This window comes from Bradyrhizobium huanghuaihaiense, from assembly GCF_007830635.1.
GTDB lineage: Bacteria > Pseudomonadota > Alphaproteobacteria > Rhizobiales > Xanthobacteraceae > Bradyrhizobium > Bradyrhizobium huanghuaihaiense.
Genome location: NZ_VLLA01000021.1, coordinates 114373 through 172043, shown reverse-complemented (window position 1 = coordinate 172043; position 57671 = coordinate 114373). Strand labels below are relative to the sequence as shown.

Annotated in this window: 49 protein-coding genes and 1 pseudogene (2 of these 50 only partly in view); 33 read left to right on the top strand and 17 right to left on the bottom strand. The window is 64.4% G+C overall.

Translation table 11 applies throughout. The features are described from left to right. From IQ16_RS33020 to IQ16_RS33005, 4 genes are all read left to right on the top strand, one after another. A protein-coding gene (locus IQ16_RS33020) for an SDR family NAD(P)-dependent oxidoreductase (protein WP_018643137.1) crosses the window boundary here: on the top strand, window positions 1–355 show its end. The gene continues 407 nt to the left of window position 1, outside the view; only the last 355 of its 762 coding nucleotides appear in the window; its start codon lies off the left edge, out of view; the stop codon is at window positions 353–355. Window positions 356–397: 42 nt separating this feature from the next. Next, window positions 398–1234: an enoyl-CoA hydratase family protein gene (locus tag IQ16_RS33015; protein ID WP_145831975.1), complete on the top strand. Its 837-nt coding sequence runs from the start codon at window positions 398–400 to the stop codon at window positions 1232–1234. A gap of 100 nt (window positions 1235–1334) precedes the next feature. Beyond that, a complete protein-coding gene (locus IQ16_RS33010) occupies window positions 1335–3686 on the top strand; it encodes a bifunctional salicylyl-CoA 5-hydroxylase/oxidoreductase (protein ID WP_018643139.1) in 2352 nt (783 codons plus the stop codon). Window positions 3687–3741: 55 nt separating this feature from the next. Beyond that, window positions 3742–4992, top strand: coding sequence for a flavin-dependent oxidoreductase (locus IQ16_RS33005; RefSeq protein ID WP_018643140.1), 1251 nt, complete (start codon window positions 3742–3744; stop codon window positions 4990–4992). A gap of 63 nt (window positions 4993–5055) precedes the next feature. Here IQ16_RS33005 and IQ16_RS33000 read toward each other — a convergent pair whose 3' ends face one another. Together IQ16_RS33000 and IQ16_RS32995 are read right to left on the bottom strand one after the other, a co-directional pair. After that, window positions 5056–5511 carry a cupin domain-containing protein gene (locus tag IQ16_RS33000; protein ID WP_018643141.1) on the bottom strand — a complete coding sequence of 152 codons (456 nt, stop codon included), beginning with the start codon at window positions 5509–5511 and terminating at the stop codon, window positions 5056–5058. A 30-nt stretch (window positions 5512–5541) separates the two neighbouring features. Continuing rightward, a complete protein-coding gene (locus IQ16_RS32995) occupies window positions 5542–6717 on the bottom strand; it encodes an ABC transporter substrate-binding protein (protein ID WP_018643142.1) in 1176 nt (391 codons plus the stop codon). A gap of 278 nt (window positions 6718–6995) precedes the next feature. Here IQ16_RS32995 and IQ16_RS32990 point away from each other — a divergent pair, with 278 nt between their 5' ends. The 3 genes from IQ16_RS32990 (at window position 6996) to IQ16_RS32980 (ending at window position 9806) form a co-directional block, all read left to right on the top strand. Next, window positions 6996–7487: a MarR family winged helix-turn-helix transcriptional regulator gene (locus IQ16_RS32990; RefSeq protein ID WP_018643143.1), complete on the top strand. Its 492-nt coding sequence runs from the start codon at window positions 6996–6998 to the stop codon at window positions 7485–7487. A 147-nt stretch (window positions 7488–7634) separates the two neighbouring features. Further along, window positions 7635–9326 carry a benzoate-CoA ligase family protein gene (locus IQ16_RS32985; protein WP_018643144.1) on the top strand — a complete coding sequence of 564 codons (1692 nt, stop codon included), beginning with the start codon at window positions 7635–7637 and terminating at the stop codon, window positions 9324–9326. 21 nt (window positions 9327–9347) lie between these two features. Beyond that, complete coding sequence (locus IQ16_RS32980) at window positions 9348–9806, top strand: RidA family protein (RefSeq protein ID WP_026312017.1); 459 nt, start codon at window positions 9348–9350, stop codon at window positions 9804–9806. 27 nt (window positions 9807–9833) lie between these two features. On the opposite strand, the gene IQ16_RS32975 is transcribed toward IQ16_RS32980, so the two are convergent. Beyond that, window positions 9834–10562 carry a CBS domain-containing protein gene (locus IQ16_RS32975; protein WP_026312018.1) on the bottom strand — a complete coding sequence of 243 codons (729 nt, stop codon included), beginning with the start codon at window positions 10560–10562 and terminating at the stop codon, window positions 9834–9836. Between the two features lie 213 nt (window positions 10563–10775). On the opposite strand from IQ16_RS32975, the gene IQ16_RS32970 reads away from it, so the two are divergent. Further along, complete coding sequence (locus IQ16_RS32970) at window positions 10776–12614, top strand: PHA/PHB synthase family protein (RefSeq protein ID WP_026312019.1); 1839 nt, start codon at window positions 10776–10778, stop codon at window positions 12612–12614. Here IQ16_RS32970 and IQ16_RS32965 read toward each other — a convergent pair. The 3 genes from IQ16_RS32965 to IQ16_RS32955 are packed head-to-tail and all read right to left on the bottom strand — an operon-like array spanning window position 12611 to window position 16134. Then, window positions 12611–13579, bottom strand: a complete 969-nt coding sequence (locus IQ16_RS32965; protein ID WP_018643148.1) for a CHAD domain-containing protein — start codon at window positions 13577–13579, stop codon at window positions 12611–12613. The two genes, IQ16_RS32970 and IQ16_RS32965, sit on opposite strands and share 4 nt — an antisense overlap. A gap of 11 nt (window positions 13580–13590) precedes the next feature. Beyond that, a complete protein-coding gene (locus IQ16_RS32960; RefSeq protein ID WP_018643149.1) occupies window positions 13591–15126 on the bottom strand; it encodes a bifunctional aminoglycoside phosphotransferase/ATP-binding protein in 1536 nt (511 codons plus the stop codon). A 24-nt stretch (window positions 15127–15150) separates the two neighbouring features. Beyond that, the gene (locus IQ16_RS32955) at window positions 15151–16134 is read right to left on the bottom strand and encodes a zinc-dependent alcohol dehydrogenase family protein (protein ID WP_018643150.1); all 984 of its coding nucleotides are present in this window, start codon (window positions 16132–16134) and stop codon (window positions 15151–15153) included. Between the two features lie 174 nt (window positions 16135–16308). Between IQ16_RS32955 and IQ16_RS32950 the strand changes: the two genes are divergently transcribed. After that, complete coding sequence (locus tag IQ16_RS32950; protein WP_018643151.1) at window positions 16309–17148, top strand: universal stress protein; 840 nt, start codon at window positions 16309–16311, stop codon at window positions 17146–17148. A 69-nt stretch (window positions 17149–17217) separates the two neighbouring features. Continuing rightward, window positions 17218–19911 carry a bifunctional acetate--CoA ligase family protein/GNAT family N-acetyltransferase gene (locus tag IQ16_RS32945; RefSeq protein ID WP_018643152.1) on the top strand — a complete coding sequence of 898 codons (2694 nt, stop codon included), beginning with the start codon at window positions 17218–17220 and terminating at the stop codon, window positions 19909–19911. 9 nt (window positions 19912–19920) lie between these two features. Here IQ16_RS32945 and IQ16_RS32940 read toward each other — a convergent pair whose 3' ends face one another. Both IQ16_RS32940 and IQ16_RS32935 read right to left on the bottom strand, forming a co-directional pair. Then, the gene (locus IQ16_RS32940) at window positions 19921–20409 is read right to left on the bottom strand and encodes a hypothetical protein (RefSeq protein ID WP_018643153.1); all 489 of its coding nucleotides are present in this window, start codon (window positions 20407–20409) and stop codon (window positions 19921–19923) included. Beyond that, complete coding sequence (locus IQ16_RS32935) at window positions 20410–20685, bottom strand: hypothetical protein (RefSeq protein ID WP_018643154.1); 276 nt, start codon at window positions 20683–20685, stop codon at window positions 20410–20412. A 173-nt stretch (window positions 20686–20858) separates the two neighbouring features. Between IQ16_RS32935 and IQ16_RS32930 the strand changes: the two genes are divergently transcribed. From IQ16_RS32930 to IQ16_RS32920, 3 genes are read left to right on the top strand one after another with little or no spacing between them, the layout of a single operon-like run. Then, a complete protein-coding gene (locus IQ16_RS32930; protein WP_018643155.1) occupies window positions 20859–21995 on the top strand; it encodes an ABC transporter permease in 1137 nt (378 codons plus the stop codon). 2 nt (window positions 21996–21997) lie between these two features. Beyond that, window positions 21998–22765 carry an ABC transporter ATP-binding protein gene (locus IQ16_RS32925; RefSeq protein ID WP_026312020.1) on the top strand — a complete coding sequence of 256 codons (768 nt, stop codon included), beginning with the start codon at window positions 21998–22000 and terminating at the stop codon, window positions 22763–22765. 3 nt (window positions 22766–22768) lie between these two features. Next, window positions 22769–23872, top strand: a complete 1104-nt coding sequence (locus IQ16_RS32920; RefSeq protein ID WP_018643157.1) for an ABC-type transport auxiliary lipoprotein family protein — start codon at window positions 22769–22771, stop codon at window positions 23870–23872. Between the two features lie 6 nt (window positions 23873–23878). On the opposite strand, the gene IQ16_RS32915 is transcribed toward IQ16_RS32920, so the two are convergent. After that, window positions 23879–24196, bottom strand: coding sequence for a c-type cytochrome (locus tag IQ16_RS32915; RefSeq protein ID WP_018643158.1), 318 nt, complete (start codon window positions 24194–24196; stop codon window positions 23879–23881). Between the two features lie 155 nt (window positions 24197–24351). On the opposite strand from IQ16_RS32915, the gene IQ16_RS32910 reads away from it, so the two are divergent. From IQ16_RS32910 to IQ16_RS32905, 3 genes are all read left to right on the top strand, one after another. Further along, window positions 24352–25065, top strand: coding sequence for a Crp/Fnr family transcriptional regulator (locus IQ16_RS32910; protein ID WP_018643159.1), 714 nt, complete (start codon window positions 24352–24354; stop codon window positions 25063–25065). 92 nt (window positions 25066–25157) lie between these two features. After that, window positions 25158–25286: a hypothetical protein gene (locus IQ16_RS47360; RefSeq protein WP_018643160.1), complete on the top strand. Its 129-nt coding sequence runs from the start codon at window positions 25158–25160 to the stop codon at window positions 25284–25286. Window positions 25287–25578: 292 nt separating this feature from the next. Continuing rightward, entirely contained in the window at window positions 25579–26307 is a 729-nt protein-coding gene (locus IQ16_RS32905; RefSeq protein WP_018643161.1) for a Crp/Fnr family transcriptional regulator, read from the top strand. A 10-nt stretch (window positions 26308–26317) separates the two neighbouring features. Here the strand turns inward: IQ16_RS32905 and IQ16_RS32900 are convergent, their stop codons facing one another. Continuing rightward, window positions 26318–27094, bottom strand: coding sequence for a cyclase family protein (locus IQ16_RS32900; protein ID WP_026312021.1), 777 nt, complete (start codon window positions 27092–27094; stop codon window positions 26318–26320). Window positions 27095–27389: 295 nt separating this feature from the next. Here IQ16_RS32900 and IQ16_RS32895 point away from each other — a divergent pair, with 295 nt between their 5' ends. From IQ16_RS32895 to IQ16_RS32880, 4 genes are all read left to right on the top strand, one after another. After that, window positions 27390–28361 (top strand): TRAP transporter substrate-binding protein, encoded by a 972-nt coding sequence (locus tag IQ16_RS32895; RefSeq protein ID WP_018643162.1) that lies wholly within the window; start codon window positions 27390–27392, stop codon window positions 28359–28361. Window positions 28362–28426: 65 nt separating this feature from the next. Next, entirely contained in the window at window positions 28427–28978 is a 552-nt protein-coding gene (locus tag IQ16_RS32890; RefSeq protein WP_018643163.1) for a TRAP transporter small permease, read from the top strand. Beyond that, on the top strand, window positions 28969–30261 hold the full coding sequence (locus tag IQ16_RS32885) for a TRAP transporter large permease (protein WP_018643164.1): 1293 nt from the start codon (window positions 28969–28971) through the stop codon (window positions 30259–30261). The genes IQ16_RS32890 and IQ16_RS32885 overlap by 10 nt, the downstream gene beginning before the upstream one ends. A gap of 24 nt (window positions 30262–30285) precedes the next feature. Further along, window positions 30286–31092, top strand: coding sequence for an SDR family NAD(P)-dependent oxidoreductase (locus IQ16_RS32880; RefSeq protein WP_018643165.1), 807 nt, complete (start codon window positions 30286–30288; stop codon window positions 31090–31092). A gap of 15 nt (window positions 31093–31107) precedes the next feature. Here the strand turns inward: IQ16_RS32880 and IQ16_RS32875 are convergent, their stop codons facing one another. Genes IQ16_RS32875 through IQ16_RS32860 form a run of 4 tightly spaced genes read right to left on the bottom strand, consistent with a single transcriptional unit; the run spans window position 31108 to window position 35366 of the window. Next, window positions 31108–31806, bottom strand: a complete 699-nt coding sequence (locus tag IQ16_RS32875; RefSeq protein ID WP_018643166.1) for a molybdate ABC transporter substrate-binding protein — start codon at window positions 31804–31806, stop codon at window positions 31108–31110. Further along, window positions 31803–33929 carry a xanthine dehydrogenase family protein molybdopterin-binding subunit gene (locus IQ16_RS32870; protein ID WP_018643167.1) on the bottom strand — a complete coding sequence of 709 codons (2127 nt, stop codon included), beginning with the start codon at window positions 33927–33929 and terminating at the stop codon, window positions 31803–31805. Before IQ16_RS32870 ends, IQ16_RS32875 begins: the two co-directional genes overlap by 4 nt. Beyond that, the gene (locus tag IQ16_RS32865) at window positions 33926–34396 is read right to left on the bottom strand and encodes a (2Fe-2S)-binding protein (protein WP_018643168.1); all 471 of its coding nucleotides are present in this window, start codon (window positions 34394–34396) and stop codon (window positions 33926–33928) included. The genes IQ16_RS32870 and IQ16_RS32865 overlap by 4 nt, the downstream gene beginning before the upstream one ends. A gap of 13 nt (window positions 34397–34409) precedes the next feature. Continuing rightward, a complete protein-coding gene (locus IQ16_RS32860) occupies window positions 34410–35366 on the bottom strand; it encodes a Bug family tripartite tricarboxylate transporter substrate binding protein (protein WP_208751653.1) in 957 nt (318 codons plus the stop codon). A gap of 252 nt (window positions 35367–35618) precedes the next feature. Here IQ16_RS32860 and IQ16_RS32855 point away from each other — a divergent pair, with 252 nt between their 5' ends. Together IQ16_RS32855 and IQ16_RS32850 are read left to right on the top strand one after the other, a co-directional pair. Further along, on the top strand, window positions 35619–37709 hold the full coding sequence (locus IQ16_RS32855; protein WP_018643170.1) for a molybdopterin-dependent oxidoreductase: 2091 nt from the start codon (window positions 35619–35621) through the stop codon (window positions 37707–37709). A 135-nt stretch (window positions 37710–37844) separates the two neighbouring features. Further along, complete coding sequence (locus IQ16_RS32850; RefSeq protein ID WP_018643171.1) at window positions 37845–38627, top strand: enoyl-CoA hydratase/isomerase family protein; 783 nt, start codon at window positions 37845–37847, stop codon at window positions 38625–38627. Between the two features lie 163 nt (window positions 38628–38790). Here the strand turns inward: IQ16_RS32850 and IQ16_RS32845 are convergent, their stop codons facing one another. The 3 genes from IQ16_RS32845 to IQ16_RS32835 all read right to left on the bottom strand — a co-directional run bounded on the left by IQ16_RS32845 (window position 38791) and on the right by IQ16_RS32835 (window position 43037). Continuing rightward, window positions 38791–39219: a GlcG/HbpS family heme-binding protein gene (locus IQ16_RS32845; RefSeq protein ID WP_018643172.1), complete on the bottom strand. Its 429-nt coding sequence runs from the start codon at window positions 39217–39219 to the stop codon at window positions 38791–38793. Further along, a complete protein-coding gene (locus IQ16_RS32840) occupies window positions 39212–42184 on the bottom strand; it encodes an FAD-binding and (Fe-S)-binding domain-containing protein (RefSeq protein WP_018643173.1) in 2973 nt (990 codons plus the stop codon). Before IQ16_RS32840 ends, IQ16_RS32845 begins: the two co-directional genes overlap by 8 nt. 103 nt (window positions 42185–42287) lie before the next feature. Then, window positions 42288–43037, bottom strand: coding sequence for a GntR family transcriptional regulator (locus IQ16_RS32835; RefSeq protein WP_026312023.1), 750 nt, complete (start codon window positions 43035–43037; stop codon window positions 42288–42290). 133 nt (window positions 43038–43170) lie between these two features. On the opposite strand from IQ16_RS32835, the gene IQ16_RS32830 reads away from it, so the two are divergent. The 11 genes and pseudogenes from IQ16_RS32830 to IQ16_RS32780 all read left to right on the top strand — a co-directional run. Continuing rightward, window positions 43171–44373 carry a pyridoxal-phosphate-dependent aminotransferase family protein gene (locus IQ16_RS32830; protein ID WP_026312024.1) on the top strand — a complete coding sequence of 401 codons (1203 nt, stop codon included), beginning with the start codon at window positions 43171–43173 and terminating at the stop codon, window positions 44371–44373. A gap of 55 nt (window positions 44374–44428) precedes the next feature. Then, window positions 44429–45711 (top strand): annotated as a pseudogene (locus IQ16_RS32825) (MFS transporter). 115 nt (window positions 45712–45826) lie between these two features. Then, entirely contained in the window at window positions 45827–47026 is a 1200-nt protein-coding gene (locus IQ16_RS32820) for a pyridoxal-phosphate-dependent aminotransferase family protein (protein WP_018643176.1), read from the top strand. A 24-nt stretch (window positions 47027–47050) separates the two neighbouring features. Continuing rightward, window positions 47051–47848: an enoyl-CoA hydratase/isomerase family protein gene (locus IQ16_RS32815; protein ID WP_018643177.1), complete on the top strand. Its 798-nt coding sequence runs from the start codon at window positions 47051–47053 to the stop codon at window positions 47846–47848. 586 nt (window positions 47849–48434) lie between these two features. Next, on the top strand, window positions 48435–52349 hold the full coding sequence (locus IQ16_RS32810; RefSeq protein WP_026312025.1) for a beta strand repeat-containing protein: 3915 nt from the start codon (window positions 48435–48437) through the stop codon (window positions 52347–52349). Between the two features lie 207 nt (window positions 52350–52556). Next, window positions 52557–53531: a Bug family tripartite tricarboxylate transporter substrate binding protein gene (locus IQ16_RS32805; RefSeq protein WP_026312026.1), complete on the top strand. Its 975-nt coding sequence runs from the start codon at window positions 52557–52559 to the stop codon at window positions 53529–53531. A gap of 136 nt (window positions 53532–53667) precedes the next feature. Then, entirely contained in the window at window positions 53668–54210 is a 543-nt protein-coding gene (locus IQ16_RS32800; protein ID WP_018643180.1) for a tripartite tricarboxylate transporter TctB family protein, read from the top strand. Between the two features lie 11 nt (window positions 54211–54221). Then, window positions 54222–55739, top strand: a complete 1518-nt coding sequence (locus IQ16_RS32795) for a tripartite tricarboxylate transporter permease (RefSeq protein ID WP_145831973.1) — start codon at window positions 54222–54224, stop codon at window positions 55737–55739. Window positions 55740–55906: 167 nt separating this feature from the next. Next, a complete protein-coding gene (locus IQ16_RS32790) occupies window positions 55907–56776 on the top strand; it encodes an outer membrane protein (RefSeq protein WP_026312027.1) in 870 nt (289 codons plus the stop codon). A gap of 79 nt (window positions 56777–56855) precedes the next feature. Beyond that, the gene (locus IQ16_RS32785) at window positions 56856–57002 is read left to right on the top strand and encodes a hypothetical protein (RefSeq protein ID WP_018643183.1); all 147 of its coding nucleotides are present in this window, start codon (window positions 56856–56858) and stop codon (window positions 57000–57002) included. A 248-nt stretch (window positions 57003–57250) separates the two neighbouring features. Further along, window positions 57251–57671: the beginning of a leishmanolysin-related zinc metalloendopeptidase gene (locus tag IQ16_RS32780; RefSeq protein WP_018643184.1), read on the top strand. Its footprint extends 431 nt past the window's final position; 421 of the gene's 852 nt are visible here — the first part of the coding sequence; its start codon is at window positions 57251–57253; its stop codon lies beyond the right edge, outside the window.

Genomic DNA, 57671 nt, shown 5'->3' with positions numbered 1-57671 from the left:
CGCGTCGACAGCCGGGCTCAAAGGCTATGCCTATGTCAGCGCATACACTGCAGCCAAGCACGCGGTGGTCGGTCTGGTGCGGTCGCTCGCGCTCGAAATGGCCGGCAGCAATGTCACGGTGAATGCCGTGTGTCCGGGCTTCACCGACACGGATCTTGTCGCCGGCAGCATCGAGAACATCATGAAGAAGACGGGGCGAACCCGCGAGCAGGCGATCGCCGAACTCGCCAGGCATAATCCGCAGGGGCGGCTGATCTCACCTCGGGAGGTCGCCGACGCTGTGCTCTGGTTGTGCGGTGAGGAAGCCGGTGCGATCACCGGACAGGCAATCGCCGTTGCCGGTGGGGAAATCTAGCGTGCGAGGCACGGGCCGGAACAAGGAAGTTAAGGAGATCGCATGAGCAGACCAGCAAATCCTGTGACCGTGCCGCTTGCGGACTATTCGCCGCAACACTTCCTGCTGGCCGTTGTCGACGGTGTTGCCACGGTGACGCTCAATCGTCCCGAACGGAAGAATCCTCTGACGTTCGAGAGCTACCGGGAATTGACCGATTTCTTCCGTGCCTGCGCGTTTGACGACGCGGTCAAGACGATCGTCGTCGCCGGCGCCGGCGGCAATTTCTCGTCCGGCGGCGATGTGTTCGAGATCATCGGCCCGCTCGTCAAGATGGACACCAAGGGGCTGACCGCCTTCACGCGGATGACCGGCGACCTCGTCAAGGCGATGCGGGCCTGTCCGCAGCCGATCGTGGCCGCGGTCGAAGGCATCTGCGCCGGCGCCGGCGCGATCATCGCCATGGCATCCGACATGAGACTTGCGGCCAGCGGTGCCAAGGTCGCGTTCCTGTTCAACAAGGTGGGCCTTGCCGGCTGTGACATGGGCGCCTGTGCCATCCTGCCGCGCATTATCGGGCAGTCCCGCGCCTCCGAGCTGCTCTATACCGGCCGGTTCATGACCGCGGAGGAGGGTGAGCGCTGGGGCTTCTTCAGCCGGATCGTCACGCCGGAGCAGGTGCTGCCCCAGGCGCAGATTCTGGCCAGGCAGGTCGCGGAAGGGCCGACCTTCGCCAACACCATGACCAAGCGGATGCTGGCGATGGAATGGGCGATGTCGGTGGAGGAGGCGATCGAGGCGGAGGCCGTTGCCCAGGCGCTGTGCATGACGACGGCAGATTTCGAGCGCGCGTTCGAGGCCTTCGCCAACAAGGTCAAGCCGGTCTTCAGGGGCGACTGAGCCGGCTGCTATTATCCGCAGCCAGGCCAGCGACGGGGACTTGCGTGAAATTATTTTAGGCTTAAAATAGTTTCATGGCGGGTGAATTGGCGAGGCTCCCATGAAAGTCGCGATCATAGGTGGCGGACCTGCGGGTCTCTACGCTGCGATCCTGCTGAAAAAGCAGCGGCCAAGTGCCGACATCACGGTATACGAGCGCAACCGGGCCGACGACACATTCGGCTTTGGCGTGGTTTTCTCTGACGCCACGCTCGACAATTTCGAGAAACACGACCTTCCGAGCTACCGCCGCATTACCCAGGAATTCGCCTACTGGGATGATATCGCCGTGCATTTCCGCGGCACGGTGCACCGGGTCGGCGGCAACGGGTTTTGCGGCTGCTCGCGGCAGAAGCTGCTCCTGATCCTCCAGGAGCGCGCGCGAGAGCTTGGCGTCGCGCTGCAATTCGAGGTGGATATCGACGACGAGTCCCGCTTCGCCGATGCCGATCTCGTCCTGCTTGCCGATGGCATCAACAGCCGCTTCCGTGAAAAATACGTGGACCATTTCCAGCCGGAGGTTGATGTCCGCGCCAACAAGTTCGCCTGGATGGGCTCGACCAGGCCGCTCGATGCCTTCACCTTCATCTTCCAGGAAACGGAATGGGGGCCGTTCATCGCCCACGCTTATCAGTACGAGGCCGGGCACTCGACCTGGATCTTTGAGACCGATCCGCAGACTTTCGAGCGGGCAGGGCTGACCGGGCTGAACGAGCAAGAGTCCGCCGCGCGGATGGCCGACATCTTCGGCTGGTTTCTCGACTGCCACAAGCTGCTGACCAACCGCTCGATGTGGCGGAATTTCCCGATGATCCGCAGCAAGCGCTGGGTCAAGGACAATATGGTGCTGCTCGGCGACGCCAAGGCGAGCGCACATTTCTCGATCGGCTCCGGCACCAAGCTCGCGATGGAAGATGCGATCGCGCTTGCCGAGGCGATGCAGAACGCTCCCGGTATCAAGGCTGCGCTGGAGGTCTATGAGCACGGTCGCCGTGAGGAGGTCGAAAAGACCCAGCACGCCGCCGACGTGTCGCTGGTCTGGTTCGAGCACGTCGATCGCTTCTGGGATTTCGACCCCGTGCAATTCGCCTTTGGTGTGATGACGCGCTCGAAGGCGATCACCTACGACAATCTGAAACTCCGCGCGCCTGATTTTGTGGCCGAGGTCGAAAAATCCTTTGCAAGGCACGTTCGCAACGGCGGCTTCGATGTCGATACCAGCAAGCCGATAGTGCCGTTGTTCCAGCCGTTCCGTTTGCGCGAGATGGAGATCGCCAACCGCGCGGTGATGTCGCCGATGTGCATGTATTCGGCGAAGGAGGGCGTGCCGACCGACTTCCACCTCGTGCATTACGGCTCGCGCGCGATCGGCGGCGCCGGCCTGATCTTCACGGAGATGACCTGTGTCAGTCGCGACGCCCGGATCACGCCGGGATGCACGGGCCTGTGGAACGACGAGCAGGAGGCCGCGTGGCGGCGCATCGTGGATTTCGTCCATGGCAATTCGGCCGCGAAAATCTGCCTGCAACTCGGCCATGCCGGTCGCAAGGGCGCGACCAAGCTGATGTGGGACGGCATGGACCGTCCGTTGGACGAGGGCGGCTGGGACGTGGTTTCGGCATCACCTCTGCCTTATTTTCCTGACAGCCAGGTGCCGCGCGAGCTCGACCGCGCCAGCATGAACGTGGTGAGGGATTCTTTCGTCGCGGCGGCCGAGCGCGGCCAGCGCTGCGGCTTCGACATGCTGGAGCTGCACTGCGCCCACGGCTATCTGCTCGCAAGCTTCATTTCGCCGCTGACAAACACCAGGACCGACGAGTACGGCGGCTCGCTCGAAAATCGCCTCAGATTCCCGCTTGAGGTTTTCGAGGCACTACGCGCGGTCTGGCCGTCGCACAAGCCGATGTCCGTGCGTATCTCCGCGACGGACTGGGCTGAGGGTGGTATCGACGGTAATGACGCCGTCGCGATCGCGCGCGCCTTTGCCGAGGCCGGCGTCGATCTCGTCGACGTCTCGACCGGGCAGACCGTGCGCGATGCGCAGCCGGTCTATGGGCGCATGTTCCAGACGCCGTTCTCCGATCAGGTCCGCAACGAGGCGCGTGTCGCCACCATGTGCGTCGGCAACATCACGACGGCGGATCAGGCCAACACCATTTTGGCCGCCGGACGGGCGGATCTCGTCGCGCTCGGGCGCCCACATCTGGTCGATCCCTTCTTCACCATGAAGGCCGCGGCCTGGTACGGGGCAAACGACGCCTTCTGCCCGCCGCAATACCTTCCCGGAAAGGATCAGATTTTCCGCAACAGCGTGCGCGACCGGCAGGATCTCGAGGAGCTGAGAATTAAGGCTAAGCCCAAGACCCGGGCCGAGCTGAAGGCGGAGGCGACAAAGCCGCTTGCGGCTGAGTGACCGCCCGTGCGACGTTAACCCCATTGCCTGGCGTATTTCGAGTGGAGTAAGGGCGATGAAGGCGATTATCGTCGGTGGCGGTATCGGAGGTCTCACCACGGCATTGATGTTCCGCTCGCGGGGCCTGGATTGCGAGATCTTCGAACAGGCCGAGACCATCCGCGAGCTCGGTGTCGGCATCAACACGCTGCCGCATGCCATGCGCGAGCTTGCCGGCCTCGGCCTGCTCCAGAAGCTCGACGACGTCGCGATCCGCACCGACCAGCTCTATTACCTCAACCGCCATGGCCAGGAGGTGTGGCGCGAGGCGCGCGGCATCGACGCCGGCCACGACGTGCCGCAATTTTCCATCCACCGTGGCCGCCTTCAGGTCGTCATCCATCGGGCCGTCGAGGAGCGACTCGGTGCGGCCGCAATCCACACCGGCTGCCGGCTCGGCGCCTTCACCCAGGACGAGGGTGGCGTCACCGCCTATTTCTTCGATCGTGCTGGCGCGCACATTCACACGGCGCGAGGCGATATCCTGATCGGCGCCGACGGCATCCATTCGCGCGTCCGCGAGACATTGTTCCCGAACGAGGGGCCGCCGTGCTGGAACGGCTTGATGCTGTGGCGCGGTGCGCGCGACTGGCCCTTGTTCCTCACCGGCAAGTCGATGATCGTGGCCGGCGGCCTCAATGCCAAGGTGGTGATCTACCCGATCGCGGAGGGATCGAGTCCCGCAAGCCGTCTGACCAATTGGGCGGTGCTGGTGAAGGTCGGCGAGGGCAATGCCCCGCCGCCGCGCAAAGAGGACTGGTCGCGGCCGGGCCGGCGCGAGGAACTGATGCCGCACGTGGCGCGCTTCTCGGTGCCCTATATCGACGTCAGGAGCCTGATCTCGGCCACTCCCGAATTCTACGAATATCCGACCTGCGACCGCGATCCCTTGCCTTATTGGTCGTCCGGGCGCGTTACGCTGCTCGGCGATGCCGCGCATCCGATGTACCCCGTCGGCTCCAATGGCGCCTCGCAGGCGATCCTCGACGCACGCTGCCTCGCGGACGCGCTGGTGCGCGCCGAGCATCCGCGCCAAGCGCTGCTCGAATATGAGAAGAAGCGCCTGCCGATGACAGCTGACATCGTCCGCTCCAACCGCCGTGGCGGACCAGAGGGCGTCATCGATGCCGTCGAGCAGCTCGCGCCCGACGGTTTCGACAATGTCGATAACGTCTTGAGCTATTCCCAGCGCGAGGCGATCGTGCGGGGCTATGCCACCAAGGCGGGCTTCGCCGCTGTCCCGGGACTCGCGGCGGTGCGTGCTTGATGTGCTTTTGATTGAGCATGACCCTTCTGGAAAACCGCTTCACACTTTTCCGGGGTCATGCTGCTAACCGCCGGGGGGCGGCGGCAGGAAGTGGATGTTGAACTCGGCGGCCATCGCCACGACGTCCTCCGGCTTCTGCTCCTTCATGTTGTGAAGGCCCCAGAACAGGTCGAACAGCTTGCGGCTCGGTGAGACCCAGAACAGCACCTTTGCGGTCTGCTCCGATTTGTTGAAGATACCGTGCGGCACGCCCATGCCGAGGCGGATCAGGTCGCCCGCAGTCGCCTGCGCCTCCGAATTGCCGAGCACGAAGTCGAGCTTGCCCTCCAGCATGTAGAGATACTCATCCTGGTCGGGATGAATGTGCGGCGGCACGAACGTGCCGGGCGGCAGCGTCGCGTGCCAGGAGAAGCTGTTCTCGGCGTAGCTTTTCGGCACATAGGTCTGGCCGAGGATGTTCCAGGAAATGCCCTGGATTCCCTCATTGGCCCGCGTGATGCCGGTGATTTCGCTCTTCATTGCAGTCCTCCCTTGACGCGACGTGCGGTCTCAGTTTGCCGCCTTGCAGTCCTTGGCATAGCGGTCGCCGTAATTCTCAAAGACCTTCTGGACGATCTCGGTCTGGAACTTGCCGTCCGGACGCTTGGCGACCTTAGTCAGGTAGAAATTCTGGATTGGATAACCGTTGGTGTTGAACTTGAAGGCGCCACGCAGCGAGGTGAAATCCGCCTTCTTCAGCGCGGCTCCGACCGCGTCCTTGTTCGAAAGGTCGCCTTTCACGCCCTTGATGGCGCTGTCGATCAGCATCGCGGCGTCATAGGCCTGGAAGGCGTAGGTGCCGGGCACGATGTTGTAGGCTGCTTCATAGGCTGCGACGAACTTCTTGTTCTGTGGATTGTCGAGATTGGGCGCCCAGTTCGCGCCGCCGAACATGCCGACGGCCGCGTCCTGCTGTGCCGGCAGCGTCGATTCATCCACCGTGAATGCCGAGAGCACCGGGATGCTGTCGGCAAGGCCTGCCTGGCGATACTGCTTGACGAGATTGACGCCGAGGCCGCCCGGCATGAACGTGAACAGGGCGTCAGGCTTCTGCGAGGAGATCTTGGACAGCTCCGGCTGGAAATCGAGCGTGTTCAGCGGCATGTAGGATTCTTCGACGATCTCGCCCTTGTAGTCGAGCTTGAAGCCGGCGACCGAGTCCTTGCCGGCCTGATAGTTCGGCACCATCAGGTACATGCGCTTGTAGCCGCGATCCTGCGCGACCTTGCCGAGGATCTCGTGGACCTGGTCGTTCTGATACGACGTCACATAGAAGAACGGGTTGCAATCCTTGCCGGCAAAGGTCGACGGGCCGGCATTCGGGCTGATCAGGAACACCTTCGATTCCGTCACGGGTCGGTGGATCGCCTGGAGGATGTTGGAGAAGATCGGGCCGACCACGAAATCGACCTTCTCGCGCTCGAGCAGGCCCTTGACCTTGGTCACCGCCGCGTCCGGCTTGAGCTCGTCGTCGACCACCACGACCTCGACCTCGCGGCCACCCATCTTGCTGCCGAGGTCCTTCACCGCGAGCGCAAAGCCGTCGCGAACCTGCTGGCCGAGCGCGGCGGCGGGTCCCGACAGGGTCACGATCACACCGAGCTTGATCTTCTCCTGGGCGAGGGCGGGGCTCATTGCGGTGCCGAGCAGCAAGGCGGCTACGGTCAAGGTCTTTTGCATTTTCATTTTTTGTCCCTCGTGACATCAGGGCCTGCGCAGCAAGCCGCCTACTCCAATCCAAGCTTATGCCGATGATGGCTGCCGCGGCAAGCAAGGCTCAAGACGTCGCCATCCCGCGGCAAAGCGCGCATGCAAGCGGCGCGCCAATTATTTGAAGCCTAAAGAAATCGGCGTGCGGTCGATTGCTGCAGCTTTGGACTTGCGGCCGGCTTCAATTTATTTGAAGCTCAAAACGTTGGGGAGTCCGTGCCGGCGCCAATGCCTGCCGTCAATGACCGCATCAGATGCTTGATTCCGAGACCAAGGCCGTCGAGACGCCGGAGGACCATGCCGAAGAGCTTCGGCTGTGGCTGCGCTTGTTGACCTGCACCACCCTGATCGAGGGTGAGGTGCGCGGCCGGCTGCGGCAGCGCTTCGACGTCACGCTGCCCCGTTTCGACCTGATGGCGCAGCTCGACAAGGCGCCGGACGGCATGACGCTGTCCGACGTCTCCAAGCGGATGATGGTCTCCAACGGCAACGTCACCGGTCTCGTCGAGCGTCTGGTGGAATCCGGCCATCTCGACCGGCGCACCTCGGAGACCGACCGCCGTGTCCAGGTGATCCGCCTGACAAAGCTCGGGCGCGCCGAATTTCGCAGGATGGCCGCGGAACACGAGACCTGGATCGCCGATCTCTTCGTCGACCTGACGCCGAAGGACGTGCGCGAGCTGATGCGCCTCCTCGCCAAGACCAAGGCGTCGGCGCAGAAATCGGCCGCGCGCAGGCGGCCCTGAGCCCGCATCCGGGCCGGCCCGCCAATCCCTTTTGCCGCAGGAAAAAGCACGGGATGCTCAAAATCCCCTATTGCGCCAAATTGTTTTAAGCCTAAAATGTTTTTAGATAGTGCTGCCGGGTGCTTTCCATGCGCAAAGGAGCGTGCGATGGCCAACGCCGCGAAGGTTCAAGCGTCGGGCTCGTATGACGGCAACGCCGCGACGGCCCATGTCGATACATTCGCGCGGCAGCATCTGCCGCCGCGCGAGCTCTGGCCCGAATTCATCTTCACGCGGCCGGAGCTGCACTATCCGCCGCGATTGAACTGCGTCAGCTATTTTCTCGATCGGTGGGTGGAGCAGGGCCATGGCGAAGCGCCTTGCGTCATCAGTCCCGCCGTGAGCTACACCTATCGCGAGCTGCAGGCGCTCGTAAATCGCATCGCCAATGTGCTGGTCGGCAAGCTGGGTCTCGTCACCGGCGGGCGCGTGCTGCTGCGCTCGGCCAACAATCCGATGATGGTCGCAACCTATCTCGCTGTGATCAAGGCCGGCGGAATTTGCGTGGCGACGATGCCGCTGCTGCGCGCCAAGGAGCTGTCCTATCCGATCCAGAAGGCGGAGATCACGCTGGCGCTCTGCGACGGAAAACTCGCCGACGAGATGGAGAAGGCGAAGCTGGCTGCGCCCGGTCTCAAGCGGGTCGTCTATTGGGGCAATAGCGCGCCCGACTCGCTCGAGGCGCTGATCGCCGATGCCAGCCCCGAGTTCACGGCCGTCGATACCGCCTCCGACGACATCTGCCTGATCGCCTTCACGTCGGGCACAACAGGCGATCCCAAGGGCACCATGCATTTCCATCGCGACATGCTGGCCGTCTGCGATGGCTACGCCCGCAATATCCTGCGGGCCGAGCAGAAGGATCGCTTTATCGGCTCGGCGCCGCTCGCTTTCACCTTCGGCTTCGGCGGCGTGTTGTTTCCGATGCACATCGGCGCCTCTTTCGTGGTGCTGGAGAAGACGACGCCGGACGACATGCTGACGGCCATCGAGCAGTACAAGACCACGGTCTGCTTCACGGCGCCGACCGCTTATCGCGCCATGATCAACAAGCTCGTGGGCCGCGACATTTCCTCGCTTCGGAAGTGCGTCTCGGCCGGTGAGACATTGCCAAAGCCGACATTCGACGCCTGGTTCAAGGCGACCGGTATCAAGCTGATGGACGGTATCGGCTCGACCGAGCTGTTGCACATCTTCATCAGCGCGACCGAGGGCGAGATCCGCCCGGGCGCGACGGGCAAGCCGGTGCCAGGCTATGAAGCGAAGATCGTCGACGATGCCGGCAATGACGTGCCGCCTGGGACGATGGGGAAGCTCGCGGTGCGCGGGCCGACCGGCTGCCGCTATCTCGCCGACGATCGGCAACGCAAATACGTCCAGAATGGCTGGAACATCACCGGCGACACCTATCTGATGGATAGCGACGGTTATTTCTGGTACCAGTCGCGCTCCGACGACATGATCGTGTCGGCGGGCTATAATATTGCCGGTACAGATGTGGAGGCCGCGCTGCTCACGCATCCCGCTGTCGTCGAGTGCGGAGTGGTCGGTGCGCCGGACGAGGCGCGAGGCATGATCGTCAAGGCCTATGTCATCGCCGCGCCCGGCGTGACGCCGGACGCTCAGCTAGCAGCCGAGTTGCAGGAGCATGTGAAACGCGAGATCGCGCCGTACAAATATCCGCGCGCAATCGAGTTCGTGACGCAACTCCCGAAGACAGAGACCGGCAAGTTGAAACGTTTTGCCCTGCGACAGCTCGCGCAGGCCGCGGCGACGTCCTCGGGCGTCGCGGCAGAATGAGAGAAGGATAGAGAATTGTCCGTGACGACGCCGAAAAGCCCGCAGCTTGCGGTGCTGCCGACCGCCGATGAGAATGACACAGGTTCGGTGGCGCAGATCCTCCAGCCGTCCGGTTGGCCGGTGCCGAAAGGCTATGCCAACGGCATGGCTGCCGAAGGGCGGATCGTCGTCACCGGTGGCGTGATCGGCTGGGATGCCGACGAGCGGTTGGCCGACGGTTTCGTCGCGCAGGTCCACCAGACCCTGAGCAACATCGCCGCGATCCTGAATGAGGCCGGCGCACGCCCCGAACATCTGGTGCGGCTGACCTGGTACGTCGTCGACATGGACGAATACCTGGCGAATCTGAAGGAACTCGGCAGGATCTATCGCGCCATCTTCGGCGCGCATTATCCGGCGATGGCGCTGGTCCAGGTCGTGCGGCTGGTCGAGAAGGCGGCTCGCGTCGAGATCGAGGCGACTGCCGTCATTCCCCGCTGAGCCGCGCTAACTGCTTGAGTTCGCTTCTCAGCTTGCCTTGGCGAGATCGTCGTCCTCGGGTGACTTCAGATAGACGCCGGACATCGTGTCGACCCAGCACAGATGGTCGTGCACCTTCTTCACGCCCTCGACGTTCTCCGCCGCGACGACCGCGGCCCGCCGCGCGCATTCCTCGGTGATGACGCCGCTGAGATGGACGATGCCGTCGCGGACGATGACGTTGAGGCCAAACGGGCACCAGTCATTCTTCTCCATGGTATCGATGATGCGGCTGCGAATGTGATCGTCATCGGCCGTCGGATCCGGCACCTCGCGGGCCAGCCCTGCAACCGCCTGCAACAGATTGGCGCGGGACACGATCCCGACGACCATGTCGCCGCGCACCACCGGCAGGCGCTTCACGTTGTTCCGCTCCATGAGATCGACGATCTCGGCAAGCGCCGTATCTTCGGTGATGGTCACGGGCGCGGGGGTCATCACCTCGGAAACCTTACGGCCGTGTTCCTGGACGAAGTCGCTGGCCGACGTTCCTGGACCCAGGATGAATCGCAACCAGCGACCCCGCTTGCGTCCGGTGCCGATTTCGCTGCGGCGGATGAAATCTCCTTCCGAGACGACGCCGACCAGCTTACCGGTTTCGTCTACCACCGTGAGACCGCTGACGTGCCGCTTCAGCATGATGTTCGCCGCCTCGACGATGCTGGTGTCGGGGGTGACTGAGATGACCGACCGGGTCATGATCTGATGGGCGCGCATGGAAAACTCCGCTGGCATGTCGAATTTCAATGCGCAAAGCCTAGTCCGATCGTCGAGGTGCGGTTTGACCCAGGTCAAGCGGACACAGCCGTTTTGCCCTGACTGAGCGATCGTGTGATCCGTGTCGGGGATTTGATGCAGCTCAACGCGCAGCGGAAGCGTCGCCATATCCTGCCGCAGGCGTGGAACAGAAGCCCGCAGGAACAATCAGCCATGAGCGTCGTGAAGATATTTCCTCGGGCCGAAGAGCCGCTGCAAGCTCCCTCCGCCAAGCCGGTTGCCGAGGTCCCCGCCGCGAGTCCCGAACGGGTCGCGGCGAAGCCGGTTGCCGGAAATTGCCCGCCCGTACCAGAGCCCTATCCTCTCGACCGCGCCTTTCATGCCATGCTTGCACGGTTCACGGGTGGGATTTCGCCCGTGGCCTTGTCGCTCGCCTGGCTCGATTGGGGCACGCATCTTGCGGCGGCGCCGCAGCACCGGATGGAGCTTTCCCGTAGCATTCTGCGCGATACCGTCCGATTCCTGGAAGCTGCCGCGCACGCGACATCGCAAGAGCCGTGGTCCGTCATCCGACCGCAGGGGCGGGATCGCCGCTTCAGGGATCGGCAATGGGAAGCCGCGCCGTTCAATCTGCTCGCGCAGGCGTTTCTGCTCACTGAGCGCTGGTGGCACGAAGCCACGACCGGAATACGCGGCGTATCCCACGCAAATGAAGCCATCGTCGAGTTCTCGATGCGCCAGATGCTCGACATGCTGGCGCCCTCGAATTTCGCGGCCACCAATCCGCAGGTTCTGGAAAAAGCGTTCCAGAGCGGCGGAGAGAATTTCGTGTTCGGCTGGCAAAACTGGTGCAGCGATCTGATGCGCCTGCTCTCCGTCTCGAAGCCATCGGGCGACGATCAGTTTGTCATCGGCAAGACGGTGGCGGCCTCCCCCGGCAAGGTCGTCTACCGCAACGATCTGATCGAGCTGATCCAGTACCATCCGACGACCGCGCAAGTGCGACCGGAGCCGATCCTGATCGTGCCAGCGTGGATCATGAAGTATTACATCCTCGATCTGTCGCCGCAGAATTCCCTGGTCAAATATCTGACCGGCCAAGGCTTCACCGTGTTCGCGATCTCCTGGCGCAATCCGGATGCGAACGACCGGGATGTTGCCTTCGACGACTATCGCAAGCTGGGCGTGATGGGCGCATTGGACGTGATAGGTCGGATCGTGCCCGGCCGGAAGGTTCACGCGCTCGGCTACTGTCTGGGCGGCACTTTGCTGTCGATCGCCGCTGCCGCCATGGGACGCGACGGCGATAGCCGTCTCGGCACCATCACGCTCCTCGCCGCGCAGACCGATTTCAGGGAGGCTGGCGAGTTGACGCTCTTCATCAACGAGAGCCAGGTTGCCTTCCTCGAAGACATGATGTGGCAGCGCGGCTATCTCGATACGACACAGATGGCCGGCGCGTTCCAGCTGCTGCGCTCCAACGAGCTGATCTGGTCGCGGCTCTCGCGTGACTATCTGATGGGCGAGGGCTCGCCGCCGAGCGATCTGATGGCCTGGAACGCCGACGCCACGCGGCTACCCTATCGCATGCACTCGGAGTATCTGCGCAAGCTGTTCCTGGACAACGATCTGGCTGAAGGTCGCTATCGCGTCGAATGCAGGAGCGTCTCGCTGTCCGACATTCACACGCCGATGTTCGTGGTCGGCACGTTCGCCGACCACGTCGCGCCTTGGCGGTCCGTCTACAAGATCCACTACCAGGTCGATGCCGACGTGACGTTCGTCTTGACCAGCGGCGGTCACAATGCCGGTGTCGTCGCGCCTCCCGACGAGTCCTGGCACAATTACCAGGTCATGACGAAGGCCGCGGACGCGCCTTATGTCGGTCCGGAGGAGTGGCTGAAGCTGGCGCCGCATGTCGAGGGGTCGTGGTGGCCTGAATGGAGCCAATGGCTGGCGGCGCGTTCGGGGGCGCCTTGCGACCCACCGTCGATCGGGGGCGGAGACATTGACGGCCTGCCCGACGCGCCGGGCGACTACGTTCACACCTAATCGTCAGGCGTGGAATTCGGCGCAAGATCTGACGAGCGGAACGGCTTGGCCTTGTCCAGTTTCCGATAGGCTTTCGAGGCCGTCCGCAACAGCTTCTTTTCCCGTTTGCGGTCGAGGAAACGAATCCCGGCCTCGGGGCCGGCGCCGTTCAATGACGCCGCCAGCGCCTGCCCACGCGCATCGTCGTTCAATTGTCCAAGGGATCTCTGCGCCTTCCTTAATTGCTTGAGGATCGATTTCTGCTTCGTCAAGGAGTCGTCGGCGAACAGGTCTGCCAGCGACTCGACCGAATAGGTCATCCGCTTGTTGAGAAGCCGCAGCTTGTGACGCTTCTCGACGTCGAGCTTGCGCAGCTTCCGGGCCCTCCTGAGCAGCGTCTCCTCCCACTCGGTCAGGCGGGCCGTCGCATGGTCGGCCAGCGGGCACCGGCGCAACCTGACCGCCTCCTTGCTGCGCCGGGTCGACCAGGGGCCGCTCTCGATCCAGGTCGAGGTCTGCTCGACCAGGCGCCGAAAGCGCGCGGACTGCAGCGCGCGCGCGAGAAGGCGGTGGCTCTCGGCGCGTTTCTCGTCCCAGTGCTGGAGCTCGGCGACCACGGCGAGCTCTTCGCCGCTCTCGGCGACGACCCGCTCGATCGCGACATCGAGGTCCCGGACCAGGCCAAGCTGGCTGTTCAGCCATCTCAGCTCGGCCCAGACGCTCGGCCGCAGCGCGTCATCGACCATCGGGGAGAAGAAGCGGATGGCCGTGCGCAGATGCGTCAGCGCGATGCGGATCTGATGCAGCGCGTCGGGATCGCCGCGGCACGTGCCGTCGTGCTGGGCAAGGACGGCATCGAGATGCCGGCGGGCGATGATGCGGAAGGCGGTATCGCAGGCCATGCCGGGGCTGAGGCGGCCAGGCAGGACATTGCGCCGCGTCGCGGGCTTGGCGGGCGCGGTCGAGCTCGTGGTGGGTCGCGACATCCTTGCCCGCGTCAATCAGATTGCCTTGCTTGCCTCGCGATCGCGTCCCGGCAACCCTGGAGCGTCTGCCCCTGTGTGCCGGATGCATCGATGGTCGCCCAACCGACGTGACCGATATTATAGTGCTCTTGCTGCGCAGCAACCTCCTGCGTGGCATCGGAGGCATCGCCATGGCGGCCACCGATGCGGGCCTGACGGGTCGCGAGGTCGGCGACGAGGAATAGCCCGCTCAACGGCACGTTGCTTTCGCGCCCCAGTACGGTCAATTGGTCCCGTTCGGATTTTCGCGCAAAGACGGCATCGACGATGACGGAATGGCCTTGCGCCAGCGTCTGTCGGGCACGCTGCGCCAGCACCTCGTAGACGCGTGCCGTGACCTCAGGCCGGTACGTGGACGGTGACAGTCGGTCGGTATGTCCCACCTGAAACAGCTGCTTCCGGATGACGTCGCTGCGCAGCACGACGGCTCCCGGCTGCGGCGCGACGTGGGGCGCCAGGGCGCGGGCAAGGACGGACTTGCCGGTGCCAGATAGTCCGCCGACCGCAAGCAGGCGCGGAGCGGGAGGAGCGATCAGAGCCCGGGCGAGATCGAAATAGCGCCGCGCCTCGGCGAGAATTCCGCTCCGGTCGGCATCGGGCCGCGTCAGCCGCGCCAATGCCACCTGCGCACGGATTGCCGCGCGAATGGACATGAACAGCGGCAGGGCGGACAGCGCATCGAGAGTTTCGACGGGCGAGGTGGTCAGATACTGGTTCAGCACGATGTTGGCTGCCGCGGCCTGGTCATGGCTGAGGAGATCCATCAGGGCGAATGCGAGATCGTAGAGCACGTCGACGGTTGCAATCTGCGCATCGAACTCGATGGCATCGAACAGGACGGGCTGTTCGCCGATCAGGACGATGTTCGCAAGATGTAGGTCGCCATGGCAGCGGCGTACGAAGCCCTGTCGGCCACGCTCTTCAAGCTGAGGTCGCAGGCGCAGGAACATCGCGTGCGAGGCCTTGGCGAGCTGCTCGATCTCCCCGGCTTCGAGATGGTTGCCCTTCCGCAGGCCGTTGCTGTTTCCATCGATGAGGCCGGGGATGGAGGCGACCCACGCCTTGCCGTCGGCGCGGGGCGCGACCGCATGCGAAGCTGCGATGGCGTCGGCGGTTGCCGAGGCGAGGCTCGCATCGAGCGGGCCGGCCTTGGCCAGATGATCCAGCGTCCGGCTTTCGTCGAAGCGGGACATGTCGACCGCATACTCGACCGGCCGGCCGCTGCCGTCGACCTTCAGCGATCCGTCGGGTTCTTCGGTGATCGCCACGACGCGATGGTAGATCTGCGGCGCCAGCGGCCGGTTGATCCTGACCTCTTCCTCGCAGGCCGCCTTGCGCTTCTCGAGCGTCGAATAGTCGAGGAACGGAAACCGGACGGCTCGCTTGATCTTCAGCGCCCGCGGTCCATCGAGAAAGACCGACGCGGCATGCGTATCGATCCGCGTCACGCTGGGATGCGCACAGAGCGTCGCGAAGATTCGTTCCTGGGCAGCCGTTTCGTCTGTCATCGAGGTTGGTGTCCCAAGACGCGGTCAGGGCTTCAGCACGGCTGCGCCGAGAATTTGGCCATTCCGCAGCATGTCCAGGACTTCATTGGCCTGATCGAGCGGGAACGCGGTTGTTTCGGTACGCACGCCGGCTTGCGGGGCGATGCTTAGAAAATCGAGACCGTCCTGTCGGGTGAGATTGGCAACGGAGATCAACTGCCGTTCCTGCCAGAGCAGATCATACGGGAAGCTTGGAATGTCGCTCATATGGATGCCCGCGCACACGACGCGGCCGCCCTTGCGAACGGCGCGCAACGCGGCCGGCACGAGCTCGCCGGCAGGGGCGTAGATGATGGCCGCGTCGAGCGGCGTGTCCGGCGTCTCGTCCGAAGCGCCGGCCCAGACGGCGCCGAGCCGGCGCGCGAGGTCCTGTGCGGCCACATCTCCGCGCCGCGTAAACGCATGGACCGATCGCCCCTGCCAGACTGCGACTTGCGCGACGATGTGGCCGGCGGCGCCGAAGCCGTAGATGCCGAGCCGCTCGGCCTCGCCGGCCAGGACCAGCGAGCGCCAGCCGATCAGGCCTGCACACAGCAGAGGGGCGAGGGCCACGTCGTCGCCGGCCTCGCCCAGCGGAAAGGCGTAGCGCGCGTCGGCGACCACGTGCGTTGCATAGCCGCCATCCCTTGTATAGCCGGTGAAGAGCGGGCGGTCGCAGAGGTTCTCCATGCCCTCCCGGCAAAACCGGCAGTTTCCGCAGGTGAATCCGAGCCAGGGAATGCCGACCCGGTCGCCCACCACATGCGTTGCGACATTGGGGCCGAGGAGATCGACGTGGCCGACGATTTCATGGCCGGGCACGATGGGATAGCGGATGTCAGGCAGTTCGGCATCGGCGACATGAAGATCGGTTCGGCAGACGCCGCAAGCGCTGACCCTGACCCGGATCTGGCCTTCGCCGGGATTTGGATCGGGGCGCTCCTCCATCCGGAGCCGCGCTCGCGGGGCCGCCAACACCATCGCACGCATCAGTCTCTCCGGGGCGGACCGCTCCGATCGAACTATCCATAGAATGGCAGCGCGCGGCCAGTCCTTGACTTCCGTCAATGCCCGTCCTTGCCCGGTCGGGCAGTCCCCCGGGGTTGACGAGGATCAAGCATCCCGACGAAAGGCGGCCTATTCTGGCAGCTAAGGAGAATTTCGATGCCCATCAAGGACGTCTTTCTGCCGCTTGTCGGCCAGCCGCGTGGACCGGCCCTTGCAGCGATCGAGAAATGCGTTTCTGTCGCGGCCGATCTCGGCGCCAGGATCACCGCGCTCGCGCTCGACGAAGATCTCTTCGTACGGCCGAAGGTGCTGCTTCCCGACGATTCCGACGCCGCCGAGGTAAAGGGGGCTCCTGCAGCAAGCGATATGCAACGTCTGCTGGATGCCTTCACGGTTGCGGCGTCTCGCGCCAACATTCGGGCCCAAAGCCGATCGGGCAAGGTTGCGGAGGACCAGATCGCGCCGATCCTTGCCGAGCATGCGCGTTTCAGTGATCTCACCCTGGTCCCCGTGAAGCCGCATGACAGCCGAACAGAGCACATCATCGAGACGCTCCTGTTCGAATCCGGCCGACCGCTGTTGCTGTGCCCGGAACAGCTTGTGGAGGTGCTGCGGCCGGAATTCGAGAACGTCATGATCGCCTGGGATCACTCCGCGCGCGCGGCGCGCGCCGTTGGCGACGCGATGCCTATTCTTCAGGCCGCGGCCTCGGTCCGCGTGGTGACCGTGACGGACGACAAGACTGACGAGATCGTGCAGTCCGGGACCTCGCTCGTCGACCATTTGAGGGAACACGGTGTCTACGCCTCTTTCGAAACGGCAGCGGGCGGCGGCAGCTCGATCGGCAAGGTCCTTGGAAGCTGGGCGAATTCCAATGCCGTCGATGCGATCGTGATGGGAGCCTATCATCATTCGCGCCTGAATGAGATCGTTTGGGGCGGTGTGACGAAGACCGTCATTGGCCAGCCACCGTGCTGGGTTATGATCTCTCACTAGGCTGGCCGCTCGTTTCCGGCCTGATCTTTCGACCATCGGAACCACCACCGACCGGGCGCATTTGCTTTAATGTCCACCTATCGCCTGAAGAACCTGCTGTCGCCGCGATCAGTCGCGCTCGTCGGAGCGAGCGCCCGTCCCGTCTCCGTGGGACGCGCCGTGCTGGAAAACATTCGCAAGGCCGAGTTCACGGGACAGTTTGGTCTGGTGAATCCGCGCCATGCGGAGATCGCCGGCGTTGCCTCGGTCAAGAGCCTGGACAGGCTGGAGTTCGTGCCCGAACTGGTGGTCATCACCGCGCCGGCGCGCGAGGTTCCCGGCATCATCGACCAGGCCGGGCGGCGCGGCTCGGCGGGCGCGCTGATCGTCTCGGCTGGATTGGGCCATGGGCCGGGATCGCTGCAGGACGCCGCAATCGCCGCAGCCCGCAAATACGGCATGCGGCTGATCGGGCCGAACTGCCTCGGCATCATGATGCCGGAAGTGAGCCTCAATGCCAGTTTTGCCGCGCACATGCCGGGCGCAGGAAATCTCGCGCTGATTTCGCAATCCGGTGCGATCGCTGCCGGCATGGTTGATTGGGCCGGCCAGCGCGGCGTCGGCTTCTCCGGCATCGTCTCGATCGGTGATCAGATCGACGTCGACATCGCCGACCTGCTCGACTATTTCGCGATGGATCACAAGACCCGCGCGATCCTGCTCTATATCGAGTCGATCAAGGACGCGCGCAAATTCATGTCGGCGGCCCGCGCCGCGGCGCGCGTCAAGCCGGTCGTCGTGGTGAAGTCCGGCCGCATGGCGCAAGGAGCGAAGGCGGCCGCGACACACACGGGCGCGCTTGCGGGCGCCGACGCGGTCTATGACGCGGCGTTCCGCCGCGCGGGTGTCTTGCGGGTCTCCGATCTGCGCGAGCTGTTCGACTGCGCGGAGACGCTCGGCCGCGTCGAATCGCCGACCGGAAAACGGCTGGCCATCCTCACCAATGGCGGCGGCATCGGCGTCCTCGCCGTCGACCGGTTGGTCGAGCTTGGCGGGATTCCGGCGTCGATCTCGGCGGACGCCCGCAAGAGGCTCGACGACGTGCTGCCGCCGACCTGGTCCGGCGGAAATCCCGTCGACATCGTCGGCGATGCCGATGCATCGCGCTACGCGGCTGCACTCGAGGCGCTGTTGGCCGACACCGACAATGACGCAGCTCTCGTCCTCAATGTGCAGACAGCGATCGCCTCGGCTGCCGACATCGCGACGACCGTGACGGAGCTCGTCGGCAAATATCGCAAGCAGCATGGCCGATGGTCGAAGCCCGTCCTGGCCGCCTGGGTTGGAGCCGACCAGAAGATCGTTCAGGCGCTGTCCGATGCCGGCATGCCGAACTACCCGACCGAGGACGATGCGGTGCGCGGTTTCATGCATCTGGTCCGGCATCGCGAAGTGGTCGAGGAGCTGAGTCAGGTTCCTCCCGCGATGCCCGACACGTTCGTACCCGACGCCCGGGGGGCCAGGCAGATCGTCGCCGCAGCCATCGCCGACGGCCGCAAATGGCTCGAGCCTGTCGAGATCAAGCACCTGCTCGAAGCCTACGACATCGCGATGGTGCCGACCTATGCCGCCGGTGATGTCGAGCAGGCGGTGGTCTGCGCGAACGAGATATTTGCCCAAGGCGGGACCGTTGTGCTGAAGATCATGTCGCGCGACATCGTGCACAAATCCGATGTCGGCGGCGTCGTGCTCAATCTAACGACGCCGGAGGCGGTGCGCGCGGCCGCGACCGATATTCTTGCCCGGGCCAGGAAGCTGCGGCCCGAGGCTCGCATCGGCGGCGTCATCGTCCAGGCGATGGTCGTCAAGGCGAAGGCGCGCGAGCTGATCCTCGGTCTTGCCGACGATCCCACCTTCGGCACCGTCGTGGTCTTCGGCCGGGGCGGGACGGCGGTGGAGATCATCAATGACAAGGCGCTGGCGCTGCCGCCGCTGGATCTGCAACTCGCCCGTGATCTGATCGACCGCACGCGGGTCTCGCGGCTGCTGCGCGCCTATCGGGACGTGCCTGCCGTCAAGCAGGACGCCGTCGCCATGGTGCTGGTCAAGCTTGCGCAGATGGCGGCCGATATTCCGGAGATTCGCGAGTTCGACATCAACCCGCTGCTCGCGGATGAGACCGGCGTGACGGCGGTTGACGCCCGTGTCGCGGTGGGGCCGTCGCAGCGGAAATTCGCGGGCTCCGGTCCCGCCAATTTCGCCGTTCGCGCCTATCCGTCGCAGTGGGAGCGCCGCCTCGAGCTCAAGGACGGTTGGCGGATCTTCGTGCGGCCATTGCGTCCCGAGGACGAGCCGACCATCCATGAGTTCCTGCGTCACGTGACGCCGCACGACCTTCGCCTGCGCTTCTTCGCGCCGATGAAGGAGTTCACCCATGAATTCATCGCGCGGCTGACCCAGCTCGACTATGCCCGCGCCATGGCCTTCATCGCGTTCGACGAGGCGACCGGCGAGATGGTCGGCGTCGTCCGGCTCCATTCGGACTCGATCTACGAGAGCGGCGAATACGCGATCCTGCTGCGGTCCGATCTCAAGGGCAGGGGGCTCGGATGGGCCCTGATGCAGCTGATCATCAGCTACGCGAGGTCGGAAGGGCTGAAGGCGATCTCGGGCGACGTGCTTCAGGAGAACACCGTGATGCTCGAGATGTGCCGGCAGCTCGGTTTCGAGGTCAAGCCTGATCCGACCGAGCCCGATATCTGTGATGTCCGGCTGAAGCTCTGAGCGCGCCCGCTAGGAAGGCGCTTCGGCCGAATTTGAGGCGGCAGATGTCTTGGCAGTAGTTCGCAAAGACTTGACGATAATCGCGATCAGGGGCACCAGCACCGGCACGATCGTGCTCAGCGGATGATGCACCGCGCCAGACACCTGAGCCTGAAGCGCGCGTGCCTCGAGCTGAAGGGCCTCGATGGATGCGCCGTGAATCTCATTGGCGAGTTCGATGTCGCGGCCGGACGGAGCGCGGCCGGCGATGACGAACAGGACCGTGGCGATGGCAAAATTGACGGCGCCGAGAATGGCAGCCGCGGCAATGGCGCTCCAGATCTGGACCAGCGCAAAATAGGCCGACAGCTCCAGCATCAGGAGCCCGAACGCCGCGATCAGCGCCGCAAAGGCGCGCAGGCCGAGGCCCATCAGGAGGTGGCGCAGCCTGATGTCCGCGATGATCCGGTCGGTACGCCACAAGAGGCGCAGATGTTTGATGACATTCTCGCTATTCACCTAGTGTCTCCTCAGCATGAAGCCGACGACCACGCCGAGCGCGAAAGCGGAGGCGAGCGACGTCATCGGGCGCTCCGCAATGAGGCCTTGAAGCTGCTCCTGCTCGTCGCTGACGGTTTCGCCGAGTTCGGCCAGCGCGGCCTTGATCTGGTCGGCCAGAGCGTCGGCCCGTTCCTTCGAACTGTCGAACATCTCCTCGCCGGCGGTGCTCAAGAGGCGCGTGACGTCCACTTTCAACGAACGCAGTTCTTCGCTCATCCTGTCGCTGTCGAACATGGATTTGATGTCTCCATTGAATGAAGCGAACCCTAGGGCCCGCCGGCACGACCGCGCTTGACCTGCGTCAAGACGAGGGAGGTCCTGCACTTGAGACAGGTCAAACCGGCCGCCACACGCTGGCCTAGAAGTGGCGGCTGAATGGGGATCAGTTGTCCCGATGAGGTGGAAGCGTGAACACCGAACCGCTGTTGCTGGCAACGCCCTCTGGCGATGCGCTGAAATTGCGCCCTGAAGGGTCCTGGACCGCAGCGAATGTGACGACGCTCGAAACGCTGTCCCGGTCGGTCGGGGCGGAGGTCGATCGGTCGAGAGTTGTGACCCTGGACATGTCGGGCATCAGAGCACTGGATACGCTCGGCGCCTGGGTTCTGGAAAAACTGTCGCGCAGAGCCGCTTCATCCGGCAGATCGGCGGAATTCGTCGGTGTCGCCGACCATTTCAGCGGTCTCATGGACGAGGTGCGTCAGGTCAACCGCCATACGCCGGCGTCGGCAGCGGTGCCAAATCCGGTCCTGCTCAGGCTCGGTGATCTCGGCAAAGCCACGGTCGGTGCGCGCGAAGACATCACGATCTTCCTGCAAATGCTTGGCGCCTTGTTCATGGCCGTGATCGGCGTGCTGCGCCGGCCGCGTACGCTGCGGCTGACGTCGCTGGTCTATCAGCTCTACCGCATCGGCTGGCAGGCAATCCCCATCGTCGTTCTGATCACGTTCCTGATCGGCGCCATCATCGCCCAGCAGGGGTTCTTCCATTTCCGCAGGTTCGGCGCGGAGTCCTACACCGTCGACATGGTTGGCATCCTGGTGCTGCGCGAGCTTGGCGTGTTGATCGTCGCCATCATGGTCGCGGGGCGTTCGGGAAGCGCCTATACCGCCGAGCTTGGCTCGATGAAGATGCGCGAGGAGATCGATGCGCTCTCGACCATGGGGCTCGATCCCGTCGACGTCCTGATCCTGCCTCGCGTTGCCGCTCTCGTCATCGCGCTGCCGATCCTGGCCTTCATCGGATCGATTGCGGCGCTTTATGGCGGCGGCCTCGTCGCGCAATTCTATGGCGACATGGGACCGGCGATCTACATCGCACGGCTGCATGAGGCCATTTCCGTCACCCATTTCGAGGTGGGCATCCTGAAGGCGCCGTTCATGGCGCTGGTGATCGGGATCGTTGCCTGCAGCGAGGGCTTGCGCGTCAAGGGCAGCGCCGAATCGCTCGGGCGGCAGACGACGACGTCGGTGGTGAAGTCGATCTTCCTGGTGATCGTGCTCGACGGCCTGTTCGCGATCTTCTTTGCCTCGATCGGAATGTGACGATGAGCGAACAGCAGGAAGAGTTTGCGATCCGGGTTCGCGACCTCGTGGTCGGTTTCGGCCGCCAGACCGTGCTCGACCATCTGTCGCTCGATGTGCGACGGGGCGAGATCCTCGGGTTGGTGGGCGCGTCCGGCGGCGGCAAGTCGGTGCTGATGCGGACCATCATCGGCCTGATCCCGCGCCGGAGCGGCACCATCGAGGTCATGGGACAGCCGATCGGCGGCCGCACGCAGGGCGCGGCCACGGCCTGGGGCATTCTGTTCCAGCAGGGCGCGCTGTTCTCCTCGCTGACGGTCCGCCAGAACGTCCAGTTTCCGCTGCGCGAAAATCTCGTGCTGTCCCAGGAGCTGATGGACGAGATCGCGATCGCCAAGCTCGAGATGGTCGGATTGCGGGCGCAGGATGCCGACAAATATCCGGCGGAGCTCTCGGGCGGCATGACCAAGCGCGTGGCCCTGGCGCGCGCGCTCGCGCTCGATCCGCCGATCCTGTTCCTCGACGAGCCGACGTCCGGCCTCGATCCGATCGCCGCCGGCGATTTCGACGCGCTGATCAGGACGCTGCAAAGGACCCTGGGGCTGACCGTGTTCATGGTCACCCACGATCTTGCCAGCCTCACCACGGTCTGCGACCGCGTCGCCGCGCTCGCCGACGGCAAGATCGTCGCGATCGGGCCGATGCGCGAACTGCTGCAATCCGAGCATCCCTGGGTGCGCGCCTATTTCCACGGCAAGCGCTCGCAGATGCTGCAACACGAGATGAGATGAGACATGGAAACCCGCGCTCCCTACGTGCTGATCGGCAGCTTCGTGCTGGCCGCGATTATCGCGGTGTTCGGCTTCGTCTATTGGCTGAACAACACCGGCGGCATCGGACCGCGTACGAACTATCACGTGCAATTCCAGGGACCGGTGCCGGGCCTGCTGGTCGGCGCCGGCGTGCTGTTCAACGGCATCCGCGTCGGCGAGGTGACCCAGCTCGGACTGGCGCCGGATAATCCGCGCTTCGTCAACGCGACGGTCTCCGTTGCTTCGGCGACGCCCGTGCGCGCCGACACCAGGGTCGGGCTCGATTTCCAGGGGCTCACCGGCGTGCCCGTGGTGACGCTGGAGGGCGGCATGATCGTCGCCAAATCAGGCGAGCCCCTGACCCTGATCGCCGAGGCGGGCGCTGGCCAGAGCATGACGCAGGCCGCGCGTGATGCGCTGCGGCGGGTCGACACCGTGCTGGAGGACAATTCCGGTCCGCTGAAGGACACCATCGCCAATCTCAAGACATTCTCCGACGGGCTCGCGCGCAACACCGGCAAGATCGACGGCATTTTGGCGGGCCTCGAGAAGATGACCGGCGGCGGGACGCCGGCACAGAAGATCACCTACGACCTGCGCGCGCCGCAGAACCTTGGTCCCGCCGGCAAGACGTTCTCCTCGTCGCTGGCCATTCCCGAGCCGACCGCGGTCGCGATGCTCCAGACCCAGCGCATGCTGTTCTCTCCCGTAGGCGACAACCCGGGCTTTGCCGATTTCCTGTGGGCCGACAGCATCCCGAAGCTGGTCCAGGCGCGGCTGATCGACAGCTTTGAAAATTACGACATCGCCCACGCGCCCTTGCGCACCACCGACCTTGGCCAGGTGGACTACCAGCTTCTCATCGACATCAGGCGCTTCCGGATTGCCACGGAGGGCGAGACAAGGGTCGAGATCGCCCTGTCGGCGCGGATCGTCGACAAGAACGGCAAGGTGGTCGCGTCACGCCTCGTCGAGGCCAGCGAGAAGCTCGACAAGGTCGAGCCGGCGGCTGCCGTTGCGGCATTTGATGCAGCTTTCGCCCGCATCGCCAAGGAGCTGATCGGCTGGACGGTGCAGGCGGTCTGAGGCCGGCTATTCCAGTGTCTTCAGGAAGGACAGCAGATCGTGGATCTGGTCCGGACTGAGCTCGAAGGCGGGCATGTCGGCGTGGCCGGTGTAGATGCCTTCGGCCAGCGCCTCGCCAAGGGTCTCGATCGGATAGCGCCGATGCAGGGTGCGCAGCGGTGGGGCAATCTTGAGCGGGCTCTCGGAGACGCGGTCGATCGCGTGGCAGCGCGCGCAATTGGTCCGTGCAAAGGCCTTGCCGCGTTGTTCGGCGGTGGGAGCCGCGACCGCAGGCGTGATCAGAAAGAGGCCAATCAAGGCCTGGCGGAGCGCGTATCGAAACATGGAAGGGGGATCCCGTCGAACTCTCGGCGCAGAATAGAGGGGGGAGGGAGGTCAAAATTGATCTGGGTCAATCGCGTTTGTGGCGCTGCAGTAAAATGCAGCCGCGTGGCGGACTCGGCCGGGGGGCGGAGCTGGACCCACGCTAGGAGCGGTGGATGAAGCCTTCCGTGATCACGATTGAGCCGAACGGGCATTTCTGCAGCGATTGTGCCGTACGTGCATCGGCAGTTTGTTCGTCGCTGGATCCGGCCGAACTCAGGGAGTTCGAGCATCTCGGACGCCGTGTCCATTTTTCCTCGGGCGAGACCGTGTTCTCCGAGGAGGACATCACGACCTCGTTCTACAACGTCCTCGAGGGCGTCATGCGGCTGTACAAGCTGCTGCCCGACGGCCGGCGGCAGATCGTGGGTTTCGCATTGCCCGGCGATTTCCTCGGGATGAATCTTTCCGGCCGTCACAATTTTTCGGCCGATGCAATCGGCGCGGTGACCGTCTGCCAGTTCGCAAAAGCGCCCTTCGGCCGCTTCATCGAGGACCGTCCGCAGCTGCTCAGGCGGATCAACGAGCTGGCCATTCGCGAGTTGGGCCAGGCGCGCGACCATATGGTCCTGCTCGGCCGCCGCTCGGCGGACGAGAAGCTTGCCGCCTTCCTGCTTGGCTGGCGCGAACGGCTGTTGGCACTCAAGGCGCCGTCCGACACGGTTCCGCTTCCGATGAGCCGCCAGGACATCGCCGACTATCTCGGCCTGACCATCGAGACCGTCAGCCGCACCTTCACCAAGCTGGAACGCCACGGCGCGATCGAGATCATTCACGGCGGGATCAGCCTGCTCGACCCGGCGCGAGTCGAGGCCCTCGCCGCAGCCTGAGAGACTTTCCGCAACGCTCCCGAATTTTTGATCCCGATCAATGACGCCGAGGACCGGTCGCAAATAATGCCCTCAAACAATCCGGGAGGAGCATGATGCCCACAGACGCGTTACTGATGACCATGGTCGTCGTGGCGATCTTCGTCACTTTCGCCGCAGCTCTGGCGTGGGCGGATCGGCAAACCAGCGCAGGCCGGGTCGACCTCGATTCCAGGCGTTGAAGCTCTCGATCGTGGATCCCGGTCTAATGTGCTAGTAATGTACTAGCCGCCCACTCGGGCGCAGTCGGCTGTTGGCCGCTCGGCAGCGCCTCAACACAACAATGACCTGCGGGGCCTGCAACTCTGCATCGACGGGGTGCTTTGGCGCATCCTTCGGATGCGGGCTTCAAGCCGGGCGGAGGCATTTTCGCCGCATTTGCCTCAAACCGTGGGCGTGCTTTCCGGTTGAAAAGCCGGACAACACTCACTACGCAGGAACTCCAGTGCCTCGCAGCCTTAGGAGCCCAGCGGCGTGCCTCAGGACAAGACCGGCGACCCCCGACAATCGGCGGGCAACAAATTATCGGTCCTGCGCAAGCACCCGATCTTCGCGGATCTGGAGCCGGACGCGCTCGATCAACTCTGCCGCTACGCCAAGCACACCACCGTGAAGCGCGGTGCGACGATCGCCGCCAAGGGCGATCCCGGCAACAACCTGTTCGCGGTGATCACCGGAACGGTGAAGATATCCTCCTCATCGCCCGACGGGCGGAATGCCATTCTCAATCTCATCGGCCCCGGCGAGATTTTTGGCGAGATCGCGGTTCTCGACGGTGCGCCGCGATCGGCGGATGCGACCGCCAACACCAATTGCGAGCTCTACATCATCGACCGCCGCGACTTCCTGCCGTTCGTGAAGAGTCAACCAGCGCTGGCGATGAAGTTCATCGAGCTGCTCTGCGCGCGCCTGCGCTGGACCAGCCAGCAGGTCGAGCAGGTGATCCTGCAAAATCTGCCGGGGCGGCTGGCAAGCGCGCTGCTCGGCCTCACCGAGGAGCGCAAGCTCGACTCCGGCAGCGGCACGCTCGCCATCACCCAACAGGAGATCAGTGAGATGGTGGGGATGACACGCGAGAGCATCAACAAGCAATTGCGCGCCTGGGCCGGTCGCGGATGGGTTCGTCTCGAGCATGGTGCCATCGTGGTGCTCGACATCGATGCGCTACGTGAGCTCGCCGAGAGCGGCCTCGACGGCGAGTAATGCGTCGCGTCTAGTTGTCGATGATGGCGACGGCGCGGGTCCAGCCCGCGGAGGCGCGTTCGATCTTCACCGGGAAGCACGAGACCCTGAATCCGGTGGAAGGCAATTGATCGAGATTGTGCAGCTTTTCGAGATGGCAATAGCCGATGTGGCGTCCCGCCTTGTGGCCTTCCCAGATCAGGCCGGCGTCTTTGGTTTCGGCATATTTCTTCGCGGTGAAGACGAACGGCGCGTCCCAGCTCCAGCCATCGGTGCCGGTCAGCCGCACGCCGCGTTCGAGCAGATACATGGTGGCTTCATAGCCCATGCCGCAACCGGAGTTGACGTAACTGGCCTGGCCGAATTTGGCGCCGGCGCTGGTGTTGACGACCACGATCTCGAGCGGCGACAGCGTATGCCCGATGCGCTTGAGCTCCGCCTCGACATCGCCGGCAGTCACGACATAGCCGTCAGGCAGATGCCGGAAGTCGAGCTTCACGCCGGGCTGAAAGCACCACTCCAGCGGCACCTCGTCGATGGTCCATGACCGCTCGCCGTGATTCATGGTCGGATGGAAGTGCCAGGGCGCGTCGAGATGCGTGCCGTTGTGCGTCGACAGCGACACCTGCTCCACGGCCCAGCCCTGGCCATCCGGCAGGTCTTCAGCCTTGAGGCCGTCGAAGAACTGCAGCATGCGCGGCAAGCCCTGCTGGTGATCGATATAGTTGATGGTCGGGTGATTACCGGGCGGATCGGACGTCACGTCGTTTCGGAGCGGCACGGAAATATCGATCAGCTTCCGCGGCATAGGCATTCCCTCGCGACAGTCCGGTGTTTGGGACATCTTGAGGGGCCTCCATTGGAGGCGTCAAGTCACGCTCCGGCGACGTCGAGCCAGCCCGCCATGCCCACCATAGTGCGAATTGCGCCAGAAATCGATCGATGCAACTCTTGCATTGATCGATGCTGGATTTGGCTTGGACAGAGAATGCCGCCCGCCCTAGGGACGAGATTGGCGCTTGACTTCACGCCTGAAGTGGAGCGACCCAAGACGGCCCGCAGCCTGCCCGACAACGACATAATCACCTCAGGAGGAAGCCCAGATGAAGACACTTACCGGTATCATCGCAGCCGCCGTGCTGGCGGTCTCGGCGCCCTTGGCGACCGCCCGCGATTTCCGCTCCGCCGACATCCATCCGGCCGACTATCCGACCGTCGAGGCCGTCAAGTTCATGGGCAAGCAGCTCGCGACGGCGAGCGGCGGCAAGCTCGGCGTGAAGGTGTTTCCCAACGGCGCCCTGGGCTCGGAAAAGGACACCATCGAGCAGCTCAAGATCGGCGCGCTCGACATGATGCGGATCAACGCATCGCCGCTCAACAACTTCGTGCCCGAAACCATCGCGCTTTGCCTGCCCTTTGTCTTCCGCGACACGCAGCATATGCGCACGGTCCTTGACGGGCCGATCGGTGACGAGATCCTGGCGGCCATGGAGCCCGCGGGCCTGGTCGGCCTTGCCTATTACGACAGCGGCGCCCGGTCCATCTACACCGTCAAGGCTCCGGTCAAGTCGCTCGCCGACCTCAAGGGCCTGAAGATCCGCGTCCAGCAATCCGATCTCTGGGTCGGCATGATCCAGAGCCTCGGCGCCAACCCGACGCCCATGCCCTATGGCGAGGTCTACACCGCGCTCAAGACCGGCCTCGTGGACGCCGCCGAGAACAACTGGCCCTCCTACGAATCCTCGCGTCATTTCGAGGCGGCCAAGTTCTACAACGTCACCGAGCACTCGCTCGCCCCCGAAGTTCTCGTGATGTCCAAAAAGGTCTGGGACACGCTGAGCAAGGAGGATCAGGCCATGGTCCGCAAGGCAGCCAAGGAATCGGTGCCGGTCATGCGCAAGCTCTGGGACGAGCGCGAGCAGGCCTCCCGCAAGACCGTCGAGGCGGCCGGCGTTCAGGTCGTCACGATCGCCAACAAGCAGGAGTTCGTCGACGCGATGAAGCCGGTGTACCAGAAGTTCGCTGGCGACGAGAAGCTGCAGGGCCTCGTCAAGCGTATCCAGGACACGAAGTAAGGCACGGCGGATCGGGTCCGGCGTCGCCGCGAGGTGACCCCGGACCCTCGCGAGGGAGGCGCGCGATGACAGACCCACACGTTGCAGATCACGAGCAGGAGGCGGTCACCGGACGGCCGTCCACTGGCCTGCTCTCGCGGATCAATGCACCTATCGCGCGCCTCGGCATGTATCTGTCGGTGACCGGACTGCTCGTCATCGTCACCATCGTGTTCTACCAGGTGTTCGGACGTTACGTGCTCAATTCCAGCCCGACCTGGACCGAGAATCTGGCGCTGGTCCTGATCCTGTACGTCACACTCATCGGTGCCGCCGTCGGCGTGCGCGATGCCGGCCACATCGGCATGGACAGTCTGCTGGTCATGCTTCCGGATCATGTGCGTGAGAAGATCGAGATCGTGATCCACGTTCTGGTGGCCGTGTTCGGCATCGCGATGGCCTATAACGGCTGGATCCTCGGATCATCGGTCGGCACCGTGAAAATCCCCAATCTCGGCTTGCCTGAAGTGATCCGCTACGTGCCGCTGATCGCCTCCGGCGTCCTGATCGTCTCCTTTTCCATCGAGCACATCATTGCTCTCCTGCGCGGCGAAGAGGTCGTCCCCTCATGGAACTGATCATCCTCGGCGCCACTTTCTTCGGCTTCCTGATCCTCGGCGTTCCGGTCGCCTTCGCGATCGGCCTCTCGGCGATCTGCACCATCCTCTACGAAGGCCTGCCGGTGGCCGTCATCTTCCAGCAGATGATGTCGGGGATGAACATCTTCTCGTTCCTGGCCATCCCGTTCTTCGTCTTCAGCGGTGAGCTGATGCTGCATGGCGGCGTCGCCGACAAGATCGTGAAGCTCGCCAAGAATCTCGTCGGCCACATCCGCGGCGGCCTCGGCATGTCGAACGTGGTCGCCTGCACGCTGTTCGGCGGCGTCTCCGGCTCGCCCGTGGCCGACGTGTCGGCGATGGGCGCGGTGATGATCCCGATGATGAAAAAGGAAGGGTTCGACACCGACTACGCCGTCAACGTCACCACCCATGCCTCGCTGGTGGGCGCGCTGATGCCGACCAGCCACAACATGATCATCTATGCGCTGGCAGCCGGCGGCAAGGTCTCGATCGGCGCGCTGATCGCCGCGGGTCTCCTGCCAGCGCTGGTGCTGATGGTGTGCATGCTGGTCGCTGCCTACGCCGTCGCGGTGAAGCGCGGCTATCCGGCCGGCAAGTTTCCGGGTTGGGCCGAGGTGTTCCGCTCGCTCGCGGCCGCGCTGCCCGGCCTGCTGATCGTCGGCATCATCCTGGCGGGCATCCTGTCCGGCGTCTTCACGGCCACCGAATCCGCAGCCGTTGCGGTCACCTACACGATCCTGCTGACTTTCTTCATCTACCGCACCATGACCCTGCAGAACTTCCTGCGGGCCGCGGCCAAGGCGGTGAAGACGACGGGCGTGGTGCTGCTGCTGATCGGCGTCTCCACCATGTTCCAGTACCTGATGGGTCTCTACGAGGTGGCCGATTTCGCCGGCGACCTCATGAGCAAGGTGTCCTCGCAGCCCTGGATGATCTTCCTGCTCATCAACATCATCCTGTTCGTGCTCGGCACGTTCATGGACATGGCGGCGACCATCCTGATCTGCACCCCGATCTTCCTGCCGATCGCGATGAAAGCCGGCATGGACCCGGTGCAGTTCGGAATGCTGATGCTGATCAACTGCGCGCTCGGACTGAACACCCCGCCGGTCGGAACGACGCAGTTCGTCGGCTGCGCCATCGGCGGCATCTCGGTCGGCGCGGTGATGCGCACCATCCTGCCGTTCTATGCTGCCCTGATCGCAGCTCTGATGTTCGTGACCTACGTCCCCGCGTTCTCGCTGTGGCTGCCTCGCCTGCTGATGGGCTACAAGGGATAGCAGCAACACAGGGAGAATCCGTCCGTGACTGACTATCGCAAGCTCTTCGATCTCACCGGCAAGACGGCCGTGGTGCTCGGTGCCGCCTCGGGGATCGGCAAATCGTCGGCCGAGGCGCTGGCCGGGTTAGGGGCCCGCGTCGTCTGCGCCGATCGCGCGCTTGGCGCTGCGGAAGCAACCGCGGCCGGCATTCGCGAGAAGGGCGGGTGGGCGGAAGCAGCCAGCTGCGATGCCGCGAGCGCTGCGGACGTCAACGCACTGGCGAAAACCGTGATGCAAAAGTTCCCACGGCTCGACATCGCCGTGACGACGCCCGGGCTCAACATCCGCAAAACCATCCTCGACTACACCGAGGAGGATCTCGACCGCGTCCTCAACCTCAACGTCAAGGGCACGGTCTGGTTCTTCCAGGCCTTCGGCCGCATCATGGTCGCGCAGAAGGGCGGGAGCATCATTGCCTGCTCCTCGGTGCGCGCGGTGACCATCGAGCCCGGCCTTGGCGTCTACGGCTCCACCAAGGCGGCGATCGGCCTCTTGGTGAAGGGCTTTGCCTCCGAGGTCGGCCATGCCGGCGTGCGCGTCAACGCGATTGCGCCGAGTATCGCCGAGACCGCGCTGACCGGCCCGTTCAAGCAGCGTCCCGACATCTACAATCTTTACGCCGGCCACACCGTGTTCAACCGCTGGAGCAGTGCGGACGAGGTCGCCACCGCCGTGGCTTATCTCGCCTCGGACGCCGCGAGCTATGTCAGCGGCAGCACGTTGTTCGTTGACGGCGGCTGGACCGCGGTCGATGGTCCGCCGACCGGTCTCACCCAGTTGCACAAATAGGACGGCCAGCCGCATCTAGCCGGCAAAGCCCATGCGCCGGCGCAAGTCTTTCCGGTTTGCGCCGGTCAGCAACGCGACCAGCGCGGCTGCTTCTTTCGGATGTGCGGCCCGCGCGGTCACGCCGGCCGTGTACATCGTCACCAGCTCGCAGCCCGGCGGAAGCGCCCACGACAGCGCGATGCCGTCGGTCGCGATGATCTCGGTGGCCTGCGTGCATCCGATCGGTCTTTGCGCAGTTGAAGTTGCAAGCTCCCGCATCGCCGTCGCACCGTTGGGAAAAATCTTGAGGCGCGATGCCACCTCGTAGGCGATGCCGAGCTGATCCAGCACCTTTGCGACGTGCTGTCCCGCGGTCGACGCCTTCGTGTCCGGGACGTAGATGGCGTCTGCGGAACGCAGCGCGTCGCGCAAATCGGATTCGGTCTTCACCGTCACCCTGGGGTCGCGGCTGCGGACCGCCAACGCGGTCTCCACCCGGCCGACATCCGCGATCGAGGCGGGGGTAACGAGCTTCTCCTCGGCAAGCTTCGCAAGCAGGGCCTGCGTCAGGATCACGAGATCGGCCGGCGTACCCGCGCGCAGCTTGTCGGCCATGATACCAACGGCGCCGAACTCGCCGTCAATGCTACAGCCGGTCTCAGCCTTGAAGGCATCAGTGAGGCCGCGCACCAGGCCTTGCGCCGCGCCGCCGCTCAAGATGTTCACTGTCGTCACGATGCAAGCTCCATGGCTGCAATGATCCTGTCGCGCGTGATCGGCAGGTCGCGCACGCGCACGCCGAGGCAATCGAACACGGCATTCGCGATCGCCCCCGTCACCGGGCCGTGCGCGGCTTCGCCGGCGCCGACCGGCTCGATCTCCGGCCGCTGGATGATCTCGACATCCACCGCCGGCACCTCGCTGAATGTCAGGATCGGATAGTCCGTCCACGAGGTCGAGGTGATACGCGACCGGTCGAAACGAACGCGCTCCTTCAGCACCCAGCTCGTCGCCTGGATCGCACCGCCCTCGATCTGGTTGACGACGCCGTCTGGATTGATGGCTTCGCCGACGTCGACCGCAAGAGTCAGCCGCTTCACGCGGATGTCGTCGGCACCTTCGATCTCTGCAATTGCGGCGCAATAGGCGCCAGTGTTCTTATAGCGGGCAAAGCCGACGCCGTGACCGATGCCGGCCTGCTTCTGAGGTTTCCATTGCGCGCGTCGGGCTGCGGCGCGGATGACGTCGCGCGCCCGCTCGTCACGGAGATGGCGCAGGCGGAATGCGACGGGGTCCTCGCCGCGCAGCGCGGCGATCTCATCGAGCAAAGACTCGATGGCGAAGACATTGCCTTGTCCGCCCAGCGTCCGCAGCGCCGAGGTACGTACCGGCATGGTCAGCAGCCGGTGGCTCGTGATCGTCCAGGCCGGGAGGTCATAGAGTGGAACGGAGTTGCGGTCGCCACCGCCGCCATTGGCTGCGGGCGGATTGGTCGAGATCATGCGCGGATAGGAATTTGCGATCTCGGTTGCCGCGAGCAGCGCGGGCTGCGCCGCACGCCCTGGCCTTGCGGCGTGGCCGTTGCTCCAGATCGCGTGACGCCAGCCGACGATCTCATGGTCCGCGTCGAGATCGGCCTCGATCTCGATGGCCATCGCCGCGCCGAACGGCGCGTGGCTCATCTCGTCGTGGCGCGACCATTGCACCCGCACCGGACGGCCGCCGGCCGCTTTCGCCAGCAGCACGGCATCGAGCGCGACATCGTCGGCCGCGTTGTGTCCGTAGCAGCCGGCTCCCTCCATGTGCTCGACCACGATGTTCTCGGCCGGCAGCTTGAGCACGATGGCGAGATCGGCGCGCAGCAGATAGACGCCCTGGCTGTGCGTCCAGACGTGGACACGATCGCCGTCCCATTGCGCCATGGCGCAGGAGGGTGCGATCGAGGCATGGGCGATGTAGGGACGGATGTATTGCCGCCGGAGCGTGCGCACGGCTTGCTTCGGCGAGGCCGCTGTTCTGGTGTCGATGACGGTGGTCTCGACCGGCTGGCTTTTCAGGAATCCCGCCAGATCATCTTCGTCGGGCAGGGGCTCGCCCGCGGACCATGTCGCCCCTTTGCGCAGGACTTTCAATGCGGCTTCCGTCGCTGCCTCACTTTCAGCGACCACGCCGGCAAAGCCGTCGTCGCGGACGATCGCGACGAGGCCGGGGATCGCGCGTGCGGCTGTCTCGTCCAGCGCGATCAGCCTGGCGCCCGAGATGTCCGGCCGCAGCACGCGTCCGTGCAGCAAACCAGGCAATGCCCGGTCATGGATGAAGCGGGGCTGGGCGAACACCTTGTCGGGAATGTCCACGCGCCGGACGGAATGCCCGGCGACGGCGCGCCTCGTGGCGAGCTTCGCTGTCGCGCCTGGGGTGGCGTCGTGGTCGAGCGAAACATCACCGGCCAGCTCCCAATAACTGGTCCTGACATTGCCGGGACCCGAGATCGTGCCGTCATCGACATCGAGTAACGCCTCATCGACACCGAGACGCTCGGAAGCCGCAAGCAGGAAACGCTGGCGCACCTCGGCACAGACGTGTCGGAGCGCGCGACCGGATTGCTGGATCGAAAGGCTGCCTGACGTGACGCCTTCGTTTGGGCTGGCTGCCGTCGAGGCACGCATCATTTCGACCTTGGAGATATCGACGTCGAGCTCGTCCGCTGCGATCTGCGCCAGCGCCGTGACGATGCCCTGGCCGATCTCGACCTTGCCCGGCGAGATCGCCACACGGCCGTCACCGGTGAATTTCACCCAGGACGACAGCCTTGGATTGGCCACCAGGCTGACCGGCAGTTTCGGGGCAGGGAAGCTCATGACGCCGCCATCTCCGACGCCGCGCGCAACACCGCACGGACCATGCGGTTATGCGAGCCGCAGCGGCACAGGTTGCGATCGAGCGCTGCTCTCACCTCACCCTCGGTCGGCGACGGATTGCGTTTCAGCAGCGCCGCTGCGCTGATCAGGATCCCCGAGACGCAATAGCCGCATTGCATCGCCTGTTCGGCGATGAAAGCGCGTTGCAGCGGATGCGGCTGCTCCACTGTCCCGAGGCCTTCCACCGTGACGACATCCTTGTCCGCGACCGACCACATCGGCATGTCGCAGGAGGCGATCGCGCGGCCGTCGACCATGACATGACAGGCGCCGCACTCGCCGGCGCCGCAGCCAAAATGCGCTCCGGTGATGCCGAGCCGGGTGCGCAGCACATCGAGCAGCATCTGGTCTGGATCGGCATCCACGGCGATCACCGCGCCGTTGAGCCGGAATTGAAGCGTGGGCATGAGCAGGGCAGCCTCAGGACTTGTCGAATTTCTTGACGACATCGGCCCATTTCTCGATGTCGCCGCGCAGGAATTTCTCGAATTCCTGCGGTGTCATTGACATGGGGACGGCACCTTGCTCGGTCCAGAGTTTTACGATGTCGGGCCGCTTCACCATTGCGTTTACAGCGGCATTGAGCTTGTCGATGACAGGCTTCGGCGTGCCGGCCGGCGCCATCAGGCCCAGCCAGATCGTGGCCTCGTAGCCGACTACGCCGGCCTCGCCAGCGGTCGGCACGTTCGACAGCACCGTGGAGCGCTGCTTGCCGGTGGTGGCGAGCGGGCGAACCTGGTTTTCGGCAATGTTCGGCGCCATCGCCGGCACGGCGTCGATCATCATCTGCACTTGTCCGCCGATCACGCCGCTGCGAGCTTCGCCGCTATTGCGGTAGGGGACATGGACGACGTCGATGCCGGCCATCGCTTTGAACAGCTCACCGGCCATGTGATACGGCGTGCCCTGGCCGGAGGAGGCATAGTTCAGCTTTCCCGGCTGCGATTTGGCGAGCGCGATGAAGTCGGCAAGCGTCTTCACCGGGACTTGCGGGTTCACCACGATGACGAGATCGGAATAGTTGACCGGCGCGATCGGCGCGAGGTCGCGCATCAGCTCGTATTTGCGCTTGTCCGGCGTCAGCAGCGATTCATTCGCGGTCTGGGTGTTGGACATCATCAGCAGCGTGTAGCCGTCGGCCGGTGACTTCGCAGCTTCGACCGTGCCGATGACGCCGCCCGCGCCGGTGCGGTTCTCGATCACGAAAGGCTGGCCAAAGCTCTCCTGGAGCACGTTGCCGATCAGCCGGGCAGCGACATCGGCCGGCCCGCCGGCCCCGAAGGGGACGATGATGCGGACCGCGCGCGTCGGATAATCCTGTGCCGATGAGGGGGCCGCGGCGAATGCGCCGAGCAAGCCGGCGACCAGCGCCAGCATGAGTTGTCGGGCCGTCACGCCCACCTCCCTGATATCGTTCTTGTTGGCAGCCACTGTAGCGGCAGGGGAGGCGGACTGTCGACGCCTCACAAAGCCGATCCGGCCGGGAATATCCGGGGGGATTCGGTGTGATTGGGCCGCATTTCGCGGTTGCGGCAGGAACCGCCGGCGCGCACGGTTTGAGCAAATCGCATGGGCACTGCCGGATAAATGCCCTCGGCTGGCTGGTATTTTGGTGTTACGAACTGAGACATGAACCAGCACGCCAAGATCGAAATCCGCCATTCGACCTGTCCGCATGATTGCCCCTCGGCCTGTGCCCTCGATGTCGAGGTGGTCGAGGGCCGCAGCATCGGCCGCGTCCGCGGTTCGAAAAAACAGACCTATACGGCCGGCGTCGTCTGCGCCAAGGTCGCCCGCTACGCTGAGCGCATCCATCACCCGGAGAGGGTGACATTCCCGATACGCCGCATTGGGCCGAAGGGCACGGGCCAGTTTGCGCGGATCTCGTGGGACGAGGCGCTGGACGAGATCGCGGAGCGCTTCAACCGGGCGGAGCGCGAGTTCGGCGCGGAATCGATCTGGCCCTATTACTACGCCGGCACGATGGGGCTGGTGATGCGGGACGGGCTCAACCGCCTCACCCATGTGAAAAAGTATTCGCGCTTCTATCAAACGATTTGCGCCAACGTGGGCCGCATCGGCTATGCGATCGGCACCGGCAAGATCGCCGGGGTCGATCCACGCGAGATGGCGCTGTCAGACCTCGTCGTGATCTGGGGCACCAATCCCGTCAACACCCAGGTCAACGTGATGACGCACGCCTCGCGCGCCCGCAAGGAGCGCGGCGCGAAGATCGCGGCGGTCGACATCTACGACAACGAGACCATGAAGCAGGCTGACATCAAGATCATCCTGCGTCCGGGCACCGACGGCGCGTTCGCCTGCGGCGTCATGCATGTCCTGTTCCGCGACGGCTATGCCGACCGCGCCTACATGGACAAATACACGGACTGCCCCGCCGAGCTCGAGGCGCATCTGAAGACGCGTACCCCCGAATGGGCTTCTGCGATCTGCGGCGTGCCGGTGGCGGAGATCGAGGCCTTCGCCAAGGCGGTCGGCGAGACCAAGCGGACGTTCTTCCGCTATGGCTACGGCTTTACGCGCAGCCGCAATGGCGCCGTGCAGATGCACGCGGCGAATTGCATTCCGGCGGTGACCGGCGCCTGGCAGTACGAGGGCGGCGGCGCATTCTTCAACAATTATGCGCTGTGGCACTTCAACGAATCCATCATCGAGGGCCACGATGCGATCGACCACAGCGTCCGCGCGCTCGACCAGTCCAAGATCGGCCGCATCCTTACCGGCGACGCTGAGGCCCTGCGCGGCAAGGGGCCGGTCAAGGCGATGCTGATCCAGAACACCAACCCGATGACGGTGGCGCCGGAGCAGGCGCTCGTGCGTCAGGGCTTTGCGCGCGAGGATCTGTTCGTCGCGGTGCACGAGCAGTTCATGACCGAGACGGCGCTGATGGCCGACATCGTGCTGCCGGCGACCATGTTCATGGAGCACGACGACCTCTATTACGGCGGCGGTCACCAGCACATCTCGGTCGGGCCGAAGCTGATCGACCCGCCCGGCGAATGCCGCTCCAATCATGAGGTCCTGCGGGCGCTGGCGCCGCGGCTTGGCGCCAACCACCCGGGCTTCGAGATGACTCCGCGCGAACTGATCGACGCGACGCTGAAGCTGAGCAATCACGGCGACATCGGTGCTCTCGAAGCAGATCTCTGGCGCGACCTGCAGCCGGACTTCCGCACCTCGCATTTCCTCGACGGCTTTGCCCATGCCGACAAGAAATTCCACTTCAGGGCGGATTGGGCGCACCCGCCGTTCGGCGTGACAATGGGCGATTTCGACAAGATGCCGGGGTTGCCGGACCATTGGGCGGTGATCGAGCATGCCGACCAGGCCCATCCGTTCCGGCTCGCCACCAGCCCCTCGCGCAGCTTTCTCAACACCACCTTCAACGAGACGCCGTCCTCGCAGGCGCGCGAGGGCAAAGCGAGCGTGATGATCCATCCGCTGGATGCGGCCGCGCTCGAAATTGCCGACGGTGATGCCGTGACGCTCGGCAACAGCCGCGGCGAGACAACGCTGGTCGCAACGCTGTTCGAGGGCGTGCGACGCGGCGTCTTGATCGCGGAGTCCGTTCACCCCAACAAGAATCATATCGGCGGCCGCGGCATCAACATGCTGACGGGCGCGGACACGATCGCGCCGATCGGCGGGGCCGCGTTCCACGACAACAAGGTCTGGATCAGGAAAGCGGTCGCGACCTGAGGCGCGGCTCGCGCTTCGATCGTCCCCCAAATTGCGTCGAGGCGCTAAAGCGGCGCCGCGCCGCAGTTTGCGCTTGCACCCTTCACCCGAGCTGCCGCAAATGGCGGCAAACGGGAGCAAGGAAGCGAGCGTGCCATGACCGACACCACAGCCGTCATCACCGAAAAGCGCGGGCAGGCGTTCTGGATCACCATCAACCGGCCGGAGAAGCGCAACGCGCTGAACGGCGACGTGATCGCCGGCATCAGCAAAGGCTATCGCGACGCGCATGAGGACAAGGACGTCCGCGTCATCGTGCTGACGGGCGCGGGCGACAAGGCGTTCTGTGCGGGCGCGGACCTGCAGAACTCCGGCGCGGCCTTCGCGATGGATCATTCCAAACCAAATGTCGACTATGCCGATCTGCTGCGCCTGTCGCAGAACGCGACCAAGCCGGCGATTGCGCGGGTTGGCGGCGTCTGCATGGCCGGCGGCATGGGCCTCTTGTGCATGACCGACATGGCGGTTGCCGCCGATCACGTCATCTTCGGCCTGCCCGAGGTGAAGGTCGGCGTGTTCCCGATGCAGGTGCTGAGCCTGTTGCAGTCCATCGCGCCGCCGCGGCTGGTCAATGAATGGGCTCTGACGGGCGAGCCGTTCGATGCGAAGGCCGCGCAAGGCGCGGGACTGCTCAACTATGCGGTGCCTTCGGCTGAGCTCGACGGCAAGGTCGATTGGCTGATCGACCGCATCGTCGACAAATCCCCGACCGCAATCCGCCGCGGCAAATACGCCATGCGCGCCATTGCCTCGATGTCGTTCGATGAAAGCATCGCCTACACCGAAAGCCAGATCGCGCTGCTCGCGATGACCGAGGACGCCAAGGAAGGGCTGAAGGCGTTCAGCGAGAAGCGCAAGCCGGTCTGGACGGGACGCTGAGAGCGGCCGCTGGTCGATCCGTCATCCTGAGGTGCGAGTGGCGCGATGCGTTCAGCATCGCGCCGGGAGCCTCGAAGGATGCACGGCCGAGATGCAGCCGGGCCGTCGCCCTTCGAGGCCTCCGCTTCGCTCCGGCGCCTCAGGGTGACGGGGATGGTGCAGTCTAACCCGCGTTGGCCTTCAGTCCCGCCGCCTGGATACCCGCGACCGCGCAGGCCTCGTCATTGTCGGAGGTGTCGCCGGACACGCCTACCGCCCCGAGCAGGGTCGTGCCGTCCATGATCAGCACGCCGCCGGGGACCGGCACCAAGGCGCCCTTGGCGATCGTGTTCACGGCATCGATGAAATAGGCCTGCTCCTGCGCGCGCTGGAACAGCGCGCGCGAGCCCATGCCCATCGCGAGCGCGCCATAGGCCTTGCCGTGGGCGATCTCGGCGCGCATCAGGCTGGTGCCGTCCTGCGCCGCCGCGATCTTGAGCACGCCGCGCGCGTCCAGGATGGTGACGACGAGGGGCTTGAGCTTCAGCTCGGTGGATTTTGCGAAGGCGGCGTCGAGGATCTTGCGGGCGGTGTCGAGGGTGAGTTCAGCCATGGCTTGGTTCCTTTGTCACGGGAGTGGAATTGGTTTCAGCGCGATCGAGGCTCATCGCCAGCACGCGCGCGACGTGAAGCGCCTCGCGCTGCGTGCCGTCGTGGATCTGGTGGCGGCAGGAGGTGCCGTCGGCGACGACCAGCGTGCTCGGCTCCGCGCGCCGCACGGCGGGCAGCAGCGACAGCTCGGCCATCTCGATCGAGGCATCGTAGGTGTCCGCACCATAGCCGAAGGCGCCGGCCATGCCGCAGCAGCTCGACTCGATGGTTTCGACCTTGAGGCCGGGGACGAGGCGCAGCACCTGCTCGACCGGCTTGAAGGCGCCGAAGGACTTTTGATGGCAATGGCCGTGCACCACGGCCTTCTCAGTGACGTTGCCGAGCGGCAGTTGCAGCCGTCCGGCCTCGGCCTCGCGCACGAGAAACTCTTCGAAGGTGAGGGCGTGCGCGCCGACGGCCTTGGCGTCGTTGTCCTTGCGCAGCGATGCGAGCTCGTCGCGCAGCGTCAAGAGGCAGCTCGGCTCGAGGCCGATGATCGGCACGCCGCGCGCCGCGTATGGCGCGAAGGCGGAGACCAGCCGGTCGAGCTCTGCTTTGGCTTCGTCGACGAGACCAGCCGAGAGGAACGTGCGGCCGCAGCACAGAGGCCGGCTGCCGCTCACAGGCTTCGGCAGGTGCACGCGATAGCCGCCGGCCGCGAGCACGCGGAGCGCGGCGTCGAGATTCTCGCGCTCATAGATGCGGTTGAAGGTATCGGTGAACAGCACGACCTCGCGGCCGCTCTCCGGGCCGACGCTGTCAGCTGGCGGCACGAACACATCGCTGCGGAAGGCGGGCAGCGCCCGGCGCGCGCTGATGCCGGCAAAGCGCTCGAACAGCTTTCGCAGCGGTGGACTGTGGTTGCGCAAGTTGGCGAGCGGCGCGAAGCGGGCCGCAAGGCCGGCATAGCGCGGCAGGTAGCCGACAAGGCGGTCGCGCAAGCTCAAGCCGTGGCTGGCTGCGCGCGCCGCGAGCACCTCGATCTTCATCTTGGCCATGTCGACGCCGGTCGGGCATTCGTGGCGGCAAGCCTTGCAGGAGACGCAGAGTTTCAGCGTCTCCATCATCTCGTCGGAGGCGAGCGCGTCGGGGCCGAGCTGGCCGGAGATCGCGAGGCGCAGCGTGTTGGCGCGGCCCCGCGTGACGTCCTTCTCGTTGCGCGTGGCGCGATAGGAGGGGCACATCACGCCACCCTCGAGCTTGCGGCAGGCGCCGTTGTTGTTGCACATCTCGACCGCCCCCTGGAAACCGCCGCCGGCGCCGGGGTAAGCCGACCAGTCGAGCCTGGTCCTCAGCTCGCCGACGCGATAATCGGGCTTGAAGCGGAACAGCGAGCGATCGTCCATTTTGGGTGCATCGACGATCTTGCCGGGATTGAGGACGCCGGCGGGATCGAAGCGCTGTTTCACCTCCCTGAAGTCGGCAACCAAGCGCTCACCGAACATGGTCTCGTGGAATTCGGAGCGCACCAGGCCGTCGCCATGCTCGCCGGAATGCGAGCCTTTGTATTCGCGGACCAGCGCGAAGGCCTCTTCGGCGATGGCGCGCATCGCCTTGACGTCCTTCTCCAGCTTCAGGTTCAATACCGGGCGCACGTGCAGGCAGCCCTCGGAGGCATGGGCGTACATCGTACCGCTGGTGCCGTGTTTTGCGAACACCTCGTTCAGTCGCTGGGTGTAGTCGGCGAGATGCGGCAGCGGAACGGCGCAATCCTCGACGAAGGAGACCGGCTTGCCCTCCTGCTTCATCGACATCATGACGTTGAGGCCGGCGGCGCGGAAATCGGCGATGCCGCTCTGCAGTGCCGGCTCGGTGATCTCCACCACGCCGCCCCATTTGCGCGTGTCGTTATTCCAGCCGAAGCCGAGATCGCCCATCAGCTCGCCGAGCTGCTTGAGACGGACGAGATTGTCGGCCTGGTCCTCCTCAGCGAACTCGACCACCAGCACGGCATCGGGATCGCCCTTGATCGCGGCGGAGATGATCGGGCGGAACATCGCGATGTCGCGGCCTAGCGCGATCATGGTGCGGTCGACCAGCTCGACCGCGATCGGCTTCAGCTTGACCAAATGCTGTGCCGCATCCATCGCCTCGTAGAAACTGCCGAAATGGCAGACGCCCAGCGCCTTGTTGCGGATCACAGGCCACAGCTTCAGCTCGACCTTGGTGGTGAAGGCGAGGGTGCCTTCCGAGCCGACCAAGAGATGCGCCATGTTGTTGGGCGCATTGCGCGGCACCAGCGCATCGAGATTGTAGCCGCCGACGCGGCGCTGCACTTTCGGAAAGCGCGCCGCGATCTCGTCGGCCTCACGGCTGCCGAGATCGAGCATGTCGCGGAACAGGGCGCGGGTGCTGTCGCTGGCCTCGAGGTCGGAGAGATCGCGCGAGACCTCGCCGAAGCGGCTCAGTGTGCCGTCGGCGAGCGATGCCTCCATCGACAGCGTGTTGTCGCGCATGGTCCCGTAGCGAAGCGAGCGGCCGCCGCAGGAATTGTTGCCGGCCATGCCGCCGATGGTGGCGCGCGAGGCCGTGGAAACGTCGACCGGAAACCACAGGCCGTGCTTTTTGAGCTGCCGGTTGAGGTCGTCGAGCACGATGCCGGGCTCGACCACGCAGGTCCGGCCCTCGACGTCGAGCGACAGGATGCTGTTGAGATGCTTGGAGAGATCCACCACCAGGCCGTCATTGACGGTCTGGCCGCATTGCGAGGTGCCGCCGCCGCGCGGGGTGACCTTCAGGCCTTCGTCGCGGGCGATCGCCAGCGCCCTCAAGGCCTCATCCATGGTCTTCGGGACCACCACGCCTGATGGCATGATCTGGTAGAACGAGGCGTCGGTGGCGTAGCGGCCGCGGCTGAAGGGGTCGAACAGGACGTCGCCGGTCAATTCCGACCGCAGGCGCCGTTCGAGCGAGGAGGCGTTTGTCATCCCTGATCCCGGACTGCCTCAGCGAGGCTCAGCCTTGCTGAGTTATTCATTATGGTTCCAGACCGATTATATTATGAATTCAAAATGAGCAAGCCGGGCGCCCTCAAGGCGCTGCCGGTGCGTCCTCTTGAGGCTCGGTCAGGTGCTCGATCGCCGCCGTCCGCTTGTTGCGCAGGTGCTGGAACAGGATGTCGCTGAGCTCGCTGCCGGCGCGGCGACGCAGAGCATCGAGGATGGCCTCGTGCTCGCGCATCGCTTCCGCCCAGCGCTGCCGCTTGCGGGCGAAATTGGCGGAGTAGCGGACGCGGCGAATGCGGCCGGCGAAGTTGGAGTAGGCGGTCTTCAGCGTCTCGTTGCGCGCGGCCGCGACGATGCTCTCGTGGATGCGCTGGTTGGTCTGGAAATAGCCGTGCATGTCGCGGTGCAGGTAGTGGCCGTACATCTCGTAATGCAGTTGCTCGATCGCGCTGATTTCCTCATCTGTAATGGCTTCGCAGGCGAGCCGCCCGGCCAGGCTTTCCAGTCCCGCCATGACGTCGAACAGCTCTTCGAGGTCGCGCTGGCTGAGCTGGCGCACGCGTGCGCCGCGGTTGGGCAATAGTTCGATCAACCCCTCGGCCGCGAGCACTTTCAGCGCCTCGCGCAAGGGTGTGCGGGAGATGCCGAGCATCTCGCAGAGCTGCCGCTCGGGAACGCGCGCGCCCTCCGGAATGTTGCCTTCGACCACGTAGTCGCGCAGCCGCAGCAGGATCTCGCCGTGAAGCGAGGCCTCGTGCCGGTTTTCCTGGCGGTCGCCGCCATTGCCGGCGGGCGGGGTGATCGGAACCCCGGTGTCGGGAATCGTGGATTTCATTTGCAGCACAGTAGTTTGCCCGTTAGGTCGCGTCGACGTCCACAATCGAATACCAAATTTCGATTGAAACGACAAAAAATGAATGCAAAATAGCCAACAGAGCCGGCCAGAACCCGCCGACAGGGAGGTTTTCATGCACCAGGGACGCCATTTCCTTCAGATTCCGGGCCCGAGCCCGGTCCCCGAGCGTGTCCTGCGCGCCATGGACATGCCTGTCATCGACCACCGCAGCGCGGAGTTCGGCGAGCTTGGCCGCACCGTGCTCGAAGGCAGCCAGAAGATCTTCCAGACCAAGGGCCCGGTCATCATCTTCCCCTCGTCGGGGACCGGCGCCTGGGAGGCCGCGATCGTCAACACGCTGTCGCCGGGCGACAAGGTGCTGATGGTCGAGACCGGCCATTTCGCCACCCTGTGGCGGCAGATGGCCGGCCGCTTCGGCATCGAGGTCGATTTCGTCCCGGGCGACTGGCGCCGCGGCGCCGATCCCGCGGTGATCGAAGCAAAGCTTACCGAGGACAAGGCGCGCACGATCAAGGCCGTCATGGTCGTGCATAACGAGACCTCGACCGGCGCGACCAGCCGCATCGCCGAGATCCGCGCCGCGATCGACCGCGCGTCGCATCCGGCGCTGCTGATGGTCGACACCATCTCCTCGCTCGGCTCGGTCGACTATCGCCACGACGAATGGAAGGTCGACGTCAGCGTTAGCTGCTCGCAGAAGGGTTTCATGCTGCCGCCTGGGCTCGGCTTCAACGCGATCTCGGAGAAGGCCTTGGCTGCGTCCAAGACCAACAAGATGCCGCGCTCCTATTTCGACTGGGAGGAGATGCTCAAGCCCAACGCAAAAGGCTTCTTCCCCTACACACCGGCGACCAATCTGCTCTACGGCCTGCGCGAGGCGATCGCGATGCTGCTCGAGGAAGGGCTCGACAACGTCTTCGCCAGGCATCAGCGGCTTGCCGCCGCAACCCGCGCCGCCGTCAATCATTGGGGTCTCGAAGTGCTCTGCCAGGAGCCTTCAGAGTTCTCGCCGGTGCTGACCGCCGTGCTGATGCCGCCGGGACATGATGCTGATGCGTTCCGGAAAGTCGTGCTCGACAATTACAACATGTCGCTCGGCTCAGGCCTGTCGAAGGTCGCCGGAAAGGTCTTCCGTATCGGCCATCTCGGCGAATGCAATGCGCTCACTCTGCTCGGCGCGCTCACTGGCGTGGAGATGGGCCTGTCGGTCGCGGGCGTGCCGCACCGCTCCGGTGGCGTCGATGTTGCGATGAAGCTCTTGGAGCAGCGTCCGCAAGGCAACGCCTCGCCGCACCTGAAGGTGGTCGGCACTTAAATCGCGCGGGACAGGCGGGCAGCAATCATAACAACAACGATACGGGAGGGGTGAGGTGGGGGTTCGGTTCAAGGCCACGCATGTCGTGCTGGCGATGCTCTGCGCGATGTATTTCATCACCTACGTCGACCGGGTGAACATCGGCACGGCCGCGAGCGAGATCCAGAAGGAGCTGGCCCTGTCGAACACCCAGCTCGGCCTCGTCTTCTCCGCCTTCGCCTATCCTTACCTACTGTTCCAGGTGATCGGCGGCTGGGTCGGCGATCATTTCGGACCGCGCAAGACGCTGTTCTGGTGCGGCATGATCTGGGCGGCCGCCACCATCATGACCGGCTTCGTCAACGGTCTTGCTGCACTCTTCGTCGCGCGGTTCGCGCTCGGTTTCGGCGAGGGCGCGACGTTCCCCACCGCAACGCGCGCGATGCAATATTGGACCCGGCCAACCGCCGCGGCTTTGCGCAAGGCCTCACTCATTCCTTCGCCCGACTCGGCAATGCGGTGACACCGCCGGTGGTGGCGCTGCTGATCCTGTGGCTGACCTGGCGCGGCGCCTTCGTCGTGCTCGGCTTCGTCAGCCTGATCTGGGGCGTGATCTGGGTCTGGTACTTCCGCAACGAGCCGAAGGACCATGCTTCCATCACCGAGGCCGAGCTTGCAGCGCTGCCGCCGCGCCCGGCCGGCGAGCGGCCGCGGGTGCCCTGGGGTGCGCTGCTGGGCCGGATGTGGCCGGTGACGCTGACCTATTTCTGCTACGGCTGGTGCCTGTGGCTGTACCTCAACTGGCTGCCGCTGTTCTTCAAGAACAACTACAATCTCGACATCAAGAACTCGGCGCTGTTCGCCTCCGGCGTGTTCTTCGCCGGCGTGGTCGGCGACAGCGTCGGCGGCGTGCTCTCGGACAGGATTCTCGACCGCACTGGCAATGTCCGCCTGGCGCGGCTCAGCGTCACCGTAACAGGGTTTACGGGGGCGCTGCTCTCGCTGCTGCCGATCCTGTTCGTCCACGACATCACCGTGGTCGCGCTGTGCCTGTCGGCCGGCTTCTTCTGCGCCGAGCTGGTGATCGGCCCGATGTGGTCGATCCCGATGGATATCGCGCCGAAATATTCGGGCACCGCCTCGGGAATCATGAATACCGGCTCGGCCTTCGCGGCCATCGTCTCGCCGCTGGTCGCGGGCTTCGTGATCGATGCGACCGGCAACTGGTACCTGCCGTTCCTGATGTCGATGGGCCTGCTGCTGCTCGGCGGCTTTTCCGCCTTCCTGATGCACCCGGAACGGCCGTTTGCTGAGGTCGAGGGCAGGGGACCGGCCGGCAAGATGGTGGCCGCGGAATAGGGGCGGCGGATGTCCGCCGCTTATGCATGGGAAGCGCCTCAAGGAGAGGGACAAGCCGGTCAAATGGTGCTATTCGGCGGCCATCAAAACCAAGGCTAGACCGGGAAGGACGCCTATGACCGTGCATACTGGAAGGCATTTCCTACAGATTCCAGGACCGACCAACGTGCCCGACCGCGTGCTGCGGGCGATGGACATGCCGACGCTGGATCATCGCGGTCCGGAGTTCGCCGAGCTCGGTTTCGCGGTCCTCGCCTCAATGCAGCGCGTGTTCCGCACCAAGCAGCCCGTGATCATCTTCCCCTCGTCCGGCACCGGCGCCTGGGAAGCGGCGATGGTCAACGTGTTCTCGCCCGGCGACAAGGTTTTGATGTGCGAGACCGGCCAGTTCGCCGTGCTGTGGCGCGGCATCGCCGACAAGTTCAAGCTCGACGTCGACTTCATCCCGAGCGACTGGCGCCATGGCGCCGATCTCGCCGAGATCGAGCAGCGCCTTGCCGCCGACAAGCAGCACGCCATCAAGGCGGTCTGCGTCGTCCACAACGAGACCTCGACCGGCTGCGTCACGCCGCCGGCGGAGGTGCGCAAGATCCTCGACCGCACGAAGCATCCGGCGCTGCTGATGGTCGACACCATCTCCGGTCTCGGCTCGATGGAATATGAGCACGATGCCTGGGGCATCGACGTCTCGGTTGCGGGCTCCCAGAAGGGCCTGATGCTGCCGCCCGGCCTCGGCTTCAACGCCGTGTCGGAAAAGGCGCTCGCCGTTGCCAAGGCCAATCCGGGCATGCGCTCCTATTGGGACTGGCAGGAGGTCATCAGCTTCAACAAGCTCGGCACCTTCCCCTATACGCCGGCGACCAATCTGCTCTATGGCCTGCGTGAAGCCGTGAAGATGCTGGAGGAGGAGGGGCTGGAGAACGTCTGGACCCGCCACAAGCGCCATAGCGCGGCGACGCGTGCCGCGGTCAAGGTCTGGGGCCTCGAGACGCAATGCGCCGATCCCGCCGCGCATTCGCCGGCGCTGACCGGCGTGCGCGTGCCCGAGGGCCATGACGCCGATGCCTTCCGCAAGGTCGTGCTGGAAAACTTCGACATGTCGCTCGGCACCGGCCTGAACAAGGTGAAGGGCAAGGTTTTCCGCATCGGGCATATCGGCCATTTCAACGATCTGATGCTGATGGGTACGCTCGCCGGCGTCGAGATGGGCCTGGATCTTGCAAAGATTCCGCACCGGAGCGGTGGCGTGCTGGCGGCCATGGACGTCCTGAAGGGACGCGACGTGGTGCCGATGACCAAGGCTCAGGTGGCCTGAACTAACTTGGAAGGTGATAGCGCGATGAACGCACCGACGACGACCAACGAAGACCTGCTCTACTCCGTCACCGACGGCATCGCGCGGATCACCTTCAACCGCCCCCAGGCGCGCAACGCAATGACCTTCGCCATGTATGATCGCATGGCGGAGATCTGCCAGGAGATCAACGCCGACCGCTCGATCAAGGCGCTGATCCTGACCGGCGCGGGCGACAAGGCCTTCGCTTCGGGCACGGACATTTCCCAGTTCCGTGCGTTCAAGTCCGCGCAGGACGCGCTCGACTACGAGGCGCGGATCGACCGCGTGCTCGGCACGCTCGAGCAGTGCCGCGTGCCCGTGATCGCGGCCATCGCCGGCGCCTGCACCGGCGGCGGCGCCGGCATCGCGGCCTGCTGCGATCTCCGTATCGGCACCGAGACGACGCGGATGGGCTTTCCGATCGCGCGCACGCTCGGCAACTGTCTCTCGATGTCGAACATCAGCCGCGTCGTCGCACTGGTGGGACCCGCCCGCACCAAGGATCTGATCTTCAAGGCGCGCCTGGTCGAGGCGCCGGAAGCTCTCGCCCTCGGCCTGCTCAACGAGGTCGTGCCCGACGTCGAGACGCTGCAGCGCCGTGCCGAGGAGACCGCAAAGCTCGTCGCCAGCCACGCGCCGCTCACGCTGGAGGCGACCAAGGAAGCGGTGCGCCGCATCCGCCGCACGCTGTCGCGCGAGGAAGGCGAGGATCTGATCCTCAAGGCCTATATGAGCGAAGATTTCCGCGAGGGCATGGACGCCTTCCTCAACAAGCGTGCGCCGGTCTGGAAGGGCAAGTAGCGCGCGTCCTCGGCTTTTTGCGCCAGGTGCGCGGCGTGCAGAGCCAAGGCGATTGCTGACAATCCATCACCAGGCGACCGCGTAAATCCAATTATCCCAGACGTTACAGGCGGTTCCGTCATTCGGAACCGCGATTGTGAACGTGCGCGTCCACGCGTTTACGTTGACGGCACGCCGAGCCCGGGCATAAGATCGCAGAGGTTGCATTCCACCGTCTCGTTTTCCGAGGCGATGGTCCGGCCGGGTGGTTGAGGCCCAGTCGATTGAGCGACGTTAATTGTGGAAGCGTTCCGGCGGACCGTGCTGCAACCGGACGTCATTGAACTGAAATCGAACTGTAGAAGTAGCGACGTAGTTTCGACCATGCGAGCCGCGCCAGAATTTCATTGCTGCTGACCATCCCGACGCCAGGCACGACCTCGCGAACAAGCCAAAGCTCCTGAACCTAGACCCTTAAGCCAACCCCCTTAAACCAAGGCCTTTGAGTCAAAGCCGTTGAGTCTCGTCTGATTTCTCAGACCGATTAGTCACGTCGCCGCTTTCTCATGCGACGGCGCCTTCATGGCAACGCAGGCAGGGATTTTCCATGACCAACCACACGCCGGTTTTCACCTCGTCATCCGCGACGGGCAGCTTCACCGAATTCGCCAACCTCAATGATTCAACCGCGCTGCACACGCTGTCGGGGACGATGAGCTTCAAGGACAGTGACAAGACCGACACCCATACGACCACCGCGACGCTGCATTCGGCGGTGGTGTCGGGCGGAACGGTCATCCCTGCCACCTTGCTTGCGCAGTTCCAGACCGCGATGCAATCGCAGATCCTGAGCGATGCAAACGGCTCGGGCCAGCTGAAATGGACCTTCAGCGACGAGGACGAGGATTTCGATTTCCTCGCCAAGAACCAGACGCTGGTCCTGACCTACGACGTCAAGGTTTCCGACAATCACGGCGGCTTCGCGATCCAGACCGTCAAGATCACCATCACCGGCACCGACGACAAGCCCGTGATCAACATGACGACGGCGGCGACGGTCACCGAGCAGGCGAACCAGACGCTCTCGCTCACGCCGGACACGGTTCACGTCGCGCTCAACTTCACCGACGACGACCTCGCCAACACCGGGCACACCGCGACGGTTACAGGCGTGTCTGCGTCCGGGGCCACGGCAGGCCTGCTGCCGGGGCCGTTCGGCAATGCCGAGCTGATGTCGTTCTTCCGCGTCGACAACGTCATCAAGACGTCCGGCTCCTCGACCGGCACCATCAACACCACCTTCTCGGCGCCCGATCTCGCCTTCGACTATCTTTCAGCTGGCCAGCATCTCGACATCACCTACACCGTCCAGCTCGACGACCATGCCGGCGGAATCTCGAGCCAGACCGTCACGGTGACCGTGGTCGGCACCAACGACAGGCCGCTGTTCCTGTCGTGCCCGGAATCGGCCGCGCTCGTCGAGGATCAGAACCTGGATTCCTCCGGCAACCTACATGCCAGCGACAGCCTGCTCTTCACCGACATCGATCTCGCCGACACGCACGCGGTCTCGACCACGGTCACCGCGACCCGTTCGGGCGGCGGCTCGATACCCCTGACGAATGCTCAGCTGCTGGCTGCGTTCGGCACCTCGCTGCAGGATTCGACCGGTCATCTGTTCGGCGAGGTCGACTGGAATTTTGCGCTGGCCAATGCCTCGACCAATTTCCTCAACGGCGGCGAGACGCTCAAGCTCGTCTATCACGTGACGGTCGATGATGGCCACGGTGGTTCCACCACCCAGGACGTCACCATCACCATCCTCGGCGTCAATCATCCCGTCGTCATCACGAGCGGCCCGGAGTCCTCCACCGTCGTCGAGCAGGATGCCACCACGGGCTCTTCCGTGCCCGATACGACGCCGACAATTCCGGCGGGCACGCTCGCCTTCACCGACCAGGACACCAGCGACGCCCACACCGTGACGGTGACGCTGGATTCGATCTCCGGACCGACACCACCGGCGGCGACGCAGGCCGATCTCGCCGCGGCGCTGACCACGGTGCTGCACGATTCCACGGGCTCAGGCTCGGGAAGCATCGACTGGAATTTTGCGATTGCCGACAAGGATCTCGACTATCTCGCGGCCAACGAGACGCTGACGGTGAACTACCATATCAAGGTCGCCGACGGCTCGACCAGCTCGACACAGACGGTCTCCGTCGTCATCACCGGCGCAAACGACGCGCCGGTGATCACGAGCGGACCGCAGGCCGCTTCGCTGTCGGAGCAGCCTGGCGTCACCGGATCGCAATCGCCTGACACCACGAGCCCGGTGCCGACGGGAACGCTGAGCTTCAACGACGTCGATCTGTCGGACACGCATTCGGTCAGCGTGGTGCTGGATTCGGCGGTGTGGTCGAACGGTAGTTTTGCCATCCCCGGTCAAACGGTGGTGGACCTCCAGTCGGCGCTTTCCACGGTGCTGCATGACTCTACGGCAACCGGCACCGGAAGCATCGACTGGACCTTCAGCATCGCCGATGCCGATCTCGACTTCCTCAGCTTCGGCGAGACGTTGACGGTGCAGTATGACGTCAACGTCTGGGACGGATTCACCAATTCGACCCAGACCGTCACCGTCACCATCGATGGTGCGGCCGATCCGCTGGTTCTGACACCACTGACCCTCGCAGCATCCGACACCGCGGGATCTGATGCCGGCACGGCAATCGCAACCGGCGCCATTTTCGACGTGACCCAGCCGGTCGACCTCAGCACGCCGCGGACCATCACCGAGGTCAACGGCAGCGCCGCCAATGTCGGCCACTCCGTGGCCGGCACCTATGGCACGCTGGTGCTCAACGCAGACGGCTCCTACGGCTATGTCGCCAATGCGGCGGTCGACGCGCTGCTCGCCGGCGACAACGTCACCGACCAGTTCACCTTCACGGTCGATGACGGCCAGGGCCATCAGGCCTCGACCACGCTCACCTTCAATATCGCCGGCGCCGACGACAATCCGCAGGTCACCGCCGCCAATGTCAGCGGATCGGTCACCGAGGACGCCGGTCCGCCGGTCATTGTCAACGGCGATTTCGAGACCGGCAATCTCGCCGGCTGGTCGGTGAGCGGCGGAGGCCATATCCACGTCGCGCAGCTCGAGTTCGGCGGCAGTTTCGGTCACTATTCGGTCGAGCTTCTGCCGACGAGCGGCAGCCCGGAAACATTGTCGCAGAACGTCGCGACCACGCCCGGCCAGCACTATTTCGTCAGCTTCGACGTCATCGGCGACCCCGAGGGCGTCAACACGCCATTCTCGGTCTCGTGGGACGGCGCAACCATCCTGTCGCTCGCCAACGTGCCGTCGGGCCTCAACCACTATTCCTTCGATCTCATTGGAGACGCCTCGCTATCGTCGACGCTGCTGCAGTTCACCTATGAGGACGATGCCACCGGCATGATCCTCGATTCCGTCAATGTCAGTCCGGCGACGGGACCTGCCAGCGAATCCACGGCGGGCTCGCTGTCGTTCTCCGACGCCGAGACCGGAGATACGCACAGCGCGAGCTTCCTGGCGAACGGCAGCGGTTATGTCGGCACGTTCACCCTCGATCCGGTCAGCGAGGCCGGCGGCACCGGATCCGTCGCCTGGCACTTCACGGTCGACAACGCCGACATCCAGTTCCTGGCGCAGGGGCAGACGCTGACCCAGGACTATCTGGTGACGATCACCGACAACAATGGCGGGTCGACCACGCAGGACGTCACCGTCACCATCAACGGCACCAACGATGCGCCGACCGCCGTGAGCGAGACTGTCATCACCGATGTCGGCGCGAGCGCAACGGTCGAGATTCCCAACTGGGCCCTCGCCTTGAACGACACCGACCCCGACACCATCGACCACCTTTCGCTCGGCACGATCACCACGAGCTCCGGCGGCAGTGCCGTCCAGTTCGGGGACGCCTTCTTCACCGACGACGCGACGCCCGGCGGCTCGTTCAGCTACACGACCTCCGACGGGACGACGACCTCCTCCAACGCTGCAACCGCGACCATCATCAACAACACAGCCGGCGCAACCGCGCTCACCGGCACTGGCGGTGATGATATCCTGATCGCAACCAACGGCACCGAGACGATGAGCGGAGGCGGCGGCAACGACGTCCTGATCGCAACGGCCAGCGGCAATGCCATGACCGGCAGCGCTGGCAACGACACCTTCGCCTTCCTCCAGCAGCCGTCGGCGCCGAGCACCATCGGCGATTTCAACAACACCACCGAGCACGACCGTATCGCCGTCTCCGCGAGCGGTTTCGGCGGCGGGTTGACGGCGGGAATGGACGTCACGTTCGAGACGTCCGGCGACGATGTGTTCTCGGGCTTCTCCCAATTCCATTTCGACACCGGCAACCAGACGCTCTACTACAGCGCCGACGGGACCCAGGGCGCGGCGGTGGCATTGGTCACCGTCCAGAACGGCGTGCTGCTCAGCCAGCACGACATCTTGGTCGTCTAAGCCGCAGCTGCCGCGGCGAAACTTCTGAGGCACGGGCCCTGAAGGGGCCCGCGTCGTTTGTGGCGCGCCGGTCTCATTCCAAAGTCATACGGGGGATGCCATGGGGTGGCTTGAACTCGGTCGGATTCGCCAGCACAATGGCGCTGAATTCATCTCTGAATTTCCAATCCGAACAAGAACATAGGGAAGACGCACGTGGGACATGGAATGAAGGCGGCAATCGCGCTGGCGGCCGCGCTTTGCGGCACGCCCGCCTTTGCCGGCTGGGAGCCGACCAAACCCGTCGAGATCGTCGTGGCGGCGGGTGCGGGCGGTGCCTCGGATCAGATGGCCCGGATGATGCAGGCCGCGATCCAGAAGAACAATCTGATGAAGCAGCCCATGGTGGTGTCGCTCAAGGGCGGCGCATCGGGTGCGGAAGCGCTGATGTACATGAAGTCCAGCGAGGGCGACCCGAACAAGGTGCTGATCGCCTATTCGCTGATCTACATGCTGCCGCTGTCGGCGAAGATCCCGTTCAACTGGCGCGAGCTCACGCCGGTCTCGGTGATCGCGCTCGACCAGTTCGTGCTGTGGGACAACAGCGCCGGCCCCAAGACGGTGAAGGAATTCATCGAGGCCGCGAAGGCGGCAAGCTCGCCGTTCAAGATGGGCGGCACCGGCTCCAAGCGCGAGGATCACGTGCTCACCGTGTTCCTGGAGCAGAAGACCGGCGCGAAGTTCTCCTATCTGCCCTACAAGTCCGGCGGCGAGGCCGCGACCCAGCTCGTCGGCAACCACACCGAAGCCAACGTCAACAATCCCAGTGAAAATCTCGAGGTCTGGCGCGCCGGCCAGGTGCGTCCGCTCTGCGTGTTCGACAAGGAGCGCATCTCCTACACCAGCAAGGTGACGGACACCCAGTCCTGGGCCGACATCCCGACCTGCAAGGAGCAGGGCGTCGACGTGCAGTATCTGATGCTGCGCGCGATGTTCCTGCCCGGCAAGGTCACGGCCGAGCAGCAGGCGTTCTTCGTCGAGCTGTTCCACAAGGTGACGCAGACCGCCGAATACAAGGACTACATGGAGAAGCAGGCGCTGAAGCCGATCTTCCTCACCGGCAAGGACATGGTGCAATTCCTCGAGGAGGACGATGCCATCAACAAGGCGCTGATGACGGAAGCCGGATTCGTCGCGAAGTAATCACATCCTCCACGTCATGCCCCGCGAAGGCGGGGCATCCAGTATTGCACAGAGCTCGACGAACGACGGCTTCTGCACGGCGTACTGGATCATCCGCTTTCGCGGATGATGACAGCGCAACCTGATTTGGCAGAGCATGTCCCAAACCGATCTTGAAATCGTCGTCGACGATCCGACCGCCCCCGAAGACGACTCGCCGTCCGTCGTCTCCTCCGGCACGATCGAGATCATCGTCTGTCTCCTTCTTCTCACGCTTGCCGTCACACTCGGCTACGACAATTGGCGCACCGGCGCGTCCTGGGATGCGACAGGGCCCGAGCCCGGCTATTTCCCGTTCTATCTCTCCATCATCCTCGGCGGCGGCAGCCTCTACGGCCTGATCGTGGCGCTGGTCGCCCACCGCAAGGCGGCAGAGACCTTCGTCACCCGCGCCCAGGCGCGCCGCGTGATGGCGGTGTTCGTGCCGACGCTGCTGTTCTGCCTGGTGATGCAGTTCCTCGGCCTCTATGTCGCGAGCTTCCTGTTGATCGCCGGCTTCATGCGCCTCGTCGGCAAGATCGCCTTGTGGAAGTCGCTGCTCACCGCTTTCGTGTTCACGGCGATCATGTTCGTCACCTTCGACATCGCCTTCGACGTCATCATGCCGAAAGGGCCGCTCGAAGCGGCCTTCGGTCGCTAGGCGGGTCCGCGATGGAAGCTCTCGGTCTCCTGCTTCACGGCTTCGCCGTCCTGCTCACCTGGAAGACGCTCGTGCTGATGATGGTCGGGCTGGTGCTCGGCATCTTCGTCGGCGTGCTGCCGGGGCTCGGCGGCCCCAACGGCGTCGCCATCCTGCTGCCGCTCACCTTCACGATGGACCCGACCTCGGCGATCGTGATGCTGTCCTGCATCTATTGGGGCGCGCTGTTCGGCGGTGCGATCACCTCGATCCTGTTCAACATCCCCGGTGAAGCCTGGTCGGTCGCGACCACCTTCGACGGCTATCCGATGGCCCAGCAGGGCAGGGCGGCGGAGGCGCTGACGGCAGCGTTCACGTCCTCCTTCGTCGGCTCGCTGGTCGCGGTGCTCCTGATCACCTTCCTCGCGCCGATGATCTCGTCCTTTGCGCTGAAATTCGGCCCGCCCGAGTTCTTCGCGGTCTATCTGCTCACCTTCTGCTCCTTCGTCGGGCTCGGGCGCGAAGCCAAGCACAAGACGGTCATCTCGATGTCGCTGGGGCTGCTGCTCGCCGGCGTCGGCATGGACACGGTGTCGGGCAACCTGCGCATGACCTTCGGCTCGGCCGAGCTGCTTCGCGGCATCAACTTCCTGGTCGCCGTCATCGGCCTGTTCGGGATCAGCGAGATCCTGCTGACGATGGAGGAGCGCCTCGCGCTGCGCGGACATGCGGCGAGCATCTCGCTGCGCGTCGTGCTCGGCGTCTGGAAGGACCTGCCGAAATATTGGGTGACGCTGCTGCGCTCCTCCTTCATCGGCTGCTGGCTCGGCATCACGCCGGGCGGTGCGATCGCGGCCTCCTTCATGGGCTACAATCTGGCCAAGCGCTTCGCCAAGGATCCCGAGAGTTTTGGCAAGGGCCGCATCGAGGGCGTGTTCGCGCCTGAGACGGCGGCGCATGCTTCCGGCACCTCGGCGCTGCTGCCGATGCTGGCGCTCGGCATTCCCGGCTCAGGTACCGCCGCGATCCTGCTCGGCGGCCTCATGGTATGGGGACTCAATCCAGGCCCGCTGCTGTTCGTCGAGCACAAGGACTTCGTCTGGGGCCTGATCGCCTCGATGTATCTCGGCAATGTCGTCGGCCTCGTGCTGGTGCTGACGACGGTGCCGATCTTCGCCTCGATCCTGCGCGTGCCGTTCGCGGCGGTGGCGCCGATGATCGTGGTGTCCTGCGCGATCGGCGCCTACGCCATCCAGAACGCGATGTTCGACATCTGGCTGATGCTCGGCTTCGGAATCGTCGGTTACGTCTTCAAGAAGATCGGCATTCCCCTGGCGCCGTTCACGCTGGCGCTCGTGCTCGGCAACCGCGCCGAGGATGCCTTCCGCCTGTCGATGATCGGCTCCGGCGGGAATCTCAAGGTGTTCTGGTCGAACGGCCTGGTCGGCTCCATCACGACGCTGGCGATCGTGCTGCTGTTCTGGCCGGTCATCGACGGACTACTGGGCCGTGTCGGACTGACGCAGCGGACTAACGCGACATCGCGTTAGCGCTGTCGACCAATATTGTTCTAAATCAATGATTTAGGGGGCGGTGGTGTTTCGGCGCCAGCGCTACCTTAAGCTCGATTATTTCCAGATGTTGCTGGCGCGGCACAGCCTTTGGGCAGGCGGAGGGGTATATCTCGTTCACAAAATTGTGCTGAGGGGGATTTTCCATGAAGCGGATTGTAATTGGGGTGGCGGCGGCGATGTCGCTGTTCGCGACGGGCGCCCTGGCTGCTGATCTGGCAGCAAAGCCCTATGTCAAGGCTCCGGTCATGGTCGAACCGGTCTGGAGCTGGACCGGCTTCTACATCGGCGCCAACGGCGGCTACAGCTGGGGCCGTTCGCGCACCGACGTCACCTACAACAACACGGCGACCGGTGCGGTGATCGTGCCGCCGGCCGGTTCCATCACCAGCGCGTCGTTCGACATGAACGGCGGCGTCGCCGGCGGTCAGGCCGGTTACAACTGGCAGAGCGCCAACTGGGTGTTCGGCGTCGAGGGCGACCTGCAATGGTCGGGTGAAAAGGGCAGCGCCTTCTTCAACTGCGGCGGCGTCGCGCCTGCAGGTGGTGCCTGTCTTCCCGGGCTGACCTTCCTTCCCGCTGGCGGTCTCGCCGGCACCACGCTGACGATCGACCAGAAGCTCCAGTGGTTCGGCACGGTGCGCGGTCGCGTCGGTATCCTGGCGACCCCGAAGGTGCTGTTCTACGGCACCGGTGGTGTGGCCTTCGGCGAGATCAAGACCACTGGCACCATGACCGGCTTCACGCCCGCCGGCGTCGCGATCGCCTCGACCGCCTCGAGCTCCGACACGCGCGTCGGCTGGACCGTCGGCGCTGGTGTCGAAGGCAAGATCACCCAGAACTGGAGCGCAAAGCTCGAATATCTCTACATGGATCTCGGCCGCTTCTCCGCCGGTCCGTTCACGCTCGCGCCGGCTTCCGCGATCGCCGCCAATACCTCGTCGCGCTTCACCGACCATATCCTGCGCGCCGGCATCAACTATCAGTTCGGCGGCCCGGTGGTTGCCAGGTACTGAGATCAACCAAGGCGTCAACAAGAAGCAAAGCCCGGCCTCGCGCCGGGCTTTGTCGTTTCTGCTCCGTCGGCCGAGATCGTTGCCACGTGCCTTACGCGCGCTCGGTGCCTTTGCCGACGATTGGAGCGCCCACCTCGAATATCTCGATGTCGATCTCGGAACGGTGTCTGGCTCGCTCGCGACGCCTGTCATCGCACTCGGCGGTGCACCACTGCTCGCCAACTAACGCTCGCACGCAAGCGACAACATCCTGCGCTTCGGCGTTAACTACCGCTTCAGCTGCACCTGAGCGACGTCCTCGCAGGAAGCACCTGCGAGTCCCGAATGCCCGGCGGCCGCGCCGGGCTTTCGCGCATTTGTGATGAGAACAGTCAGACCCCATGACGCTTTCTCTCACTTGTCAGTGACGCTCATCGGGATCACAATACAAGCGTAGATAGAAATTTATTGATCTCATTTTTTTTGGAGAATGTCATGGCTATTGAACGCTATCGAGCTCGCAAAGGCGCCGAGATTTCACACGCGGTCGCGGACGTATCCGCCGGAGGCTACACGATCGAGGTTCACTTCCTGGGCGGACTGACAGACAAGCAAAAGGCCGCTTTCAAGCTCGCGGCAAACCGGTGGACACACGCCATCATCGGGGATTTGCCTGACGTCACGGTCGGCGGCGAAAGGATCAACAATCTCCGTATCACGGCGCAGGGCACCGACATCGACGGGCCCGGCAATGTTCTCGGCCAGGCAGGGCCGAGCCGCCTGCGCCCGAAGAATGCCGGGGCCGCCGCGTTCCTGCCGGCGACAGGCGACATGCAATTCGACACGGCCGACCTCGCCGCCATGGAAGCCGACGGCACCCTGAACGACGTCATCACGCACGAGATGGGGCACGTGA

Bases quoted from the DNA above. Each gene is read 5' to 3' on its own strand.
- IQ16_RS33015 (WP_145831975.1), top strand. From the start codon at position 398: ATGAGCAGACCAGCAAATCCTGTGACCGTGCCGCTTGCGGACTATTCG.
- IQ16_RS33010 (WP_018643139.1), top strand. From the start codon at position 1,335: ATGAAAGTCGCGATCATAGGTGGCGGACCTGCGGGTCTCTACGCTGCG.
- IQ16_RS33005 (WP_018643140.1), top strand. From the start codon at position 3,742: ATGAAGGCGATTATCGTCGGTGGCGGTATCGGAGGTCTCACCACGGCA.
- IQ16_RS33000 (WP_018643141.1), bottom strand. From the start codon at position 5,511: ATGAAGAGCGAAATCACCGGCATCACGCGGGCCAATGAGGGAATCCAG.
- IQ16_RS32995 (WP_018643142.1), bottom strand. From the start codon at position 6,717: ATGAAAATGCAAAAGACCTTGACCGTAGCCGCCTTGCTGCTCGGCACC.
- IQ16_RS32990 (WP_018643143.1), top strand. From the start codon at position 6,996: ATGCTTGATTCCGAGACCAAGGCCGTCGAGACGCCGGAGGACCATGCC.
- IQ16_RS32985 (WP_018643144.1), top strand. From the start codon at position 7,635: ATGGCCAACGCCGCGAAGGTTCAAGCGTCGGGCTCGTATGACGGCAAC.
- IQ16_RS32975 (WP_026312018.1), bottom strand. From the start codon at position 10,562: ATGCGCGCCCATCAGATCATGACCCGGTCGGTCATCTCAGTCACCCCC.
- IQ16_RS32970 (WP_026312019.1), top strand. From the start codon at position 10,776: ATGAGCGTCGTGAAGATATTTCCTCGGGCCGAAGAGCCGCTGCAAGCT.
- IQ16_RS32965 (WP_018643148.1), bottom strand. From the start codon at position 13,579: ATGTCGCGACCCACCACGAGCTCGACCGCGCCCGCCAAGCCCGCGACG.
- IQ16_RS32960 (WP_018643149.1), bottom strand. From the start codon at position 15,126: ATGACAGACGAAACGGCTGCCCAGGAACGAATCTTCGCGACGCTCTGT.
- IQ16_RS32955 (WP_018643150.1), bottom strand. From the start codon at position 16,134: ATGCGTGCGATGGTGTTGGCGGCCCCGCGAGCGCGGCTCCGGATGGAG.
- IQ16_RS32950 (WP_018643151.1), top strand. From the start codon at position 16,309: ATGCCCATCAAGGACGTCTTTCTGCCGCTTGTCGGCCAGCCGCGTGGA.
- IQ16_RS32945 (WP_018643152.1), top strand. From the start codon at position 17,218: ATGTCCACCTATCGCCTGAAGAACCTGCTGTCGCCGCGATCAGTCGCG.
- IQ16_RS32935 (WP_018643154.1), bottom strand. From the start codon at position 20,685: ATGTTCGACAGCGACAGGATGAGCGAAGAACTGCGTTCGTTGAAAGTG.
- IQ16_RS32925 (WP_026312020.1), top strand. From the start codon at position 21,998: ATGAGCGAACAGCAGGAAGAGTTTGCGATCCGGGTTCGCGACCTCGTG.
- IQ16_RS32920 (WP_018643157.1), top strand. From the start codon at position 22,769: ATGGAAACCCGCGCTCCCTACGTGCTGATCGGCAGCTTCGTGCTGGCC.
- IQ16_RS32915 (WP_018643158.1), bottom strand. From the start codon at position 24,196: ATGTTTCGATACGCGCTCCGCCAGGCCTTGATTGGCCTCTTTCTGATC.
- IQ16_RS32910 (WP_018643159.1), top strand. From the start codon at position 24,352: ATGAAGCCTTCCGTGATCACGATTGAGCCGAACGGGCATTTCTGCAGC.
- IQ16_RS47360 (WP_018643160.1), top strand. From the start codon at position 25,158: ATGATGCCCACAGACGCGTTACTGATGACCATGGTCGTCGTGGCGATC.
- IQ16_RS32900 (WP_026312021.1), bottom strand. From the start codon at position 27,094: ATGCCGCGGAAGCTGATCGATATTTCCGTGCCGCTCCGAAACGACGTG.
- IQ16_RS32895 (WP_018643162.1), top strand. From the start codon at position 27,390: ATGAAGACACTTACCGGTATCATCGCAGCCGCCGTGCTGGCGGTCTCG.
- IQ16_RS32890 (WP_018643163.1), top strand. From the start codon at position 28,427: ATGACAGACCCACACGTTGCAGATCACGAGCAGGAGGCGGTCACCGGA.
- IQ16_RS32885 (WP_018643164.1), top strand. From the start codon at position 28,969: ATGGAACTGATCATCCTCGGCGCCACTTTCTTCGGCTTCCTGATCCTC.
- IQ16_RS32870 (WP_018643167.1), bottom strand. From the start codon at position 33,929: ATGAGCTTCCCTGCCCCGAAACTGCCGGTCAGCCTGGTGGCCAATCCA.
- IQ16_RS32865 (WP_018643168.1), bottom strand. From the start codon at position 34,396: ATGCCCACGCTTCAATTCCGGCTCAACGGCGCGGTGATCGCCGTGGAT.
- IQ16_RS32860 (WP_208751653.1), bottom strand. From the start codon at position 35,366: ATGCTGGCGCTGGTCGCCGGCTTGCTCGGCGCATTCGCCGCGGCCCCC.
- IQ16_RS32855 (WP_018643170.1), top strand. From the start codon at position 35,619: ATGAACCAGCACGCCAAGATCGAAATCCGCCATTCGACCTGTCCGCAT.
- IQ16_RS32850 (WP_018643171.1), top strand. From the start codon at position 37,845: ATGACCGACACCACAGCCGTCATCACCGAAAAGCGCGGGCAGGCGTTC.
- IQ16_RS32845 (WP_018643172.1), bottom strand. From the start codon at position 39,219: ATGGCTGAACTCACCCTCGACACCGCCCGCAAGATCCTCGACGCCGCC.
- IQ16_RS32840 (WP_018643173.1), bottom strand. From the start codon at position 42,184: ATGACAAACGCCTCCTCGCTCGAACGGCGCCTGCGGTCGGAATTGACC.
- IQ16_RS32835 (WP_026312023.1), bottom strand. From the start codon at position 43,037: ATGAAATCCACGATTCCCGACACCGGGGTTCCGATCACCCCGCCCGCC.
- IQ16_RS32830 (WP_026312024.1), top strand. From the start codon at position 43,171: ATGCACCAGGGACGCCATTTCCTTCAGATTCCGGGCCCGAGCCCGGTC.
- IQ16_RS32820 (WP_018643176.1), top strand. From the start codon at position 45,827: ATGACCGTGCATACTGGAAGGCATTTCCTACAGATTCCAGGACCGACC.
- IQ16_RS32815 (WP_018643177.1), top strand. From the start codon at position 47,051: ATGAACGCACCGACGACGACCAACGAAGACCTGCTCTACTCCGTCACC.
- IQ16_RS32810 (WP_026312025.1), top strand. From the start codon at position 48,435: ATGACCAACCACACGCCGGTTTTCACCTCGTCATCCGCGACGGGCAGC.
- IQ16_RS32805 (WP_026312026.1), top strand. From the start codon at position 52,557: ATGAAGGCGGCAATCGCGCTGGCGGCCGCGCTTTGCGGCACGCCCGCC.
- IQ16_RS32800 (WP_018643180.1), top strand. From the start codon at position 53,668: ATGTCCCAAACCGATCTTGAAATCGTCGTCGACGATCCGACCGCCCCC.
- IQ16_RS32795 (WP_145831973.1), top strand. From the start codon at position 54,222: ATGGAAGCTCTCGGTCTCCTGCTTCACGGCTTCGCCGTCCTGCTCACC.
- IQ16_RS32790 (WP_026312027.1), top strand. From the start codon at position 55,907: ATGAAGCGGATTGTAATTGGGGTGGCGGCGGCGATGTCGCTGTTCGCG.